We start from the raw sequence: 48,083 nt of genomic DNA, 5'->3' as shown, positions 1-48,083 counted from the left end.
CGCCGGGCTGCTGGGCAAGAAGAGCGGCCAGGGCTTCTACCCCTACTGACAAAGCCGCCGCTTTTGGATTATTGCATGAACCTTTAGTTCTTTCGTACGCTGGGATCGTGCTCAGTCCAGCGGCAACAGGCAGCCCCGCCGCCACTCCCGCTTCCAGCTTCCGGCCCGCTCTGGCCGCCACTGCGGATGAGCTGGCCGCCATCGCGGCGCAGGCCGTCCGCGTCGGGCGCTTGAAGGCGGCGGACGGCGTCGTCTCGGACAAGATCCCGGAGCTCGCGAACGTGAACCCCGAGAGCTTCGGCTTCGCGGTCACCACCGTGAGCGGCATCGAGTTCGGGATAGGCGACAGCGAGAGGAGATTCTCGCTGCAGAGCGTGACGAAGCTGTTCGCACTGGCGGCGCTGCTGCGGGCGGAGCCGACGGCATGGAGCCACGTCGGCTGGGGCCCGACCGAGCTCGGGTACAACTCGGTCAGTGAGCTGGAACGCGCCGGGGGCCGGCCGCGGAACCCATTCGTCAATGCGGGAGCGCTGATCGTTACTGATCGACTCCTGCACCACACCGGGTCCGCGGTCGAAACCGTGGCCGAGCTGATTCGTGACCAGTCAGGCGACCCGAACGTCGGGCCCGACGAGGCTGTGGCTTCCTCAGAAGCGCAGGCGGATCATCGCAACCGGGCCCTCGCCCACGTCCTCGCCGAGTATGGTCGCCTGCTGAACGACGTCGACGACGTGCTCGCGCAGTACTACGCCCAATGCGCCATCACCGGCTCTGTCCTCGGGACAGCGCGTGCCGCGCGCTTCCTGGTCGACCGGTGCCTGCAGGGTCGTTTCCTCGACTCTGCGAACGTCCGACGCATGAACGCGGTGCTCCTCACCTCCGGCATGTACGACGCCGCCGGTGACATCGCCTACCGGATCGGGATGCCAGCCAAGAGCGGCATCGGCGGCGGCGTCCTCGCCACGCTGCCGGGCGTCGGCACGGTCTGTGCCTGGAGCCCGCCGCTCGACCGCTCCGGAAACTCGGTCGGAGCCGTCGCCGCCATCGAGGACTTCGCATCGAGGGCCGGCTGGTCGCTGTTCTGACGTCAACGAGAAGCCGAGGCACACGTTCCAGCGCTTCTGGCCGCCGGTCGCCACCGTGCCGCGCCTTCAGGCTGGGCCTGAAGAATGCCGCGGAGTTGACACCCGCAGAAGCCGTAATTTAAGGTCGAAAGAACGGACCAAAAGACGTAGCCCGTTCCGGGCCAGAGGCACAGGGGTCTCGATGCCGCTTCATCCCGTGGCGCAGCAGCTTCTCGACGCGGCTGCCGCCAGCGACCAGCCCAACAGCCACCTGCTCCCCATCGGGCAGGCCCGCGCGAACTTCGAGGCGACGTTCGCGGCGCTCGATGTGGAGCCGGTCGAGGACGTGGTGGACATGGTCGCCGCCACTCTCGATGGGGACATCCCGGTTCGGCTCTACCGTCCCACGTCGGCGGCGACCCCGCTGGTGCTGTATCTCCACGGCGGTGGCTGGCAGATGGGCAGCCTCGACTCCCACGACGGCATCTGCCGGTCGATCGCCAACGCCAGTGGGTACGCCGTGCTGAGCGTCGACTACCGCCGGCCGCCCGAGCACAAGTATCCGGCGGCTCCCCGCGACTGCTATCACGCGTTCCTCTGGGCGGCCGACCATGCCGACCGGTTGACCATCGACGCTTCTCGCATCGCCGTGGTCGGCGACAGTGCGGGGGGCAACCTGGCGGCTGCCGTTGCGCTGCAGGCGCGCGACCACGACGGCCCGCGGTTGGCGTGCCAGGTCCTGATCTACCCGGCGACGACGTTCGATCTCGACGAGGGGTTCGATCTCGACTACGAGGGCTACGTGTTGTTCCGCGACGAGGTCCAGTGGCACAAGGACGCCTACTTCAGCGGCCCGGAGGACGCGGTCGAGGACTACGCATCGCCCTTGAACGCGGCGGTGGAGGGGCTTCCTCCAACGTTCGTCCTCACGGCGGAGTACGACCCCATCGGCATCGGCGGTCATGCGATGGCCGACAAGCTCGCGGCTGGAGGCGTGAAGACCCTCCACCGTCAGTACGACGGCATGATCCATGGCTTCGCCCAGTTCCCGAGCCTCTTCGAGGACGCCAAGGTCGCCATCGCCGACGTCGCCGACTACCTGCGCGCCCACCTCGCAGACGAGGTCCGATGAGCGGCTTCGCCGGTCGGACGGCGATCGTCACGGGGGCTGGGGGAGGAATGGGCCTCGCCATCGCCATCGAGCTGTCCCGTCGGGGCGCGCATGTCGTGGGGGTCGACCTGAAGGGAGCGTCGCAGGAGTTCCCGGCGGGGGCACCGTACGTCTGTGGTGATGTGTCGGATCCCCGGCTGGCTCCTGAGGCGGTGGCTGCAGCGCTCGACACGTCGAGGACGAAGACGGTCGACATGCTCGTCAACGCCGCGGGCGTCGCCTGGTTCGATGATGCGGGGCTTCCGACCCCTCCGTTCGTCGACGGCTCCATCGTCGACATGGACCTCGAGGCGTGGGTTCGCGTGCTGGCGATCAACCTCACCGGGCCGATGCTCTTCGCGCGCGCAGTGCTACCCCGCATGCAGGCGCAGGGCGCGGGATCGATCGTGCACATCGCCAGCATCGCGGGCCTGCGGCTCGCGGACGGCGCACTCGATGCCTACCAGGTCTCCAAGGCCGGTTTGATCAGCCTGTCGCGCGCGATCGCCGCTCAGTACGGTCCGGATGGCGTCCGGTCCAACACTGTGTGTCCAGGTGCCATCGTCACGCCGATGATCGCGGGCATCTACGAGCGTGATCCTGCCCGGGAGCAGTCGATGGCGCAACGCGTGCCGCTTCGACGCGTGGGTACGGCCGGAGACGTCTGCTCGGCAGTCGTCTATCTGCTCTCCGACGACTCGTCGTTCGTCACTGGGACCGACCTCGTCGTCGATGGTGGGTGGCTCACCAACATCGGGTGAGCCATCCATCTCGGCTACCGGCTCAGCCAGGACTCGATGGTGTGCCGGGTCTCGTTGATGTGAGCAGTCATCGTGGCTGCCGCCAAGTCGGCGTCCTTGCCGCGGATCGCGCCGAGGATCTCGGCGTGGTGGTCGTTGGCGTTGTCCTCGATGTGGCCGAAGATCGCGCCGACGGGCAGCCACATCCGGCTCCGTGCCTGGGCGACCGAGTCGACGAGCTGCTGATTGCCGGAGGCCTCCGCGATCCCGAGGTGGAACGCCGAGTCGAGGAGCTGGAACTCGGTGACCTGTGCCGTGGACGCGTCGGCGCCGCGGCCAGCCTTGATCGTCTCGTCCATGCGGCTCACGAGGTCGGCCAGCTTGGGAAGGTCGGCGGACTTGCGGCGCTCGGCGGCCAGGCGTGCGGCGCCGGACTCGACGATGACGCGGAAGTCGAACGCGTCGCGCACCGCTACCCGATTCCGCTTCAGCTCGTGCCTGGCCTCCACGGGGTCGTACGTCGGCTCGAGCACGAGGAAGCCGCCTCCGCGCCCCCGTCTCACGGAGATCCGTCCCTCGCGCTCCAGGACCGCCACTGCAGCGCGGACAGTGGTCCGCGACACGTCGAGCATCTCCGCGAGATCGCGCTCGGACGGCAACCTGTCGCCGGGGCGGAACTGCCCGGCGTCCATCGAGCGTCGAATCTGGTCCAGGACCAGCTCGTGCGCCGCGATCTGCCGGATCGGTCCTAGGTTCGCCACCTCGGTCACGGCCATCTCCTCATCCTCCTCGGATCGCGCCCTGCGACTCACTCGGCCCGTACGGGCAGCGTCGAATCTCAGAAAAGACCTAGAGGTCTTGTCTTTAGTCCAATTGCTGCGTACGGTGCTTCAGTATATATGGCCCGGCTTTTAGACCCTTGTCACGGAGAAGCGATGTTCTACCCCCTCACTGTCAACGACTTCCTGACCCGGGCGGTCACTGTCTTCCCTGACCGCACCGCCGTCGTCGACGAGCCCCTCATCGGCCACGCCTGGCAGCAGATCACCTATCGCGATCTCTCGGCGCGAAGCCGCTCGCTCGCCGCGACCCTGGATGCTCTGGCCGTCCCCGTCGGCGGACGGGTGGCGATCCTGTCCCAGAATTCCGCGCGCATGCTCACCGCCTTCTACGGCGTCAGTGGGTCCGGCCGGATCCTCGTCCCGATCAACTTCCGCCTCACGGCGGGGGAGGTCGACTACATCCTGGAGCACAGCGGCGCCGAGGTGCTTCTCGTCGACCCCTCGCTCCAGGGGATCGCCGACGAGGTCCGGTGCCGGCACACGTTCGTCTTCGGAGAAGATGACGAGCCGCTGTGGACCAATGCTGCGACGCCGCGGGAATGGGTGGCCGACGAAGCGGCCACGGCGACCATCAACTACACATCCGGGACGACCGCGCGCCCCAAGGGCGTCCAGTTGACCCACCGCAACCTCTGGCTCAACGCCGCCACCTTCGGCTGGCATCTCGGGATCGACGAGGACGAGACCTACCTGCACACGCTTCCCATGTTCCATGCCAACGGGTGGGGCATGCCGTATGCCATCACGGGCTTCGGAGGCACCCACATCATCCTGCGCCAGGTGGACGGCGCCGAGATCCTCCGCCGCGTCGAGCGGCACGGGGTGACGCTGATGTGCGGCGCACCGGCGGTGATGGCTGCCGTGCTGGATGCTGCCCAGACGTGGGAGGGGCCTGTTCCTGGGCGCGACCGCGTCCGGGTCGTCGTCGCCGGAGCGCCGCCTCCCACGCGTCTCATCGAGCGCATCCGGGACGAGCTGGGGTGGGAGCTCATCCAGATCTATGGTCTGACTGAGACCTCGCCCTTCATCACGATGTCGCGGATGCGTCGCGAGTGGCGCGACCTGCCAAGCCTCGAGCAAGCGCGTCTCCTGGGGAGGGCCGGGGCCCCGGCGATCGGCGTCCGCGTGGGAGTTGCGCCCGACGGTGAGGTGCTCGTGGCGAGCAACCACAACCTCGAGGGCTACTGGCAGAACCCCGAGGAGACTGCCCGGGCGCAACAGGACAACGTCTTCCATACGGGCGACGGCGGTGCCATCACGGACGGCTACCTCACCATTCAGGACCGCAAGAAGGACGTCATCGTCTCCGGCGGGGAGAACGTCTCCTCGATCGAGGTAGAGGATGTCCTGGCCAGTCACCCGGCCGTGCGCGAGGCCGCCGTCATCGGCATTCCGGACGAACAGTGGGGCGAGCTCGTCACCGCGCTCGTCGTGGCGCAGGCCGAAGTGTCGGCGAGCGAGCTGATGGCCTACTGCCGCGAGCGCCTCGCCGGCTACAAGACCCCTAAGCGAATCGAGTTCCGCACCGAGCTCGCGCGCACCACGACAGGCAAGCTGCAGAAGTTCAAGCTTCGGCAGGACTTCTGGGGCGACCGCGAGCGGCAGGTCAACTAGACACCAGCCGGCGCTGGAGGCTGCTCGGGCGGCCAGCGCTTGTCACGCACGTCGCCGTGTCGGCGCATCAAAAAAGGTCGAAAGACCGAGGCAATGAAACATAAATGACAGCAGTGGTCATGCGCTGCCACAACGAGAGGTATCACAGTGACCGGGAAAGTGATCGTCACCGGCGGCGGCGGAGTCATCGGCCGCGCCATCTGCGCCCGGCTCGCGGAGGGTGGATACGAGCCCGTCGCCGCGGACCTGGAGTCATCGATCCCTGAGGGGGCTGATGCCTTCGGCCACCGGTTCGTCGTGATGGACGTCACCTGCGGGGACTCGGTCCGCCGCGCCGTGGGCGGGGTCGTGGACGACGGCGAGCGGCTCGCGGGTGTCGTCAACTGCGCGGGCATCCTCCGCGACTCGTTCGTCGGGGAGCTCGACGAAGCCAAGCTGGAGCTGATGTTCCAGGTCAACATCGCCGGGATGGCTCGGGTGGTGGAGGCGACTGCGGGCTTGGTCGCCGATGGTGGCTCCATCGTGAACATCGGCTCGCTGACCGGGCACTTCGGCCGGTTCACCGGTGCGTCGGTGTACGGCGCGACCAAGGCGGGGATCGCGGCCTACACCCGCTACCTCGCCGCCGAGCTCGCGCCTCGGGGCATCCGGGTGAACAACGTCGCGCCCGGTGTCATCCGGGCGCCGATGAGCGAGTCGATGGCGCGCGTCTCCGGCGGCGAGGAGGCGGCGGCCGCCCACGCCATGCTCAAGCGCATCGGCGAGCCGGAGGAGGTCGCCGAGGTCGTCGAGTTCCTCATCTCCGCGCGATCCTCCTTCGTCACCGCTCAGACCATCCTCGTCGACGGCGGTGTGGTCGCATGGTGACCGCCGCGTCACCCGTCCTGCGGGCCAGCTGCGTGGAGGCCGCGAACGCAGAGGCGTTCGACCGTCTGGACGCAGCCGACCCCTGGGTGGTCGATGTGGCGCCGGCCCGGGAGGCCATCCCCGGCTACGGGGAGAACCTCGTCCTCACCTCGGGCGCGCCCATGGCCTGGGAGGCGTACGTCGGCGGCCAGCGCGAGGCTCTCATCGGCGGTGCTCTCTTCGAGGGCCTCGCGCGCACTCGTCAGGAGGCGATCGACGGCTTCGCGTCAGGCGACATCTCGATCGGCGCGTGCCATGACTACGGCGCTGTCGGCTCGCTGGCCGGCATATACACCGCCTCCATGCCGGTCTTCGTCGTCGAGAACCGTGCGCACGGCAACATCGGGTACTGCAACTTCTACGAAGGCAAGGAGCCGCGCCGCCTCAACTACGGCTGTTACGACGAAGGCGTCCACGAGCGGCTCGAGCACGTCAACACGGTGCTTGCGCCAGTCGTGGGGGAGGCGATCCGGCGGACCGGTGGTGTGGCGCTCAAACCACTGATCGCTCGGGCTCTGCGCATGGGTGACGAGGTGCACAGTCGGAACGCCGCTGCATCGGTCCTCTTCAGCCGCGCGATTCTGCCAGCCGTCCTCGACATGGTGCGAGACGACTTCCCTGGCGTCCGCGAGACCATGCTGCACCTTGCTGAGAACGACTACTTCTTCCTGCGACTCTCCATGGCGGCCGCCAAGGCCTCCGCCGACGCGATGGTCGTCCCTGGCTCGACGCTGGTCTCGGCGATGGCCTTCAACTGCCGCGGCTTCGCCATCAAGCTCGCAGGACTGGGGGACCAGTGGTTCGAGGGCCCGCCGCCCGTTCACGAGGGCAAGCTCTTCGCTGGTCATCGCGAGGATGAGATCACCTGGATGGGTGGGGAGTCGCCGATCACCGAGACCGTCGGCCTCGGAGGGTTCGCCCAGGCTTGCGCGCTCACCTTGCAGGAGTACCAAGGCGGATCCGCCGACGTCATGATCGCGCGGAACCGAGAGATGTACGAGATCACGCACGGCGAGAGCTCGACGTACCGCATCCCCTTGTTCGACTTCCGTGGCACGCCGACCGCCGTTGACGCCCGCAAGGTGCTCGCGACCGGCATCACGCCGGTCATGGATGTCGGCCTCGCGGGCCGCGACGGGGGCCAGATCGGCGCCGGGATCATCCGCGCGCCTCGCGACTGCTTCGAGATGGCCTTGGCTGCCCTCGGCGAGAGTCTTGACGCCCGCCGTAATGGTTGAAAGACTAGTCCAAATAACCAATCGACACGACGAGACGGTGGTCATCATGGACTCTGCGAACTCGACGGCGTCCCTGGAGTCCAGGGCTCATGACGTCGCGATCATCGGCACCGGCTTCAGCGGCATCGCGGCCGCGACGGCTCTGATCAGGGAGGGCGTTCACGACTTCGTGATGTTCGAGCGCTCCGAGGACATCGGCGGCACCTGGCTGGTGAACCGCTATCCCGGAGCGGAGGTCGACCTCGAGTCGCACATCTACTCCTTCTCGTTCGAGCCACACGACTGGACGCGAACGCACGCCAACTGGCATGAGCTGCTCGAGTATCTGCAGGGCGTCGCCCGCAAGTGGGGTCTCTACGAGCGAACGCTGCTCAACACCGGTGTCGCCACCCTCACGTGGGACGAGTCTTCGAAGACGTGGATGATCCAGGACGAGGCGGGTCGCTCTCACGGGCCGTTCAAGGCGGTCGTCTCAGCCGTCGGTTTCCTCAACACGCCGCTGATCCCGCCCTTCCTCCGCGGAGAGACGGTGTTCGAAGGCGACCTGTGCCACACCTCGACGTGGCGCGACGAGCTCACGCTGCAGGACAAGGCGATCGGCGTCCTCGGGACCGGCTCGTCCGCGGTGCAGGTCGTGACCGAGGCCGAGCGGCAGGGCAAGTCCGTCAAGGTCTTCCAGATCGAGCCGAACTGGCTGCTCCCGAAGAACGCGCGCGACTTCACCCCGGCTGAGCGTCGGTGGAACCGGCTCAAGCCCGTCTACTACTTCCGCCGCTACCGCCTCTACCTCGACTACGACCTGCGTCAGTACAACGCCAGCCATGCGCGGGCGGACGGTCGGGTGAACAGGAAGCGCCTGAAGGCGGCGAAGGAGTATCTCCACCAGGAGGTCGGCTCGCGGCCCGAGCTCGAGAGGCTTCTCACTCCGGACTTCTCCATCGAGGCGCGTCGCACGGTCATCAGCGACACCTACTACAAGAGCCTGCTCTCGCCGAAGGTCGAGCTCATCCCTCACGCCGTCACCGAGGTCACCCCGGCCGGGGTGGTGGACGCCGCGGGGGAGAAGCACGACCTCGACATGATCGTGCTCGCGACCGGCTTCGATGCGGCCAACTTCATCAGCACCTACCGGACCGTCGGAGAGAACGGCATCGTCCTGCGCGAGCAGTGGGAGGGAGGTGCCGACGCGTTCCTGGGTGTCATGACACCCAACTTCCCCAACTTCTTCATGATCTTCGGTCCGAACACCAGCGGCATCCCGCTGGTCACCTACTACGAGGCGCAGGCCAGGTTCGCCGCCAAGGTGATCAAGAAGCTGGCGGCGGGGAAGGCTCGCAAGGTCACGGTCAAGGGCTATATGCACAGCCTCTACAACCGACGCCTCCAGCGCCGTCTCGCCAAGACGGTGTGGACCGAGGTGCCGAGCTACTTCCACGGCACCAGCGGGAAGATCATCAGCCAGTGGCCCTACAGCCCGACCTCCTACATCATCGGGCTGCGCTTGGCGCGCTGGTTCGGCATCGACGCGCGGTAGCCGCGACATGGGTGCCGTGGATCAGAAGGTCATCGTCGTGACCGGAGCGGCCGGTGCGATCGGCCGAGCGAGCGTTGCTGCCCTCGTCGGGGAAGGCGCCACGGTCGTCGGCATCGACCTGCGCGAGGTCGACGACACCGGTGCGCATGCGTTCCTCGGCTGCGACCTGACCGTGGAGGACGACGTTCGTGACCTCTATGCGAGCGTGGTCGAGAAGTACGGGCGCATCGACGGCCTGTTCAACAACGCCGGCGTCGCGCTGGCAGAGGACACCTCCGTTCTCGTCGAGGACCTCAGCATCTTCGACCGCACGTTGCGGGTCAACGTGGACAGCGTGCTGCTGTGCTGCAAGCACGGGATCGGGCACCTGATCGCGTCAGGTGGTGGTGCCGTCGTGAACACCGCATCCCTCGTGGCGTCGATGGGCTCCGCCGTCTCGCAGATCGGATACACGGCCTCGAAGGGCGCCGTGGTCGCGATGTCGCGCGAGATGGCAGTCGAGTTCGCCCGCAAGGGAGTGCGCGTCAACACGCTGAGCCCTGGCCCCGTCCGCTCACCGATGCTGGACGCGCTCTTCACCCCCGACCAGATCGCACGGCGCATGGTGCACGTGCCGGCCGGACGGTTCGGGACAGCGGAGGAGATGGCCGCCGCCGCGGTCTTCCTCCTGAGCGATGCCTCGAGCTTCGTCAACGGCTTCGAGCTCGTCGTCGACGGAGGCATCTCCGCGGCGTACGTCACCCCCGAGGACTAGCCCACGAAATGGATCAAAGGAGACGATGAGGTCATGAACCATCCGATGAACCGACGCATGCTGTTGACGCGTCGGCCGACCTGGACGGCCACACTCGAGGACTTCACCCTGGAGGAGGCGCCCGCACCAGAGCCCGGGCCGGGCGAGGTCCTGGTCCGCGTCCTGTGGATCGCCTTCGACCCGGCGATGCGGGGGTGGATGAACGACGGGCCGTCGTACGCGCCTCCGGTTCCCCTCGGCGGGGTCATGCGCGGCCACGGTGTCGGCGAGGTCGTCGAGTCCGGCGTGGAGGGCGTCGGTGCCGGCACCCTCGTGACCGGGAACTTCGGATGGCAGACCCATGCCCTGGCTGCGTTCGAGGAGGGGACGCTCGGCCAGCTCGAGCATGTCCACGACCCCAGCGCGAGCCGGCCGGTCGCCCGCCGGGTGCCGCAGGGTGTTCCTCCCACCGCGGCCCTCGGTGTCCTCGGCACCACCGGTCTGACCGCCTACTTCGGGATGCTGGAGCTCGGCGAGCCGCGGCCCGGGGACGTCGTCCTCGTCTCGGGCGCCGCGGGAGCGACCGGCTCGGTGGCCGGTCAGCTGGCGAAGCTGGCCGGCGCCACGGTCATCGGGATCGCGGGCGGCCCGACGAAGGTCCAGTGGCTCACCGACGTCGCCGGGTTCGATCACGTGATCGACTACAAGTCCGAGGACGTGGCCGAGCGCCTCGCCAAGCTGGCCCCGCGGGGTGTCGACGTCTTCTTCGACAACGTGGCGGGCAGGATCCTCGAAGCGGGCATCTCCAACATCGCCCAGCGGGGGACTGTCGTGCTCTGCGGAGGGATCTCCAGTGGCTATTCCGACGAGGCGGTGGCCTACGGGCCGACGAACCTGTCGACGATCACCGTTCGTAGCGGCACGATGAAGGGCTTCATCGTGACGGACTTCGCAGACCGATTCGACGTCGCGACCGAGCGGCTGACCGACTGGATCGGCGAGGAGCGCCTGGTGTGGGCCGAGGACATCGTGGACGGAGACGTCACCGACGCCGTCTCGACCATGAACCGGCTCTTCGACGGCAAGAACCTCGGGAAGCAGATCCTGCAGCTGGGCGTTCCCGCCCAGTACTGACGACTCAACAGGCCGCCGTGGCACCCACGAGGGGGCCACGGCGGCCTTGACCTGTGAGGTCACCCGCCGGACGTCGCCGATGGCGGGACCGCCCCCACATCCGTGTAGGCGTGGGCCGGGATGTGGCGGAGATCCTTGTAGATCGACCAGGTGCACACACGTCGCCCAGCGCCATCCGCAGTTGGTCGCACCGGCGGCTCGATCACCCGCAGTGGGATGCCGATCAGCTCGATCGGCGCTCGCTGCTGAAGTTGGCAGCAGTGCGCGCAGTACAGACACACGCCCTTGGTGTTCCACGCCCAGTTGTGCTCGTTGCTCGTGAACTCCCTGGGATCGCGCTCGGCTGGATCCGAGTCGTCGTAGGTCCGGCCACCGGAGCCGCAGGGGGCGAACTCGAGCACCCACCGTTCCCGCTCCTCCCTGACCGTGAAGCGGCCATCGCGGGAGGGGCCGGTGAGATGTCCCCGCACCGCCTCGAAGATGTCCAGGCCCAGGCGCTCGACTGACTGCTCCCACGGATGAGCCGCGGGGTCGTACTTGCCTGGGATGCCGGCGTAGTAGTCGCGCAGCAGTGCGTCCCAGAGCGGGCCGACGCTGGCCTCGCCGAGGGAGGCGGCGGCAAGGGCGAAGAGTGCCGCGAGCCGATCGGTCGCCGGGTCGTGTACGGCGAGCCATGTCGATCGTGCAGCCTCGAGCTCCTGGGCCGCCTGCGGGTCGCCGCGGGTGCCCAGCTCCTCGAACCGGGCGATGCGCTCGAGGTAGCGCCTCCATCCGCCCTCGAGCTCCGCTCGGACCCGCGCGGCATCCGCATGCGCGGGTCCGAGCGCCGACTCAGGCACATCCGACTGGGCAAGCAAAGCCGGAAGCTCGTCGAGCCAGCGAACGTAGAGGTCGAAGGCCTCCTGTGCCTCCTGGACGGTCATCCGCGCCAGCGCGGCGGCATCGTCTCCTCGACCTTCCTCGAGAGCGTCGAGAGCGAGGGAGTACGAGGACCGGCCTTGCTCGGTCCAGGGGTCGGACCGGACGTCGTGGCCGAGCGCGTCAGAGAATCGTGTCGGCCCCACCGGCGTCAAGCGCGCTCGAAGAGGCGACGCTTCTCCCAGTCCGTCACGGTCTCGGTGAGGAAGGCCAGCTCCTCCTCCTGGCCGAGGATGAGGAGGTGGCGGTGCACCTCGGCGCCGAGGGCCTCGCGTAGCCCGCGGCTCTGGGCGAACTGTGCGATCGCCTGCGGCAACGAGGTGGCCAGGGTGGGGACGTCGGTCCGTGTGTACATGTCACCCGTCTCCAGCGTCGGCATGGCGAGGCGCGCCTCGATGCCGCTTGCGCCGCCGGCTGCCATGGCTGCGAGCGCCACGTAAGGGTTGACGTCGGCTCCCGGGACGCGGTTCTCCACACGCCTGGTAGGTCCGGATCCGACGAGTCGGAGCGCGCAGGTCCGGTTCTCGTCGCCGACCGCGATGGCGGTCGGCGCGAAGGAGTGGGGTTGGAAGCGCCGGTAGGAGTTCAAGGTGGGGGCATACATCAACGTGGCTTCCGCCATCCCGCGTGCCGCCCCCGCTACGTAGCCGTCGAACTCTGGCTGGTCACCGAGCGGCCGGGTCCCGGAGTGGTCCCACAGGCTCGTGTGGATGTGGCATGAGCTGCCCTCACCGTCGATCGTCCACTTGGCCATGAAGGTGGCGGAGACACCCTTGCGGGCAGCGATGCTCTTCACGCCGAACTTGTAGAGGAAGTGTCGATCGGCCATCTCGAGAGCGCCGGCGTGCTTGAGGTTGATCTCCTGCTGTCCGAATCCGTACTCGTGGGCGTATCCCTCGGTCTCGACGCCGGCCAGATCCATCTGGCGGATGACCTCCTCGACGAAGGGCTCGGCCTTGATCGCCGCGACCGCGTCGTAGGCCGCGTGGTACCGGCTGGCCGCGGTCAGCCCACGGTGCTCCGCATTCCAGGCGGTCTCATAAGACTCGTCAAAGAGGTAGAACTCGAGCTCGGTCGCGGCCTGGACGGTGACCCCGAGCGCGGCCAGCCGCTCCAGTTGGGTCTTCAGGATCTGTCGCGGCGCGTACGCCAGGGGAGAGCCATCGGGCAAGGTGGGATCGCAGATCACGACGGGAAGCCGTGGCAGCCAGGGAAGACGCCGCAGCGTCGCGACGTCGGGAACCAGTGGGACGTCAGGGGCGCCAGCGCCCATCCCGCCGACGTGGTCGAGACCCAGTCGGACGTTCTGCTCGACGTCAACGCCCCAGAGCATGAGCGGCACCTTGAACGCGCCGACCTGGTCATACTCCTTGAGAAACCGCTCCGTGGGGACCCGCTCCGCCAGGCATCGCCCGCTGTTGTCGGGCGTGATGAGCGTGACCCCGTCGACGAGCCCGGCAACCGCCTCGGATCGGAGCTGCTCCAACGACATTGGGCCGTACGAGAGGCGGTCCGGCCCGATCGCCGTCGTCGCGCCGTCGCGAGAGGTGGACATGGGATTCATCAGTACTCCTCAGAAGGCGAGCTTGCCGCTTTGGTCCAGCAAGTAGACCTAAACCGTAAGTCGCGCAGGTCACACTGTCAACGAGTCGGGCGTTGACAGGTGCAGTTAAAGGTCGGAAGATCGATCCAATGGGTCAATCGGTTGGCCCGGAGCAGGAACAAGGAGAACCAGCCATGTCCGCAACAAGAGATCCCCAGGTGAGCGCGAGCTCCCAGGGCGACAAGGCCGCGCTGCTCCACCGGGGGCTGGGGGTCGGCTCGATCGTCTTCATGGTGGTCGCCGCAGTCGCGCCCCTCGGCGCCGCGTGCGCCGTCATTCCGTTGGTCTTCGCTCTCGGCGGCAACGCCTCGGCGCCGCTGTACTTCGTGGCGGCGGCCATCGTGCTGTATGTCTTCGCCGTCGGCTTCACGCTCATGAGCCGCCACGTCAAGAACGCTGGAGCGTTCTACTCCTACGTCCAGGCGGGACTGGGCAAGATCCCCGGGGCCGGGACGGCCTCGCTGGCGCTGGCGTCCTACGTCATCCTGCTGATAGCCCTCTACGCGCTGCTCGGCGTCGCCGCCGCGGCGGCGCTCGACCAGTATCTCGGTCTGAGCGTCTCGTGGTGGGTGTGCTCGTTCTCGTTCCTCGTCATCATCTCCCTGCTCGGCTACCGCGACATCGAGGTGAGTGCGAAGGTGCTGGGAGTGGCGCTGGTCCTCGAGGCCCTGGTCGTGCTGATCGTCGACTTCGCGGTCTTCGTCAAGGGCGGCGACAACGGCCTCTCGGCCGCGCCGCTGAACCCGAGTCACCTCTTCGACGGCGCACCGGGGCTCGGACTCATGTTCGCGTTCTTCGCGTTCGTCGGCTTCGAGGCGACGGCCGTGTTCCGCAGCGAGGCGAAGGATCCTGAGCGCACCATTCCCCGGGCCACCTACATCGCGGTGGCGATCATCGGTGGTCTCTACGCTCTCACGTCCTTCGCCGTGGCCAACGGCCTGGGTGTGGCGCGGGCAGCGGCGGTCGCCGGCGCCGATCCCTCCACGGTGATGCAGGGCCTCGCGGGTCGATACGCCGGCTCGGTCATCGAGGACGCGGTCATCCTTCTCCTGGTCAGCAGCGTGTTCGCCTGCTGCCTCTCGTTCCACAACGTGGTCGCCCGCTACCAGTTCAACCTCGCCAATGGTCGGGTGCTGCCTGCCTACATCGGCGAGGTTCACCCGAGGCATAGGGCGCCGTCGCGCTCCTCGGTCGTCGTCACCGTCGTCTCGGCCGGAGCGCTCGGAGCGCTGACGGCTGCCGGCCTCGACCCGATCACCGAGATCTACACCTGGCTCTCCGGTGCCGCCACGTTGGGGATCCTGCTGCTGATGCTCCTGACCAGCATCGCCGTGGTCGCATTCCACCAGCGTGGGGAAGGTCAGGACCCGGTGTGGAACTCCGTCATCGCGCCGGTCCTGTCGTTCGCGGCTCTCGCCTTCGTCGTCTACCTCGTGCTGGACAACCTCGACCTCTTGGTCGGTGGTCGAGCCGCCGCTGACTGGGTGTGCGTGGGGCTGGGCGCCGCGTTCGTCGCCGGAGCGGCGATGACCGCCATCGCCCGGGCGACCTCACCTGGGAGATACGCGCAGATCCTGGAGAACTGACGCGGCCCCGTGTGAGCGGGTCGGGTGGCGTCGTCGGTCGTCCTCCGGCGGCGCTACCTGGCGGCCCGCGCCCTCCGGCGCTCCCAGGGCAGGGTGAAGACGACCGCCCAGATCGCGAGCAGGATGCCCATCGCGGCGAGCACGTACCACGGCCACGGTCCGAGGAGGTCGAGCGCGCTGGCCGTCGCCGGCTTGTCGACGAGGTATCCGTAGTTGGCGCCCACGACGACGTCGAACGTGTAGGCCACCGCCGCCCACACCAGCACGGCAGCGACGGTCCTCCGGTAGAGCCGCCACGTCGGGTGAAGCCCGAGGCCCCAGACGAGATAGACCGCGGCCCAGACGACGGACATGTGCCGAAACCAGAACCCGAACCACTGCGGGTGGGGGAACGGCTCGGTCAGCGCCGGGGTGAGGATCGCCATCAGCGTGAGGGTGAGGCCGACGTAGTAGGTGAACGCCGTCGAGCGGGGTCCGCGGGTCCACAGGGCGAAGATCGCGCTGTAGTCGGCCAGGTCCGAGAGCTGCAGCGGCCAGGAGCTCCGCACGTTCATCTGACCGGGCGTGACCCAGTAGATCTGCAAGGCCACGACGACGAGAAGGCTGACGGCGGCGAACCCGCGGCGTACGACGACCTCCACAGTGGTGTCGCGGTGGCGGCGACCCCACCAGGCGACGCCGACGGCGCCGACCGCGGTGACCAGCATGATCAGGTAGTGCTGACCCGACCACGCATGGAAGCGGTCCTCGGCGAGCATGGGACTCACCAGTCGAGGATGCAGCAGGAGGGTGAGAACGTCATCCTCCCGGCGGATGGGCGCGCATCGGCACGATGAGCCAGAGGACGACGTACCCGACGACGGCCACGACGCCCGCGGCGACCCCCGCGGCCATGCCGGCCGCGAGGTCGAAGGCGAGGAACACGACGCCGCACATGGAGAGCGCCGCGAGGACGAGGCCGGCGCGGGCGATCCTGTTCGCGACGTCCACCAGCCAGGGTCGCACGCCGCGGCGGAACAGGATGCGGTGATAGGCGACCGGTGCGAGGACCGCCGCGGTGGCGGCGACCGCGAGGCTCAGGACCACGAGGTACGCCGCCTTCTCCACCTGGTCCAGCGTGTGGAACCTGTCGGTGTAGGGGAGGGCGATGAGGAACCCGATGAGCACCTGCACACCGACCTGGATCGCGCGGAGCTCCTGGATGAGCTCGGTCCAGTTGCGGTTGATCGTCTGGTCGGACAGGTCGGCGGCCGGCGGTGTGGGCTCCGGCGTCGTCATTCCCCGACCGTAGCGGCGTCGCCGCCCGGAGTGTAGGCATCCGCCGCGCCCGGCCGTGAGTGTCTCGACCACCTGGAGGTGGTCGGGACACTCACTCCTCCGGGTGGGGGCTGCCGTGTCCGAATCCCGCCAGCCGATGTCGGTGGCGTGAGGGAGGATGAGGGCATGTCGTTGGATCCGCAGGCGTGCTACCGGGCGGTGCAGAGCCGTGACCGGCGCTTCGACGGCACGTTCTACACGGCCGTGCGCACCACGGGGATCTACTGCCGACCCTCGTGTCCGGCACGGACGCCGTCCTTCGGCAACGTCTCCTTCCATCCGAGCGCCGCCAGCGCGCAGGCGGCCGGCTACCGCGCCTGCAAGCGCTGCCTTCCCGACGCCACCCCGGGCAGCCCGGAGTGGGATGTCGCCGGCACGGTCGCCGGTCGGGCGATGCGGCTGATCGCCGACGGAGTCGTCGACCGCGAAGGGGTGGAAGGCCTGGCGCAGCGCATTGGCTACACCACACGGCACCTGAGCCGCCTGCTCAACGCCGAGCTGGGCGCCGGCCCGCTCGCTCTCGCGAGGGCACGCCGCGCGCAGACCGCACGCATCCTTGTCGAGACCACCTCGCTCGGGTTCGCCGACGTGGCCTTCGCGGCCGGCTTCGCCAGCGTGCGGCAGTTCAACGACACCGTGCGGGAGGTCTACGACGTCACGCCGAGCGACCTGCGCCGCGGGCGCGCGAGGTCGCACCGCCCGACGAGCCCGGGGGCCGTGGAGATGCGCCTCGCGGTGCGGACGCCCTTCGCCGGCCGTGCGCTGCACGCCTTCCTCGCGGCGCATGCCGTCGCGGGCGTGGAGCTGGCGGGGGAAGGCTGGTATTCGCGCACGCTGGACCTTCCCCACGGTCCTGGGTCAGTCCGGCTCGAGCTCGCGGACGCTCTGCAGGACGGTGGGACCGCGTTCGTGCCGGCGGTTCTGCGGCTGACCGACCTGCGCGACACCGCTGCGGCGGTCGAACGCGCCCGGCGCCTCCTCGACGCCGACTGTGACCCCGTCGCGGTGGCCGAGCAGCTCGGCGCCGATCCTCTGGTGGGTCATCTCGTGCGGCGTACGCCGGGCCTGCGTGTCGCCGGCCACGTCGACGGCGGCGAGCTCGCGATCCGCACCGTCGTGGGCCAGCAGGTCAGTGTGTCGGGCGCGAGCACCGTGCTGGGCCGCCTCGTCGAGTCGCACGGCACCCCGGTCCAGACCGGCGTCGACGGCCTGACCCACTTGTTTCCGCGGCCGAGTGCGCTCGCCGACATCGATCCCGCGACGCTGCCGATGCCGCAAGCGCGTGGATGCGCGATCGCCGCGCTGGCCGGTGCCCTCGCGGCCGGCGACATCGCTCTCGACCGGGGCGCCGACCGGGCGGAGGTGCGCGACCGGCTGCTGGCCCTCCCCGGCATCGGGCCGTGGACGGCGGACTACATCGCGATGCGCGCGCTCGGCGACCCCGACGTGTTCCTGCCCACCGACATCGGCGTGCGGCGCGCCCTCGTGGCTCTGGGTCATCCGCCCGGCGCGGCCGACCCGGAGGAGTGGCGCCCGTGGCGCTCCTACGCCCTCATGCACCTGTGGCACAGCCTCGACCTCGACCTGTTGGAGTCCCCCTGATGTGGACCGTCATCGACTCGCCCGTCGGCGACCTGCGCCTCGTCGAGCACGACGGCGCCATCACCGCCATCGAGTTCTGGCCCTTCCGCGACTCGACCGCCCGACCGCTCGGAGACCGCAGTGACGAGCACCCGGTGCTGCTGGAGTGCGGTCGCCAGCTGCGTGCCTACTTCGACGGCGAGCTCACGGAGTTCGACCTGCCCCTCGCGCCTGCGGGCACGCCGTTCCAGCAGCGGGTCTGGGCCGAGCTCCTCGCCGTCGGCTTCGGCAGGACGGCGACGTACGGCGAGATCGCCCACCGGCTCGGCATGACCAACGCCGCCTCACGCGCGGTCGGCCTCGCCAACGGCCGCAACCCCATCCCGATCGTCATCCCGTGCCACCGCGTCATCGGCGCGAACGGCACCCTCACCGGCTATGCCGGCGGTCTCGAGCGCAAGCAGCTCCTGCTCACCCTGGAGACGGACTCCCTCTTCTGACGAACCCCGGGTTGTCGTTCGCCGAACCCCGGGTTGTCGTTCGCCGAACCCCGGGTTGTCGTTCGCCGAACCCCGGGTTGTCGTCCTCAGCGGACGCGGCCGAGGGCGACGGCGGCGTACATGAGCGCAGCGGCGGTCTCGCCGTCGTCGATCTGGCCCGAGCCGAGCATCCCGAACAGGTCCGGCCACGAGAGCTCCTCCACGCCGGTGATGCCCTCGCCGGCCAGGCCACCACCCTCGCCGACGCGGGTCAGGCCGGTGGCGAGCACGACATGCCCGGGGGCGTTGCTCACGCCGTTGAGCGAGAACACGTCCGACAGCAGCCGCAGCTCGGCCGCGTCGTACCCCGTCTCCTCCTGCAGCTCCCGCCGCGCGGCGACCAGCACGTCCTCGCCGTCGGTCCCTCCCGCGGGCACCTCGAGCGACTCTCGGCCGATCGTGTAGCGATGCTGTCGCACCAGCACGACCCGGTCGTCGTCGGTGACCGGCACGACGAAGACAGCGGGGTGCTGCAGGTCGAGCACGCCATAGATGCCGGGCGAGCCGTCGGGACGGCGTACGTCGTCCTCGCGGACGCTGATCCACGCGTTCTCATAGACGCGTCGACTTCGCACTGTCTCCCAGGTCACCGCTCCAGCCTAGGAGGAGCCTGCGTCCACGAGAGTCGACCCGGTCGCCTCGCATGCTCGGATCTGATGGCCGTCTCGCCGTGAACGGATCGCTGTCCCGCCGCTACTCGGCGGCGCGACGCAGCGACTCAGACAGCCGCTCCGCCGCGGCGAGGACGGCAGGGGCGTGCATCCGGCCCGGCTGGCGGGAGAGCCGCTCGAGGGGGCCGGAGACGGACACGGCGGCGATGACCTTGCCGCCGGGGGAGCGGACCGGAGCGGAGACGGATGCGACGCCGGCCTCGCGCTCGCCGACCGACTGCGCCCAGCCACGCCGGCGGATGCCGGACAGTGCGGCGGCGGAGAACGCGGCATTCTGCAGACCGCGGTGCATGCGCTCGGGGTCCTCCCAGGCGAGCAGCACCTGCGCGGCCGAGCCGGCCCGCATGGTCAGCTGCGATCCGACCGGGATGGTGTCGCGCAGCCCGGAGGGACGCTCGGCGGCTGCGACGCAGACGCGGGACTCGCCCTGCCGGCGCCAGAGCTGGGCCGACTCGCCCGTGATGTCACGCAGGCGCGCGAGCACGGGACCGGCGGTCGCCAGCAGGCGATCCTCGCCGGCCGCGGCGGACAGCTCGGCCAGCCGCGGGCCCAGCACGAAGCGGCCCTGCATGTCGCGGGCGACGAGGCGGTGGTGCTCGAGGGCCACGGCGAGGCGGTGCGCGGTGGGGCGGGCCAGGCCCGTCGCGGAGACGAGGCCCGCCAGCGTCGCCGGCCCGGACTCCAGTGCGGTCAGCACCAGAGCCGCCTTGTCGAGAACGCCTACGCCGCTGCCGTTGTCCATATTGCAAGACTAATGTCTCACTTTCTGGGATGCAAGCGTATCGTGCCGAGGGCACGCCAGGAGGCGGTCGTCGACGACCGCGGAGCAGAGGAGATCGTCATGGGCAGGACCCTGTCGGAGAAGGTATGGGACGAGCATGTCGTCCGGTCGACCGAGGGGGAGCCGGACCTGCTCTACATCGATCTTCACCTCATCCACGAGGTCACCAGCCCCCAGGCCTTCGACGGCCTTCGGCTGGCAGGTCGACCTGTACGCCGCCCGGACCTGACGCTGGCGACCGAGGACCACAACGTCCCGACCCTCGACTGGGACAAGCCGATCGCGGACCCGGTCAGCCGCACGCAGGTCGAGACGCTGCGCAAGAACGCCGGCGAGTTCGGCGTCCGTCTGCACCCGCTCGGCGACGAGAACCAGGGCATCGTGCACGTCGTCGGTCCGCAGCTGGGCCTCACCCAGCCGGGCATGACGATCGTCTGCGGCGACTCGCACACCAGCACGCACGGGGCGTTCGGCGCGATCGCCTTCGGCATCGGCACCTCCGAGGTCGAGCACGTGCTGGCCACGCAGACGCTGCCGCAGGCCAAGCCGAAGACCATGGCCGTCACCGTCAACGGCTCGCTGCCCGACGGCGTCAGCGCCAAGGACCTCATCCTCACGCTGATCACGCAGACCGGCACGGGTGGCGGTCAGGGCTACATCGTGGAGTATCGCGGGCAGGCGATCCGCGAGCTCTCCATGGAGGCCCGCATGACGATCTGCAACATGTCGATCGAGTGGGGCGCCAAGGCGGGCCTGATTGCGCCGGACCAGACCACCTTCGACTACATCGAGGGCCGCCCCGAGGCGCCGACCGGTGCCGACTGGGACGCTGCTGTCGCGCACTGGAAGACCCTCGTCACCGACGAGGACGCCAGCTTCGACAAGGAGATCGTGCTCGACGCCTCCCAGATCACTCCGTTCGTCACCTGGGGCACCAACCCGGGCCAGGGCGCGCCGCTGGGTGCGACGGTGCCGAGCCCGTCGGACTTCGACAACGAGCAGGACCGCGTCGCCGCCGAGAAGGCCCTGACCTACATGGGTCTCGAGGCCGGCACGCCGCTGCGCGACATCAAGGTGGACACGGTCTTCATCGGCTCGTGCACCAACGGTCGCATTGAGGACCTTCGGGTCGCGGCCGGCATCCTGCAGGGCCGCAAGGTCGACGCCGACACCCGCCTGCTCGTGGTGCCGGGCTCGGTCAAGGTGCGCCTGCAGGCCCAGGACGAGGGCCTCGACGTCATCTTCAAGGAGGCGGGCGCCGAGTGGCGCGGCGCCGGCTGCTCGATGTGCCTGGGCATGAACCCCGACACCCTCGAGCCGGGCGAGCGCTCGGCCTCGACGTCGAACCGCAACTTCGAAGGACGCCAGGGCAAGGGCGGTCGCACCCACCTGGTCTCGCCCCAGGTCGCCGCTGCGACCGCGGTCCGCGGCACCCTCTCCTCGCCGGCCGACCTCGAGCCCGTCGGCGCCGACGCCTGATCCCGGAGGACATCACGATGGACAAGTTCACCTCGCACACCGGCGTCGGCGTGCCGCTGAAGCGCAGCAACGTCGACACCGACCAGATCATCCCGGCCGTCTACCTCAAGCGGGTCACGCGATCCGGCTTCGAGGACGGGCTGTTCGCCGCCTGGCGCAACGACCCAGACTTCGTGCTCAACAACCCGGCCTACAGCGCCGGCACCGTGCTGGTCGCCGGTCCGGACTTCGGCACGGGATCCTCTCGCGAGCACGCCGTCTGGGCGTTGCAAAACTACGGCTTCAAGGCCGTCATCTCCAGCCGCTTCGGCGACATCTTCCGCGGCAACTCCGGCAAGGCCGGTCTCGTCACGGCCCTCGTCGACGAGAAGGTCGTGCAGCGGCTGTGGGACTACCTCGAGGACAGCCCGGGCGGCGAGATCACCGTCGACCTGGAGGCCAAGACCGTGTCCACGCCGGACGGTGCCGTCGAGGACTCCTTCGACATCGACGACTACACCCGCTGGCGTCTGCTCGAGGGGCTCGACGACATCGGCATCACCTTGTCCCACGAGGACGACATCGCGTCCTACGAGGCCTCCCGGCCCTCCTGGAAGCCTGCGACCCTCTGATCCTCGGCCGCTGCCCGCGAAGTGCCGGTTTCCCCAGTGGAAGCCGGCACTTCGCGCATTCCTGCGAGGATTTCGGCATCGACACGCCTTCGGTGGTATCGAAGTCGGGCTTGCGTGATTAGCGTGCGACCTAGGAGGTCGGGCGTGGGCCCGGCTCTCGGGTCGTAGAGAAGGGTCGATCGTGAACAAGTCTCAGCTCATCGACGCGCTGGCGGCGCGGTTCGACGGCAACAAGAAGGCCGCCGCTCACGCGCTCGAGTCAGTGCTCGACACCATCACCCGCGAAGTGGCGCGGGGTGAGAAGGTCGCCATCACCGGCTTCGGGTCGTTCGAGAAGAGGCTTCGGCCGGCTCGGATGGTCCGCAACCCCCAGACCGGTGAGCAGATCAAGACGAAGAAGACGTTCGTCCCGAAGTTCAGCGCCGGCGCGGACCTGAAGAACGTCGTCTCCGGCGTGAAGAAGCTGCCGAAGCTCACCCTGCCCTCGTTGGGCAAGCAGGCGCCCGCGACGAAGGCGGCTCCGGCAAAGGTGGCCGCCGGCCCCGCTACGTCGACGAAGGAGGCCGCTGCCGCCAGCAAGACCACGACGGTCAAGTCGGCTCCGGCGAAGAAGACGACGACGAAGGCTGCTCCGGCGAAGGCTGCGGCGACCAAGAAGGCTGCTCCGGCGAAGGCCGCGGCGACCAAGAAGGCTGCTCCGGCGAAGGCCGCGGCGACGAAGAAGGCTGCCCCGGCCAAGACGACGACGAAGAGGGCCGCCAAGAAGGCCTGAGTCGTCCCGTCCCGACAGCGGGCCGTCCCTCGCGGGGCGGCCCGCTCGCCGTCTCAGGACCGGAGAAGAGCCCCAGGGCAGCGGCAGGGCTCAGGACAGACGGGCGTCGGCGACGACGGCGGCAGTCCTCGGGCCGACACCGAGGGCGATCGCCTGGCGCAGGTCGTCCAGGGCGTCGACATCGCGTCGCAACGTCGCCAGGTCGCCTTCGACGGGGATGGCACCGGCCTCCTGGTGCGCGGCCCGGGAGCCGCTTCCGAAGCGCGGGGTGAACTGCGCGGCGCCGGCCGTGTAGAGCGTGGTGCCGATGCCGTCCGCATCGGCGACGTACGCCGGGCTTCCCCCCGGCACCGACGCCAGTGCCGCGTCAAGGTCGTCCGGTCGCAAGGCCGGCAGGTCACCCGTGAGCGCGACGGGCGTGAGCTCGGGCCAGCGCCGGGCGGCCTCCGCGGCGGCCTGCACCAACGTGCCGTTGAGGTCGTCGGACACGCCGTCCGGGATCGCGACGCACCCCAGTGCCGTCAGCTCGTGGGAGAACCCCGCATCGTCGGTCACGACCAGCACGGCCCCGACGCAGGTCGCGGCGAGGCACGCCGCGGCCGTGTCGAGCGCGAACGCCTCGGCCAGCCGCCGTCGCACCGGATCCGCGACGTCGGCGAGCCGCGACTTCCCGCGGGCGGGCGGCTTCACCGGCAGGAGGATCGCGTGGGTGGCGTGCACGGGCATCAACCGTGATCTTCCCAGGTGACGGATGCCGTCGATCCGGGTGGGGGACCGGTAGCCTCCATCCTCGTGGGCAAGTTCCGGAAGCTGAAGCAGAAGCGCGGCTGGGCCTGGTGGATTGCGGTGCCGGTCATCAAGCCCGTCCTCCTCGCCACCACCAAGCAGCGGTGGGAGGGTGCCGACAACATCCCCGAGACCGGTGGCTGCATCCTCGCGCTCAACCATGTCTCCCACATCGACCCGCTGACGGCGGCCCACATCACCTGGGACTACGGACGGCAGTCGCGCTACCTGGCCAAGGCGGGCCTGTTCAAGAACAAGTGGTTCGCCGCGTTCCTGCGCGCGGCCGGGCAGATCCCGGTGGAGCGCTCGACGGCGGGTGCACGCGCGTTCGACGAGGCGGTCGCGGCGGTCAAGGCCGGAGAGCTGGTGGTCGTCTACGTGGAGGGGTCGATCACGAAGGACCCGGCCGGTTGGCCCATGGTCGGCAAGTCCGGCGCCGCTCGGATCGCCCTGGCCACCGGCGCTCCGGTCGTCCCTGTCGGGCAGTGGGGCGCCCAGGAGCTGCTGCCTGCCTACTCGACGAGGCCGCATCCGTTCCCGCGCAAGACCGTGAGGATGAAGGTCGGTGAGCCGGTCGACCTCTCCGACCTGCTGACTCAGGAGCCGACGACGAAGGTCGTGGCCGAGGCCACGCACCGCATCATGGACGCCATCGTCGACCTCGTCGCCGAGGTCCGCGGCGAGCCGCGTCCCGCCGAGCTGTTCGACCCGCGCAAGGCCGGCGTGAGCTCGACCGGCAACCCGAACAAGAAGCGCAAGAAGTGACGGCCGCTCCCACGACGGGACGCGTCGCCGTCTTCGGCGCAGGCTCGTGGGGCACCGCCTTCTCGGTCGTGCTCGCCGACGCCGGCAACGAGGTCACCATCTGGGCCCGCCGCGAGGAGGTCGCCGACGCGATCAACTCCCAGCACGAGAACCCTGAGTACCACCCGGGCGTGCAGCTTCCTCCGACGATCTCGGCCACCCACGACGTGGACAAGGCCGTGCACGGCGCCGACATCGTCGTGCTCGCCGCTCCGTCGCAGACCCTGCGGGGCAACCTCGTCGAGTGGGCGCCGTCCCTGCCCGCAGGCGCGGTGCTGGTCTCCTTGATGAAGGGTGTCGAGCTGGGCACTCTCGAGCGGATGAGCCAGGTCATCGCCGAGGTGACCGGCGCCGGCCCCGACCGGATCGCCGTCATCAGCGGTCCCAACCTCTCGCCGGAGATCGTGCGTCGTGAGCCGGCCGCCGGCGTCGTCGCGTGTGCCGAGGAAGACGTCGCGCGCATGCTGCAGACGCGCGTCCACAGCCCGGCGTTCCGGCCCTACACCTCGACCGACGTGATCGGCTGCGAGATCGGTGGCGCCTACAAGAACGTCGTCGGCATCGCGACGGGCATGGCCGCCGGACTCGGGTTCGGCGACAACACCCGGTCCTCGGTCATCACGCGCGGGCTCGCCGAGACGGCCAGGCTCGCCACGAAGCTCGGCGCCAACCCGCTGACGCTCATGGGCCTGGCCGGCCTGGGCGACCTGGTCGCCACCTGCTCCTCGCCGCTGTCGCGCAACCGCACCTTCGGCGAGAAGCTCGGACGCGGGATGTCCGTCAGCGACATCGTCGCCCAGACCCGGCAGGTCGCCGAGGGAGCGAAGTCCTGCCACTCGCTGCGCGAGCTCGCCGCACGGCACGACGTGGACGCGCCTGTGGCGCAGTACGTCGACGACGTCGTCGCCGGCCGGATGACCGCCGCGGAGATGATGGACTCGGTGCTGGGTCGGCCGACCAAGGCCGAGACGGACTGAGAGCCGACGCGGGGTCTCTTTGCAGGCTGCTGAGAGGCCCGAGTCGGCGCGAAGTCACACCGACTCGGAGCTCAGCCGAGGCGGCTGAGCGCGTCCTCGAGGTCGACCCACAGGTCCTCGACGTCCTCAATGCCGACGGAGAGACGCACCAGGCCGTCGGGCACCTCGCGCGCCTCGCCCTTCCAGCGGCGACGCCGCTCGAAGGTCGACTCCACGCCGCCGAGAGAGGTCGCGTGCACCCACAGCAGCGTGCCGTGCGTGAGGGACTCGGCCTGCTCGGCCGAGGCCAACACGATCGACACCATCGCGCCCAGGCCGGGATAGCGCACCTGCGTGACAGCGGGGTGCGCCTCGAGCCGACGCGCGAGCTCGGCGGCGTTGGAGGAGGCACGCTCGATCCGCAGTGCCAAGGTGCGCAGCCCCCGCAGCGCCAGCCACGCCTCGAAGGGGCCGGGGATGGCGCCGTACAGGTCGCGCCGCCCCTTGAGCACGTCCCACAGTGCCGGGTCAGCCACGACGACGGCGCCCATGACGACGTCGGAGTGGCCGGCGAGGAACTTCGTTGCCGAGTGCAGCACGATGTCGGCGCCCAGGTGGAGGGGGCGCTGGAGGATCGGGGTGGCGAAGGTGTTGTCGACGACGACGCGCGCCCCGACGTCGTGGGCCGCCGCGATCAGCGTCGGCAGGTCGGCGAGCTCCATGCCCGGGTTCGTCGGCGACTCCAGCCACAGCAGGGCGGTGTCCTCGTCGAGGGCCCGCACGACGGCCTCGGTGTCGCTGACGTCGACCAGGCGAGTCTTGATGCGCCCCCGCGACTCGCGGTCGGCGAGCTGGCCGACGGTGCCGAGGTAGGACTGACCCGCCACGACCACGCTGTCGTCGCCGACCAGGTCGAGGAGGACCGCGGTCGCGGCCTGGCCGCTGGCGAACGACAGCGCCTTCCCGCCCTCCAGTGCCCCGAGGGTGTCCTCGAAGGCGACCCACGCGTCGTTGGTGTAGCGGCCGTACTCCTTCTCGCCCCCGCCGACGTAGGTCGAGGCCATCGTGATCGGCACGTTGAGCGGCTGGTCCGGCTCGTGCGGCGGGCGTCCGGTGTGGATCGCCACCGTCGCGGGACGCAGGGTGGTGGGCAACGACTGATCGGCCATGACCCACAGACTAGGGTCAGAGGCCATGAGCCAGTTGCTCGGCACCGCCCGCCGCACGACCCGTGCAACGATGCGCGGAGCGACGCGTGGGGCGGCCCGGTGATCCCCCTGACGCTGGCCCAGATCGCCGAGGTCGTCGGCGGCGAGGTCGTCGGACAGACGGCGCCGGTCATCGTCGACGGACCGGTCGTCCTCGACGGTCGCCAGGCCCGCCACGGCAGCCTGTTCGTGGCGTTCGTGGGCGAGCGGACCGACGGCCACGAGCATGCCGCACAGGCTGGCGAGTCCGGCGCGGTCGCCGTGCTCGGCAGCCGTCCGACGGCGCTGCCGACGGTCGTCGTGCCGGACACGCGCCGCGCCCTGCAGCAGCTGGCGGCGTACGTCGTCGCCGAGGTCCGCCGCGCCGGCCGGCTCACCGTCATCGGGCTCACGGGGTCGCAGGGCAAGACGTCCACCAAGGACCTGCTCGGCAGCGTGCTCGCGCATGCCGCACCGACGGTGGCCACCCAGGGTTCGTTCAACAACGAGCTCGGGATGCCGCTGACCGCCTTGCGCGTCGAGCCGGACACCCGCTTCCTGGTCCTCGAGCTGGGCGCCCGAGGGAAGGGCCACATCGCCGAGCTGACGGGTCTCGTGCGCCCCGACATCTCGATCGTGCTCAATGTCGGCAGCGCCCACCTGGGCGAGTTCGGCTCGCGGGAGGCGATCGCGCAGGCCAAGGGCGAGCTCGTCCAGGCTCTGCCGCCGACCGGCACGGCGGTCCTCAATGCGGGCGACGACCGCGTGGCGGCGATGGCGGCCCTCACCAGTGGGACGGTGGTGACCTTCGGTGACGTGCCGCAGGCGGACGTGCGGGTCGAGGACCTGACGCTCGATCGTCTCGGGCGCCCGGAGTTCGTGCTCGCGACGGCGTACGGCGCCATCCCGGTGCGGCTCCAGGTCGTCGGTGCCCACCAGGCCCTCAACGCCGCCGCCGCCGCCGCCGCGGCGCTCGCGGCAGGCCTCGCGCCCCCAGAGATCAGTGAGGCCCTGTCGGGCGTCACCACGCTGTCGCAGTGGCGGATGGAGCTCCACGAGCTCCCCGGCGGCGTGATCGTCCTCAACGACGCCTACAACGCCAACCCCGAGTCCATGCGTGCGGCGCTCGACGCGCTGGCAGCCATCGGGCAGGACCCGCAGGTGCGACGGACGACAGCCGTCCTCGGCGTCATGCTCGAGCTCGGCGAGACGGCCCAGGACGCGCACCGCGCCGTCGGCTCCTACGCTCGCGACATGGGCGTCGATCGGGTGCTGGTCGTCGGTGAGGCGGCGCGCGGCATCCACGCCGGCGCGGGGGAGCGCAGCGTGCTGGTCGCCGACAACGAGGCGGCGCTCGCCTGGATCCGCGACCACGTCGGCGAAGGTGACGCAGTTCTCTTCAAGGCGTCCAACGGGGCGCGCCTTTTCGAGGTCGCCTCGGCCCTTCAGTAAGGTCGAATCCCATGACCGACACCCCGCCCCGCAAGGTCCGGGTCGCCCTCGTCTTCGGTGGTCGCTCCGGCGAGCACGCGATCTCGGCGGCGACGGCCGCAGGCGTGATGAGGGCGATCGACAGGGACAAGTACGACGTCCTCCCGGTCGGCATCACCCGTGAGGGCCGATGGGTGCTCGCCTCCGGGGACGCGGCCCGCTGGGAGCTCGCCTCCGGAAGGCTTCCCGAGGTCACCACGGAGTCCGGCCGCGAGGTGGCCAGCCTGGGCGAGGTCGGCGAGGTCGACGTCGTCTTCCCGCTGCTGCACGGCCCCTACGGTGAGGACGGCACCATCCAGGGGCTGCTCGAGCTCGCCGGGGTGAGGTACGTCGGTGCTGGCGTGCTGGCCTCTGCGGTCGGCATGGACAAGCACTACATGAAGCTCGTCTTCGCCGGCCACGGCCTTCCCGTCGGCCCCTACGTCGTCGTCAAGCCCCGCGACTGGGAGCAGCGGGGCGCCGAGGTGGTCGAGCGGATCCAGAGCGAGCTGAAGTTCCCCCTCTTCGTGAAGCCGGCGCGCGCCGGCTCCTCCCTCGGCGTCACCCGGGTCGACGACGTGACCGGTCTCGCGGACGCCATCGACGAGGCGCGCTTCCACGACCCGAAGGTCATCGTCGAGGAGGGCATCGAGGGACGGGAGATCGAGTGCGCGGTGCTCGGGGGCCGCGCCGGTGGTCCGCCGCGCGCCTCGGTGCCGGGCGAGATCGTCGTCGACCACGGCGCTGCGGAGTTCTACGACTTCGAGGCGAAGTACCTCTCCGACTCCCAGGCACGCACCGACGCGCCGGCTGACCTGCCCGAGGAGGTCTCGCAGCGCGTGCGGGAGCTGGCAGTGGAGGCGTTCGAGGCTGTCGGCGCCGAGGGGATCTCGCGCGTCGACGTGTTCGTGACGCCAGACGGCGAGGTGATCCTCAACGAGATCAACACGATGCCCGGGTTCACCCCCATCTCGATGTATCCCAAGATGTGGGAGGCGACCGGGCTGTCCTACACCGAGCTGATCGACGAGCTCATCCAGCTCGCGCTGGAGCGCCCCCTGGGTTTGAGGTGAGGGATGTCAGCCTCGCGCGAGGGCGCGTGCGATGAGGTCCTTCGCGAGCTGGCCTAGGCTCGTCCCGGACGCGGCACAGGCGAAGGGGACGACGGAAGTCTCCGTCGTGCCGGGCGTGATGGCGGTCTCGAGGATGACGAACGAGCCGTCGGCGTCGACGATGAAGTCGGAGCGCGAGAGATCCCGCAGCCCGAGGACCTCGTGCGCGCGGACAGCGGCCTGCCTGAGGGCCTCGATGACCTCCGGGCCCAGCTCGAGCGGCTGCAGGCCGACGAACTCAGCCGTGTAGCGCGCCGAGAAGTCGAACTCGTGGCCCTTCACGAAGTCGATCTCGATCGGCGTGAGGGCGATGAGGCCGTCGTCGGTCTCGCGCACGACGACGGACACGTTCGCGCCGGGGTAGAACCGCTCGATGAGCGCCTCGTCGTAGTAGGCGTAGGTGCCGACCAGCGCCGAGGGCAGCTCGGCCAGCCCGTCGACGCCGGTGACGCCGAGCGCGGAGCCGCCACGGGTCGGCTTCACGACGACCCGCGCTCCGAGCCGTTCCATCACGTGCTCCATCAGCGCGTTCGCCCCGATGTCGCGGAAGGTCTGGGCCGAGAGCCCCACGCTGTCGGGCACGGGGATGTCCGCACGGCGGAGCAGCTCGCGGGCGGTGCCCTTGTCGTAGGCCACCCGGCATGCGCGCGACGGGGAGCCGACGTACGGCAGGCCGATGAGCTCGAGCAGCGTCTGGATCTCGCCGTCCTCGCCGAACTGGCCGTGCAGCGCCGGCACGGCGGCGACGACCTTGTCCTGCTCGAGGTGGTGCAGGAGGTTGCGGTCGAAGTCGTAGGCCGTCACCTCGACGCCGATGGCCCGCAGCTCGCGGACCAGGTTGCGTCCGCTCGCCAACGAGACGTCGCGCTCGTGGCTCAGCCCGCCAGCGATGACGGCGATCGGCCCGTCGAAGTCGTTCATGCGCCTAGGCTTCCACACCGGTGGCGTCACTGGCAGCGCGCGCCCACTGTCAGTGTCTTCTTGAGCGGGTCCGCCAGGTCGACGAGCGCGGCTTCGACGACGTCGCCGCGATACCTCGCCGGCACGAACAACGCGACGCGTGGCTTGAGCGTCACGGTCGTCAGGGTGATGTCGGAGCCGTTGTCGTTCGTCTCCTTGTCGGGGGCGAACCAGTCGACCCCGTTCACGACGATGCAGCTGGAGGTGGGACCGAACCCGCCGGGAACGCCGGCTCCGCAGGTGAGCGTGATGGGCGGGTCGCCCCACGCGCCTCCGTCGGAGTCCTTCGGGGTGAAGGCGACGGGCTCGAGGTCGGCGAGGCGGTGGGGCAGCCGGAGGGCGAGCGCGTCGCAGGCCGCCCGGTCCGTGTCCCGTGGCGGAGTGATCCGGGCCGGGCCGCTGCCACAGGCCGCCAACGACGCGAGAAGCGCGGACGCGGCTGCGCCCCGTGCCATGAGCGGCACGGGGCGCAGCCGACGACGCACGCTCAGATGTGGACGACCGGGCAGGTCAGGGTGCGAGTGATGCCGTCGAGCGTCTGGACCTTGGCCACGACCAGCTTGCCCAGCTCGTCGACGTTGCGGGCCTCGGCGCGCACGATCACGTCGTAGGGACCGGTGACGTCCTCGGCCAAGGTGACGCCCTTGATCTTGGCGATCTGGGCGGCGACGTCGGCGGCCTTGCCGACGTCGGTCTGGATCAGGATGTAGGCCTGGACGACCATGCTGCTCTCCCTGCTACTGGGCTACCTGGACTACGGGGACTACCTGGACTTCCTAGGGCTTTGAAGTCCGTCGGCCAACCTATCGTGAGGGCGTCCGGTGTCCATAGCCGTGTCCATCGTGAGCTCGACGATCCCGGCATGCTGGGATGGGGGCCGTGGTGGACCAGACGCTGGCGGACATCGGTGAGTTCGGGCTGATCGCGGAGCTGACGAAGCGCTTCCCGCAGGGCGAGCAGGTGCTCGTCGGGCCCGGAGACGACGCGGCGCTGCTCCGCATCCGCAACGGCCATGTCGTCGTCTCGACCGACCTGATCGTCGAGGGACGGCACTTCCGTCGCGACTGGGCGTCCGCGGCAGACGTCGGACACCGCGCCGCCGCGCAGAACCTGTCTGACGTCAACGCCATGGGCGGTCGGGCGCACTCGCTCACCGTCGGGCTCGCGGCACCGGCGGACCTGCCGGTCCGGTGGGTCCTCGAGTTCGCGGAGGGGTTCGCCGAGGAGTGCTCGCTCCTCGGCGCCAGCGTGGTCGGCGGCGATGTGACCCGTGCCGACGAGATCGTCGTCTCGGTGACCGTCCTGGGCTCGGTGGCGCAGGCGCCCGTGCTGCGGTCCGGGGCCCGCGCGGGCGATGTGCTCGCCCTGGCGGGCCGTCAGGGTTGGGCCGCCGCGGGACTCGCGGTCCTCGGCCGCGGGTTCCGGTCTCCCCGGGCGGTGGTCGCCGCCTACCAGCGGCCGGAGCCGCCGTACGACGCCGGCCCCGCCGCTGCCGCTGCCGGCGCGACCGCCATGGTCGACGTCTCCGACGGCCTGCTGGCCGAGGCCACCCACCTGGCCGCGGCCTCAGGTGTGGCGATCGACGTCACCTCGGCCGCCCTCGAGATCCCCGAGCCGTTCGAGGCCGTCGCCGCCGCGCTCAACGCCGACCCGGTCTCCTTCGCGCTCACGGGGGGCGACGACCACGCCCTGCTCGCGACCTTCCCGGCCCGCGTCTCCCTGCCCGACGGCTGGCGGGTCATCGGCACGGTCTCCGACGGGGCCGGGGTCACGGTCGATGGAGAGCCGTACGCCGGCCCCGCCGGGTGGACCCACTTCTGAGGCGGGCCGGGCTGCATGTTCGTCGAGGTATGCAGACGAATGGTCACTGCCCACGTGGAGTTCCGCCGGGGAAGTGACCGTTCGCCTGCATACCTCGACGAACATGCAGCGGCCGGGGGACGCCCAGGTCGGACGGCGTCGCCTAGCTGGCGCGCCCGAGTATCCGCTCGAGTCGTGCGCGGGTGGCTGCCGGCGAGTCGTAGTCCGTCCAGATGAGCCTGAGCATTCTCGCCCCGGTGATCTCTCGGAGCTCGTCCTCCCGGCGCTTCTCTTCGAAGACGACGTCACCGGGGTCTTGACCGGGCTTGAGGAGCCGGCCGTACTTGACCCTGCCGTCGAACTCGCCCATGACCTGCTGCTCCGCCCACCACCAGTCCGTGGTGCCTGCGATGGAGCCGTCGGCGCGTCGGATCTCGTGCTGCGACATCGGCATCGGGAGACCCGCACGGTGAAAGAACCAGTTCCCGCGAGATTCGCCGACCGATCCTGACCGGGGATCCGCCAACTCGAGCGGCGTCGCGAGGTGGCGCGCGAAGGGCCAGTGACGCATGACGGCGTACGCCTTGTCGAGCCCCTCCCGGTCGAAGCGACCAGCGCGCATTCCGGCCTCCATCAGGCACAGCGCCTTCTCGCCGCTGGTCCGGGAGCCGGCTTCGAGCACGCACCTCTCGGGTCGAAGCACGCGCTGGCCGTCGACTTCCACGACATCGTCGTCGAGCCAGAAGCCTTCGTGATGGATGACGTCGCCCTCGATGCGGCCCGCGCCTGCGTCCAGTCTCGTCACGTGCACACGCGACAGGTCGATGCCCCAGACATCGACGTCGTGCCGGATCGCACCCGACACGTGGCTCAAGGCAACCGCTCCACCGAGGGCGCGAAGGACGGCGTTTGACCGGACGCGATGGCGCTTGACGTCAGAGAGGGTCGCCCAGACGTCGGCGAACACATAGGCTCCGCGCCGGACCCGATGCCAGCGAGTGGCGCGCACCATCCGCGTGATCTCGCGGTCCGCGTAGCCTGCCGCCTTCGCGTCCTGTCGAGTGAAGAAGCCCTCACGCTCGGCGATGGTGCGCAGCGGATCGATGTCCATGAGCGCAGCATCCACGTCGCTGTCCCGCAGACCTCGAGCGGCGCGAACGAGGTGTGCACAAGGTCGTCAGCCGCGGTGGGTGTGCACCGCAGGTGGCCCACTGCACATTCGTCGAGGTATGCAGACGAAGGAGCACTTCCCGTCCGGAATTCCACCCGGCAGGTGATGACTCGTCTGCATACCTCGATGAACATGCAGCTGCAGCGCCGGCGGACCGGGAGCAAGCAGAAGGCCCCGTCCGCACCCGGGGGGCGCGGACGGGGCCTGCGTGCGATGACTAGCGGGTGACCTTGCCGGCCTTGAGGCAGCCGGTGCAGACGTTGAGGCGCTTCGGCGTGCCGTTGATGACGGCGCGGACCCGCTGGATGTTGGGGTCGAAGCGACGCTTCGTGATCTTGCGGGACCACGGCCGGTTGTTGCCGAAGCCCGGCTTCTTGGCGCAGATGTCGCAGACGGCAGCCACCGTGAACTCCTGAAAGTGATTCGTTGCTAGGTCAGTCGTCACCGGCGAGTCGCGCCAGGCAACCGAAGGAGAATATCCCAGAGCCACCGATCCGAAGAAATCCACAGCCTGCGCGGTGTCAGGCGCGAGGCTGTCGAGCGATGTCGGGGCGGCGCACTAGCCTGTGACGACACCCAGGCTACCCGGACGGCGAGGAGGAGGCATGGCGACGTCGCGACCGCTCGACCTTGCCGTCGTCTCCCGTTTCGCCGACCTGGCGACCGACGCCCTCGGCCTTGCGCGCGAGGAGATCGACGCACTCAACGTCTACCCGGTGCCGGACGGTGACACGGGGACCAACATGTTCCTCACGCTGTCGGCTGCCCGCGATGCGCTTCAGGAGGCCCGGGCCGAGGCTCGCAACGAGGCCGGGCAGCAGGCCCCGCAGCAGGCCCCGCAGCAGGCCGGCCAGCAGCCGGCACCGCCCCCCACGCCACGTGACGCGGCCCTGGAGGCGTTCGCCCGCGGCGCCCTGCTGGGCGCGCGCGGCAACTCGGGCGTCATCCTGGCCGAGATGCTGGGCGCGGTCGCCCGCCGGCTCGCGCGGCCGTCCGGGGAGCCGACCGCAGTGGTCGTGGCGGAAGCGCTCGTCGAGGCGACGGAGGCGTCGTATGCCGCTGTCGGCGACCCCGTCGAAGGCACCATCCTCACCGTCTCCCGGGCTGCGAGCGACGCGGCGATCGCCGTGGCGCGGAGGGGCGGCGCTCGGACCGGGGAGGTGCTGTGTGCGGCGGCTGCGGCGGCTCGCGAGGCGCTCGCACGCACGCCGGAGCAGCTGCCCGTCCTGCGCGACGCGGGCGTCGTCGACGCCGGCGGTCGTGGGCTGACCGCGATCCTGGATGCGGCCGAGACCGCCCTCACCGGCCGCCGCCCCAGTCCCGTCGCGCCGACGACCGGTCCGCACCACACGATCCCGACCCAGCAGACCGGGGGGACCGCGTGCCCGGCGGGGCCGGCGTTCGAGGTGATGTATCTCCTGGAGGCCACGCCCGAGGCCGTCGCCACCCTCCGGGAGCGTCTCGCCGCGCTGGGGGAGTCCCTCGTGGTCACCGGGTCGGACACCCTGTGGAACGTGCACGTCCACGTCGACGACGCGGGCGCCGCCCTCGAGGCCGGCATCGAGGCCGGGCGGCCCTACCGCGTGCGCGTCACGCACTTCGGGCCGGAGCACCCGACCGTCGGGCCGGAGCACCCGACGCCGGTGCGCACCGGCCGGCGCGTCGTGGCGGTCGCCGCGGGCCCCGGTCTGCGGGAGCTGTTCGAGGAAGCGGGTGCGGTCGTCGTGGACGGCGCCCCCGGCCGCCGGCCGTCCACGGGGGAGCTGCTGGAGGCCATCCGGCGCAGCAACGCCGCCGAGGTCGTGATCCTGCCCAACGACCACGACACGGTCCGTGCCGCTGCCGTCGCCGCCCGCACGGCCGAGACCGACGACGGCATCCGCGTGGCGGTGATCCCGAGCCACGCCCAGGTGCAGGGGCTGGCGGCGATGGCGGTGCACGAGCCCGGCCGCACCTTCGACGGCGACGTCCTCGAGATGACCGCCACCGCCCGGCACGCCCGCCACGGGGCCGTCACGATCGCCGTCAAGCGGGCGATGACGATGGCCGGCCCATGTGAGATCGGCGACGTGCTGGGCGTCGTGGACGGTGACTTCGTGGTCGTCGGCGACGACCCCGCGGCCGTGGGGGCCGACGTGCTCGGCCGCCTGCTGGGAGCCGGTGGCGAGATGGTGACGATCGTCGCGGGAGCCGACGGCGATGCTCGAGATCTGGCCCGCCGGTGCGCCGCCTGGGTCGAGGAGCGTCATCCGACTGTCGACGTGATGGTGTACGACGGAGGTCAGGACCGCTACCCGCTCCTCGTCTCCGTCGAGTGACAGCCTCAACAGAAAGAGCCAGAGCCGTCGTGATCACCCTCGACTCCCCGGTCGCCGCCGTGCTGGGCGCCAACAAGAAGGCCGAGAAGTTCACCAAGGGCCTCGGGTTGCGCACCGTCGGCGACCTGCTCACCCACTTCCCGCGCCGCTATCTCAACACCGCCGACCTCACGAAGGTCGAGACGCTGGAGGAGGGCGACTACGTCACGGTGATCGGCGAGATCGTCCACAGCGAGGTGAAGGAGTACACCGACCGGCGCACCCGCCGGCGTGCGGCCCGGCTGGAGGCGACGCTGCGCACCGACGGCCCGCGGCTGCAGATGACGTTCTTCGCGAAGAACCCCCGCGTCACCAGCTGGCAGCAGCGGCGCCTGAGCCGAGGCACGCGCGGGGTGTTCATGGGCAAGGTCGGCCGCTTCCGTGACACCTGGCAGCTCACGAACCCCCAGCTGGTCCTCTTCGGCGACGCCGAGACCGGCGACGACACCGAGGCCTCCGAGGCGATGATGACCGTCGAGGAGCTCACCGACCTCTTCCCGATCTACCCCCTGACGGCCGGTCTCGTGTCGTGGGAGGTGATGCGAGCCGTGCGGTTCGCGCGCGCAGTGGTCGACGAGATCCCGGAGGTCATCCCGGAGAGCATCCGCTCGGCGTACGACGTGCCGGGCGTCCGCCAGGCCTTCGACTGGATCCACGCTCCGGAGGACTGGGCGCAGGTCAAGGCCGCGCAGAGGCGCTTCCGCTTCGAGGAGGCGCTCGTGCTGCAGACGGTGCTCGCGCGGCGTCGACAGTTCGCCCGGACGATCGGTGCGGTGCCGCGCAGTGGCGGCGACGGCGACCTCCTGGCGCGGTTCGACGAGCGCCTTCCGTTCACCCTGACGGCCGGCCAGCGGGCGGTGGGGGATCAGATCGAGCGCGACCTCGCCCAGCCGCACCCGATGAACCGGCTGCTCCAGGGCGAGGTCGGGTCCGGGAAGACCCTCGTCGCGCTCCGGGCGATGCTGCGCGTCGTCGACTCCGGAGGGCAGGCCGCCCTCCTCGCCCCGACCGAGGTCTTGGCCCAACAGCACTTCCGCTCGATCACCGCCATGCTGGGCGACCTGGCCGGCGGCGGGCTCTTCGGCGACGGGACCGGGGTGGAGCTGCTGACGGGCTCGATGACGAAGACGCAGCGCACCGAGCCGCTCAGCCGGCTCGCGACGGGCGAGTCGGGCATCGTGATCGGCACCCACGCCCTGCTGGAGGATCAGGTGCAGTTCTTCGACCTGGGCCTCGTCGTCGTCGACGAGCAGCACCGCTTCGGCGTCGAGCAACGAGCCGCGCTCACCGACAAGGCGGGCACTCCGCCGCACGTGCTCGTCATGACGGCGACGCCCATCCCGCGCACCGTCGCGATGACGGTCTTCGGCGACCTCGAGGTCTCGACCCTGACCGAGCTGCCGGCGGGGCGCGCGCCGATCCAGACCTCGCTGGTCTCGCTCTCCGAGCACCCGAGCTGGCAGACCCGCGTGTGGGAGCGGGTGCGTGAGGAGGTCGAGAAGGGCCACCAGGCGTTCGTGGTCGCTCCGCGGATCAGCGGCAACGAGTCCGAGCAGGGCGAGCGGGACGCCGTCGACCTGGACGAGGACGGCTACCTGCTGGTCTCACGGGGTGGCGCCGAGGCGTTGGCCTCCGTCGTGGACATCGCCGCCGACCTCACCGCCGGTCCTCTCGCCGGCCTCCGCGTCGCCGTCCTGCACGGCAAGCTCCCGCCGGAGGAGAAGGAGCGCACCATGCTCGCCTTCGCCGCCGGCGACATCGACGTCATGGTCTCCACCACGGTGATCGAGGTCGGCGTCGACGTCGCGAACGCCACCGTCATGGTGATCCTCGACGCCGACCGATTCGGCGTCTCCCAGCTCCACCAGCTCCGCGGACGGATCGGGCGCGGTGGCCACCCGGGGCTGTGCCTGCTGCTGACCCGTGCCGGCTTCCTCTCGCCGGCCCTGAAGCGGCTCGAGGCCGTGGCCGGCTCCAACGACGGCTTCGCGCTGAGCCACGTCGACCTGGAGCTGCGCCGCGAGGGCGACATCCTCGGCGCCTCGCAGTCGGGTCGCTTCTCGAGCCTGCAGAACCTCCGCGTCCTGCGTGATGAGCAGACCATCGTCGAGGCCCGCTCGGCCGCCGTCACCCTGCTCGACGCCGACCCCGACCTCGCCACGGCGCCCCGGCTGAAGGCGTTGGTTGCCGAGGTCGAGCAGACCGAGAGCGCACAGTTCCTGGAGCGCTCGTGACCGCGCGGGCGTCCCGGCCCCGCAGCCTGGCCGCCGAGCGACGCGCATGACGCGGATCATCGGCGGCGCCGCCGGCGGCCGGCGCATCGCGACGCCGAAGGGCGACCAGACGCGCCCGACGAGCGACCGGGTCCGCGAGGCGCTCTTCTCAGCGCTCGAGTCCTGGGCCCTCCGAGACGGTCGCTCGTCCCTCGCGACCTCCTCAGGCACCACCGGCTCGCTGCACGGCCTGCGGGTCCTGGACCTGTACGCCGGGTCGGGGGCGATCGGGCTCGAGGCCTGGTCGCGCGGCGCCGCCTCCGTCACGCTCGTCGAGTCCGACCGCCGCACGGCCGCGCTGGTCGCGTCGAACGCACGCACGCTCGGGTTCGGTGGCGCCGACGTCGTGGCCGCGTCGGTTCACTCCGTGCTCGTCGGGCACCCGCGGACGGCGTACGACGTGGTCTTCAGCGACCCGCCGTACCCGATGGACGAGGAGGCTCTCGCCCGCGACCTGCTCCTGCTCGCCTCCAACGGCTGGCTGGCGCCCGGCGCCCTCCTCGTGGTCGAGCGGGCGTCGCGCAGCCCCGAGCCGACCTGGCCGGCCGGGGTGAGCCGGCTGCGGGAGAAGAAGTACGGCGAGACCCGCCTGTGGTTCGCCGAGGCGGACTGACCACACGTGGTCATCTAGTCTGTCCGCCATGCGTCGTGCCGTGTGTCCCGGTTCCTTCGACCCGGTGACCAACGGTCACCTCGACATCATCGGCCGCGCGGCCGGCCTCTTCGACGAGGTGGTCGTCGCGACAGGGGTCAACGTGTCGAAGAGCCGCATGTTCGGCCCGGAGGAGCGTCTGGCCATGCTCGAGGAGGCGGTCGAGCCGTGGGACAACGTGCGGGTCGCCGGGTTCTCCGGGCTGATCGTGGACTTCTGCCGCGAGATCGGCGCGATCGCGATCGTCAAGGGCCTGCGCGGCGCGACCGACTATGAGTACGAGCTGCCCATGGCTCAGATGAACGTCCACCTCACCGGGATCGAGACGGTCTTCCTGCCGGGCGCCACCGGCAACGCGTTCGTCTCCTCCAGCCTCATCAAGGAGGTGGCCGGCTTCGGCGGCGACATCTCCGCTTTCGTGCCGGCCTTCGTCGCCGACCGGATGAAGGAGAAGCTCGCCCGCTGACCGAGGCGTCGGCTCAGGCCCGCAGGACTGGGCGCAGGCACGCACCCGAGGAGCGTCAGACCGAGCTCGGGTGGCTGCGCGGCAGGTCGAAGTCGGGCTGGGAGGTCTGGTCGAGCAGCAGCTCGGTGCCGGACTTGCCGAAGCGCATCTTCTTGGTGTGCTCGAGGTTGTCCTCGATGAGGATCCGGTTGGTGCGGATCAGGTCGGAGATGACCCCGAGCATGAGGCTCATGAACGCCATGATGAGCAGCAGCGCGCCGAGCAGCAGCGACTGCAGGTGCCCGCCCTCGGAGTCGTCGAGCCAGAGGATGCCGTAGCGCACGAACGGGATCGCCCCCAGCACGCCGAAGATCGCGGTCAGCCAGGCGAAGATGACATACGGCTTGTACATCATGAACGAGCGCACGATCGCCGCACCGGACTTCGCGATGTGCTCCGGCATCGACTTGAACAGCCGCGACTCGCGCGTCTTCGGGTTCGTGACCACCGGGATGCTGACGATCCGCATGTTCTTGTTGCCCGCCTGGATGATCGTCTCCATGCAGTAGCTGAACCGCGTGATCGTGTTGAGCAGCATGAGGCTCTCGCGCGAGTAGGCTCGGAAGCCGCTCGCCGCGTCGGGGAGCTTGGTGCCGGCGGCGCGGTTGACCACGCCGCTGCCCGCCTTCTGCAGGGCCTTCTTCAGCGGCGAGAAGTGCTCGACCAGGTGAACCTGCCGGTCGGCGATGACGATGTCGGCCTGGCGTCGGATGATCGGCTGGACCAGGTCGGTGATGCGCTCCTGGGGATACTGGTTGTCGCCGTCGGTGTTCACGACGATGTCCGCGCCGAGCTCGAGGGCGCGGACCACCCCGTCGTGGAACGAGCGGCCGAGACCCTGGTTGCGGACGTGGTGCACGAACTCGGTGACGCCGTGGGCGCGCGCGACCTCGACGGTGCGGTCGCTGCAGCCGTCGTCGACGATGAGGATGACGATCTCGTCGATGCCCGGGATCGCCTTCGGGATGCTCTCGAGCACCGCCGGAAGGGTCTCCTCCTCGTTCAGGCACGGGATCTGGACGACTAGCTTCACGGGGACCTCATCTGGCTCGCACAGGCGGCGGGGGACCTGCCGATTCTAGGCGGGCCGGGACCTGGGACGAAGCCAACGAGCCGCGCGCCGCGCGCTCGGGCACCGCTCGGGCGCAGACGCGCGGCAGCAGGGACTGCGCTCAGGCAGGCTTGCGGGCGACGGCCGTGTAGCCCATCGCGAACAGGCCCTTGCCGTCGAGGCGGCTGTCGAGGCCGTACGCGAGGCGGGTCACCAGCCACTTGTTGATCTCCCAGCCCAGCCGGCGCACGACGGGGATCGGCCACGTCAGCGTGAGGATCGCCGTCGAGAGCTGGTGGCCGACGAAGGTCAGCAGGCCGCCGCGCTTGGTGATCTCGACGTCGGTGAAGCCGGCGTCCTCGAGGATGCGGCGGACGCCGTACTTGGTGTAGCGGAAGAAGTCGTAGGGCTCCTCGTGGAGACGGCTCATGTGAGGCACGGACATGATGAAGGTGCCGTTGGGCCGCAGGACGCGGAAGACCTCCGAGGCGGCCGCGCGCGGGTCGGGCACGTGCTCGAAGACCTCCAGGGAGACGGCCGTGTCGTAGTAGCCGCTCGGCACCTGCGGCATCGACTGGATGTCGCCGACATAGGTGACGCCGGCGGTGCGCTCCTCGATGTCGAAGGTGTGGTATTCGTCGGTCTGCGACTCGACGAAGGGGCGGTAGGGCATCTCACCGCAGCCCAGGTCGATGAAGCGGCCGTGGGCCTTGGCCCGGATGAGCGGCAGCGTCACCTGATACTGGCTGTAGACCACCGGGGAGAAGAACTGGCGATCCGCGGAGCTCCCGAGATCCTTGTCGATCTGCGCTCGCACCTGCTTGAGACCCATGTCCTGCTCTCTTCCATTCTCGAAGTGTCGCGGCAACCGCGATCGAGTCCGCGCTGGAATATACCCAGCGCCGACGACCGGCTCAGGCGTCGTCTGCGCCGGGATGGGGGCGCAGGAGGGTGCCGACGAGGGCGGCCAGCGCGTCGACGGCGGTCAGGACCACCCGGCTGACCACGGCGAACGCCAGCCCCTCGGCGGTGGTCAGGGACCCGCTGAAGGCGACGACCAGCACGCCTTCGCGGGCGCCCACGCCTGCCGGAGAGATCACGACGAGGAAGCCGACGAGCCACGCCAGCGCGAACGCTCCGAGCGCCTGCCCGAACGGGACGTCGCCGCTGGCCGCGATGTCCTTCGCGATGATCCAGGCATGCACGCCGAAGAGCAGCCACGACACCATCGACCAGGCCGCCGCCAGCAGCAGGTGCTTCGACTCGGGCGGGTCGAGCCGCACGTCCTTGCGCAGCAGCTTGGCCAGGAGCATGACGGTGCGCGACAGGATGGTCGGCTTGAGCATGAACAGGCCGAGCGGAAGCACGAGCAGGACGAACCAGTAGGTCTGCAGGGCGTCGCGGTTCACGAGCACGAGGGCACCCACACCGATGAGCCCGCTGGTGACGATGCCGACGAGCATCGCGACGAGCATGCCCGCCGCGTTGGCCGTCTTGGAGAGCCCGTGCCTGCGGGTGAGCTCCATCTGCATCAGCATCGGCCAGACGCTGCCCGGGATGTACTTGCCGATCTGGGAGACGAAGTAGACCCGCGCCGACTCGCGCAGCGGCAGCACGTGGCCCGGAGCGACGGCGATCATGCTCGCGCGCCACGTCATCCCGGCGGCGCCGAGGGCTGCGGCACCCGCGACGCCGGCGAGCACGAGGTCGCGCCAGCCGAGGTTGCGCAGGCTCTGCGCGAAGCTCTCCCGCTGCGTCCAGATCGTCACCGCCAGCAGGCCGACGGCGACCAGGGCGACGCCGTACTTGACGAGCCGGCGAGCCAGGGAGTCGCGGCGCATGGGGCGGACGGCCTCGGTCACCGTCATCGCTCCGCGCTCGCAACGCCGGAGAGGACCCACTCCCACATCGCCTGGACCCCGTCCGCGAGCTCGACGGCCGGGCGCCAACCGAGGACCTCCTGTGCCAGCGTCGTGTCCAGCCAGACCCGCTCGAGATCGAAGCTGCGGGCCGGAGAGTGCTGGACGTCAGCCGCATGCTCGCGGCTGACCGACTCGATGACCTCGAGGATCTCCGCGAGCGTCGTCGGGTGTCCCGAGCCCAGGTTGACGACCGGCGGCAGCGCCTCGACGGACGGCAGGCGCACCAGCGCATCGACGAGGTCGTCGATGAAGAGGTAGTCCCGAGCGGCGGCGACGTCGCCGTACACCGCGATCGGCTCGTGGCGTGCGAGCGCCCGCAGCCAGTGCCCGATCACGCCCTGCCCGGGAGCGGGGTGCTGGCCGGGGCCGTAGGCGTTCGCGATGCGTACGGCGACCCCGGGGGCCCGCCGCTCGAGCAGCATCTGCTCGAGGGCCAGCTTGGCCTCGCCGTACGCCGTTGTGGGGTGCGGCTCGGTCGCCTCGGAGAACGGCGGCTGCGCGGCGCCGTAGACCGTGCCGCCGGAGCTGAAGAAGACCACCCGCGCGGTGCTCCCGCGCTCGTCGAGGGCGTCGAGGAAGTCGCCGAACGACTGCCGGTCCGCGGCGACGAGCTCCGGCGACTCGGCGGCGATCTTCGGGTTGATGGAGGAGGCCGCCCAGTAGACGGTGTCCGCGGCGGCGATCCGGTCCAGCGCCGCCGATCCCTTCGCCATCTCGCGCCTGCCGGCACGCAGGACAGGCGTGCCCAGATCGTCGAGCCGCGCCGCGAGCGCACCGCCGATGAAGCCGGTGGCTCCGACGACCACGGCCTCGGGCGTCTGAGATGATGCGGGCATGTTCCTCCAGTTCTGCGACGGACGATGAACCGTAACCCACGCCTCCTCGTCCTCGCGTCGACGTACCCGGGCGTGCCGGGCGACGGCACCCCGGCCTTCGTGCGCGACCTGGCGCTGCGTGAGGCCGAGGCGTTCGAGACGCTGGTGGTGGTGCCGCGGGTGGCCGGGGCGGCGCGGACCGAGACGACAGGATCCCTCACGGTCCGGCGCTTTGCCTACTTCCCGCGCCGCTGGGAGGATCTCGCCCAAGGCGCGATCATCGAGAACCTCCGTGCCCGTCGCAGCCGGTGGCTGCAGGTGCTGCCGTTCTTCCTCGCCGAGATGAGAGCGGTCAGGCGAGCGGTCCGTGAGTTCCAGCCCGACGTCGTGCACGCGCACTGGATCATCCCGCAAGGTCTCGTGCTCAGCCTGGTCGCACCCCGGGTGCCCCGCGTCGTCACGACGCTCGGCGGTGACCTCTACGCGCTTCGCGCCGGCCTCCTGCAGAGGCTCAAGAGTCGCGTGGTGCGCGGCTCCCGGGCGGTCACGGTGATGAACGAGGAGATGGCCGACCTCGTGCGTGGGCTCGGCGGCCGCGACGTCCGGGTCTCGCCGATGGGCGCCGACCTGGCGGCCTTCCGCGCGAGCGCCGCGCGACCTCGCGGTGCCGAGGCGACGCTGCGCCTGCTCTTCGTCGGCCGGATGGTCGAGAAGAAGGGGCTCGACGTCCTGCTCGCGGCTCTGCACGCTCTCGACGTCAAAGCCTCGCTGACCGTCGTCGGCGACGGACCGCTCCGCGCCGAGATGGAGCGTCGGGCGACAGGTGTCGACGTGACCTTCGTGGGACAGCTCGGTCGCGCCGACCTCGCTCGCGCGTATGCCGAGGCCGACGTCGTCATCGTGCCCTCCGTGGCGGCCGCCTCGGGAGACAAGGACGGTCTGCCCGTGGCGATGCTGGAGGCGATGGGCTCCGGCTGCGCCATCGTGGCCTCCGACCTGCCCGGCCTGAACGAGGCCGTCGTCGACGGGGTGAGCGGTCTGCTGGTGCCCAGCCGCGACGTGGAGGCCCTGGCCTCCTGCCTGCGCGAGCTCGACTCCGACCGCGACCGGGTGCGGCGCCTGGGTGCGGCCGCCGCCGAGCGTGCCGAGTCGTTCTCGGTGGAGCGTGTGGGAGAGCGCTATGTCGAGCTGCTGCAGGGCGTGCTGACGTCCCGCGGGGCTCTCACGCGCTGACGACGCGCTTCGGCGCGACCTTGGTGGCGGGGCCCGCGGGGGCCCTCGACGAGCGGGTGCCGACCCAGATGTAGGTCGGCTGGATGGGTGCGAGGGCCTTCCAGAAGGCCAGGGGGGCGTTCGCCAGGCGGGCCGGCACCATGTCGTTGGACTGGAACGTCTCGGAGTCGGTGAGGACCGGGTAGGTGTAGTCCCAGATGTTGAGGCCGGCTGCCATCCGCTTGAGTCCCGGCCGGGTGCGGAACCGCTCGTAGTAGTGGTCGGCCTTGCCGGCCTTGGAGATGTAGCGGTCCGCGAGGCCCTGCGGGAGCCACGACAGGAACGGCAGCTTGTAGTGCGGCTCGACGACGCCGAGCTTGTTCGCGAAGCCGAAGTAGGCCACCCCGTCGTCCTTGAGCACCCGCCGGATCTCGTCCATCACCGCGTCGGCGTCCACGACGTGCTCGTAGATGTGGTTGAAGACGATCACGTCGACGGATCGGTCGGGCAGCGGCAGTCTCTCGCCGTCGGCGCACGTGAAGCCGATCGCCGAGCCGAACCGCGAGTGGGCGGCGGCCAGGCCCGGCACGTCGATGTCCACGCCGATGACCTGGGCGCCGGCGTTGCGCAGCTCGTCGCTGATGAACCCCGTCGAGCAGCCGAGGTCGAGGGCGACGAGGCCGTCCAGATCCTGGCGGCCGAGGAAGTGTCGCAGGACCGCGAGGATCTTCGCAGCCTTCTTCCGGCGGACGCCCTCTTCGAGCATCTTGTCCTGCAGCTCGGAGTACGCCAGCTGCTTCTCCCGCGTCGTGCTCATGCCTCTCCTCGTCACCCGTAGCCGTGTGGAGCGATGCCAGGCTACTGGCTGGCCTGACAGGGGTGGAGGACGGTGGCGGGTGGTTCTGGCGGACCGGCGACGGCTCGATCGTCAGCGCGCGCAGTGCACGTTGGGCCCGGGCTCGATGCGGAAGATGCTGGCGTAGCTGTTGCTGTCCTTCACCATCCGCGTGAACCGGAAGCCGCGCATGCGGGGCTCGGGCTTGACGATGTTGATGGCGTAGTAGTCCCACACGAGGTAGGCGTTCTTGTTGCGCAGCGAGCAGGGAGGAACGCCGGCGCTGAGGTCCTTGATCGGCACGTCGCCGTAGAGGCTCACGGCAGGGGACGACCACCAGCCGATGCCGTAGAGCGTCGCTCCGCTGCGGGCCAGGTGGCTCGCCTCGTGTCCGGCGTCCTCCGCGGCAGCCAACGTGGTCGGGCCCTGGCTGCCTCGCGCATCGTCGACGAACGCGCGCGCCGTCGGCTCGATCGCGAAGAGGCCCAGCACCACGGTGGCCAGGGTCGCGACGGCGGCCACCCAGGCAGCGCCTCGCGAGACCCGCCCCTCGCCCGCGCGGGCGCGCAGGCGGTCGATGACGATGCCGACGAGCAGGAGGCAGGCCACCGCGAGGGCGACCAGGCCGACGGCGAGCCGGCGCAGCCAGGCCTTCTCCGTCGGTGTCAGCGCCAGCCACCACACGACGTACCCGCCGGCGTAGACCGACATCAGGACGAGGAGGACGACGCCGCGGTCGCGCAGGCGCCCCAGCAGCGACGTACGCCGCACCACGAGGAAGACCGCGAGCGCGAGGAACGGGAGGACCAGCAGCGGGCCCAACGCCTCGGCGGGCACCCGGACGTTCTGGGCGAGGATGTGCAGGTGCTCGGCCATCTTCGCGATGCCGTGCTTGTCCGGCACGCTGGAGGACTTGTCGACGCCCGCCTGGTAGCCGATCGCGCTGAACTGGTCGTGCCACCAGGTCAGGTAGTCGCCCTTCAGCGAGGCGAGCCGGTAGAGCTCGAAGAGCACCAACGGTGGCAGGACCGCAAGCAGGGCCAGGACGAGGCGCCACCACCGCGTCTCGTGCCGTCGCAGCAGGGCGACGAGGACGGCGCCCAGCAGCAGCACCGGCAGCGCCATGGCGGCGACCACCTTGACGGTGAGAGCGAGACCGATGAGGAAGGCGGCGCCGGCCGTCAGCAGCGCCGGACGGCGACCGGTCGTGGCCGCCAGGTCGAGGAGCACGAAGCTGGCGAGTGCGAGCGCCGCGATCGCCATCTCGCCGTAGCCGCCGAGGCCCGAGCCGAGGGCGCCCGGCACGCCGATCAGGACGATCGAGGGGCCGACGGCCCGCAGCACCGTCCAGTGCCGCAGCCCCACGCTCACGGCGACGGAGAGCACCGCCAGGAAGAGGAGGTTGGCGGCCTGCAGGGCGAGGTTGCTCGTCCCGAGCACCTTGATGAAGGCGGCCGCCACGAAGATGTAGAGGCCACTCGTCTGGATCGCGGCCGGGAAGAGCTCCCGCGTGCCGTAGTCCCATCGGTAGCCGGCCCCGTCCGCCACGTTGCGCGCGACCTGCAGGTTCATCGCGCCGTCGAAGACGACGGCCGAGCGGGCGGCGTACCAGGTGATGACGACCAGCGGCACGAGGACCCCGAGGACGGCCAGCACGCGCGGCACCGGGCGGTCGCCGACCAGTCGCCGCAGGCGCGCATCGCGCTCCGGGGCGGCGGCCTCGGTGGTCAGGGTCTGGGTCATGTCGTCTCTCCGGGAGCACCCACGCGCTCGGCGTCGACCTCCAGGCTCGGGATCAGCGCTGCGAGGTCGGCGGCGAAGCGCTGCTCTCCCAGCGTACGGTCGATGTGCTCCTGCCCCTCCTTCGACAGTGCCGACCACAGCTCGTCGTCGCCGAGCAGGGCGAGGACGTGGCGCGCGAACTCGTCCGCGTCGTTCCCGACGAGCGAGTTGACGCCACTCTCCAGGCCCATGCCCTCGGCTCCGACGGGGGTCGTCACGACCGGCAGGCCGTGCGAGATCGCCTCTCCGATCTTGCCCTTCACACCCGCGCCGTAGCGCAGCGGCGCGATCGAGACGCGGGCCTGGGCGTAGACCGGCTCGAGGTCCTCGACCCAACCGAGGTACTCGACCCCGGCCGGAGCCGCCTCGACCAGCTCCGGGTCAGGGTCGCGGCCGACGACGCGCACTGGAAGGCCGGGGTGGGTGCGGTGGAGGATCGGCAACACGTCGGTGACGAACCACTTCACGGCGTCGGTGTTCGGCGTGTGCGTGAAGCTGCCGACGAAGAGGAGCCCGGCGCGCCCGGTCGGGACGGCCGCGATGTGGTGGAGCCGCGGGTGCACGTTCGAGATGACGCGTACGTCGGCCCCGGGCACGATCTCACCCAGCAGGGTCTGCTCGACGGGGGAGACGACGAGCGTCGTGTCGCACGTGCGGATCATCGTCAGCTCCAGCTCTCGCACGGTCTTCACGAACGCAGGCGGCGGCCCGTCGACGAGCAGCTCCGACTCGCGCTCGCCCCGCAGGAAGTGCAGGTCGACGGTGTCGAAGATGACCGGCGTGTCAGGCAGGGCCCAGCGGATGTCCTCGATGTGGGCCAAGGCGGTCCGGTAGCGGGACAGGATGACGGCCGCCACCTGCCCACGCAGCGGTGCCAGGAACGTGCTGAGCTTCCGGTGGTCGTGGAGCACCTCGACGCCCATCGCCTGCAGCGCCTCGCCGTATTCGGCGCTCTTGCCACGATTGTGCGGCACGAAGATGACGGCGTGGCCCTGGGCGCGCAGCTCGCGCAGCATCGCCATCATCCGCACCGACCCGGAGTCGTCGTCGGGCCGCGGCACGAAGTGGTCGACGACGACCACGATGTCCTTGCCCTGGAGGCGGCGAGCGGCCTTGGCCACGACGGACGGGTCGTTGGGGTAGTGGCGCACGAGCGCGTCGCGCCACTTCTCGACGAACTTCTCACGGTTCACGACCTGGTAGGCCTTGATGCCCTGTGACTCGTCGGTGCCGTGCGAGATGCCCTCGTCGTGTACGACGACCGACCGAGGCTCATAGACGACCCGGAGTCCCTGCGCCCGGACAGCGAAGGCCAGGTCGGTGTCGTCGTAGTACGCCGGCGCGAGCTCCTCGCTCAGCCCCCCGATCCGCCGCAGGTCGGTGGCGCGCAGCATGATCGAGGCACCCGAGCAGTAGTCGACGTCGCGGGTGTAGTTGTACTGGGGGTCGAGCGCCCCTTCGAACTTGCCGTAGTTCCGCCCGGAGCCGTCGGAGTAGATGATGCCGCCGGCCTCCTGCAGCAGCCCGCTCGGGTAGATGAGCTTGGAGCCGACGAGCCCGATCGTCGGATCCGCCATGCGGTCGACGAGCGGGTCGAGCCAGTCAGCGGCGACCCGCGTG

At 70.1% G+C, this 48,083-nt stretch carries 46 protein-coding genes (1 of these 46 only partly in view); 25 read left to right on the top strand and 21 right to left on the bottom strand.

Annotated elements, in window-relative coordinates:
- The first annotated feature begins 107 nt into the window (after positions 1–107).
- The 3 genes from glsA (at position 108) to ACYQ1K_RS10065 (ending at position 2,975) form a co-directional block, all read left to right on the top strand.
- Positions 108–1,085 (top strand): glutaminase A, encoded by a 978-nt coding sequence (gene glsA / locus ACYQ1K_RS10075; protein ID WP_459982755.1) that lies wholly within the window; start codon positions 108–110, stop codon positions 1,083–1,085.
- Positions 1,086–1,266: 181 nt separating this feature from the next.
- The gene (locus ACYQ1K_RS10070; protein WP_459982754.1) at positions 1,267–2,196 is read left to right on the top strand and encodes an alpha/beta hydrolase; all 930 of its coding nucleotides are present in this window, start codon (positions 1,267–1,269) and stop codon (positions 2,194–2,196) included.
- Positions 2,193–2,975 (top strand): SDR family NAD(P)-dependent oxidoreductase, encoded by a 783-nt coding sequence (locus ACYQ1K_RS10065; protein WP_459982752.1) that lies wholly within the window; start codon positions 2,193–2,195, stop codon positions 2,973–2,975. The genes ACYQ1K_RS10070 and ACYQ1K_RS10065 overlap by 4 nt, the downstream gene beginning before the upstream one ends.
- A 14-nt stretch (positions 2,976–2,989) precedes the next feature.
- On the opposite strand, the gene ACYQ1K_RS10060 is transcribed toward ACYQ1K_RS10065, so the two are convergent.
- Positions 2,990–3,730 (bottom strand): FadR/GntR family transcriptional regulator, encoded by a 741-nt coding sequence (locus ACYQ1K_RS10060; RefSeq protein WP_459982751.1) that lies wholly within the window; start codon positions 3,728–3,730, stop codon positions 2,990–2,992.
- 159 nt (positions 3,731–3,889) lie between these two features.
- Between ACYQ1K_RS10060 and ACYQ1K_RS10055 the strand changes: the two genes are divergently transcribed.
- From ACYQ1K_RS10055 to ACYQ1K_RS10030, 6 genes are all read left to right on the top strand, one after another.
- Entirely contained in the window at positions 3,890–5,410 is a 1,521-nt protein-coding gene (locus ACYQ1K_RS10055) for an AMP-binding protein (protein WP_459982749.1), read from the top strand.
- A gap of 147 nt (positions 5,411–5,557) precedes the next feature.
- Entirely contained in the window at positions 5,558–6,277 is a 720-nt protein-coding gene (locus tag ACYQ1K_RS10050) for an SDR family NAD(P)-dependent oxidoreductase (protein ID WP_459982748.1), read from the top strand.
- On the top strand, positions 6,271–7,554 hold the full coding sequence (locus ACYQ1K_RS10045; RefSeq protein WP_459982747.1) for a YlbE family protein: 1,284 nt from the start codon (positions 6,271–6,273) through the stop codon (positions 7,552–7,554). Before ACYQ1K_RS10050 ends, ACYQ1K_RS10045 begins: the two co-directional genes overlap by 7 nt.
- Before the next feature lie 46 nt (positions 7,555–7,600).
- On the top strand, positions 7,601–9,088 hold the full coding sequence (locus tag ACYQ1K_RS10040; RefSeq protein ID WP_459982745.1) for a flavin-containing monooxygenase: 1,488 nt from the start codon (positions 7,601–7,603) through the stop codon (positions 9,086–9,088).
- Between the two features lie 7 nt (positions 9,089–9,095).
- On the top strand, positions 9,096–9,842 hold the full coding sequence (locus tag ACYQ1K_RS10035; RefSeq protein ID WP_459982743.1) for an SDR family oxidoreductase: 747 nt from the start codon (positions 9,096–9,098) through the stop codon (positions 9,840–9,842).
- A gap of 33 nt (positions 9,843–9,875) precedes the next feature.
- Positions 9,876–10,955 carry an NADP-dependent oxidoreductase gene (locus tag ACYQ1K_RS10030; RefSeq protein WP_459982742.1) on the top strand — a complete coding sequence of 360 codons (1,080 nt, stop codon included), beginning with the start codon at positions 9,876–9,878 and terminating at the stop codon, positions 10,953–10,955.
- 59 nt (positions 10,956–11,014) lie between these two features.
- On the opposite strand, the gene ACYQ1K_RS10025 is transcribed toward ACYQ1K_RS10030, so the two are convergent.
- Positions 11,015–12,019, bottom strand: coding sequence for a hypothetical protein (locus ACYQ1K_RS10025; protein ID WP_459982740.1), 1,005 nt, complete (start codon positions 12,017–12,019; stop codon positions 11,015–11,017).
- 5 nt (positions 12,020–12,024) lie between these two features.
- On the bottom strand, positions 12,025–13,437 hold the full coding sequence (locus ACYQ1K_RS10020; RefSeq protein WP_459982738.1) for a glutamine synthetase family protein: 1,413 nt from the start codon (positions 13,435–13,437) through the stop codon (positions 12,025–12,027).
- 173 nt (positions 13,438–13,610) lie between these two features.
- On the opposite strand from ACYQ1K_RS10020, the gene ACYQ1K_RS10015 reads away from it, so the two are divergent.
- Complete coding sequence (locus ACYQ1K_RS10015) at positions 13,611–15,062, top strand: APC family permease (protein ID WP_459982736.1); 1,452 nt, start codon at positions 13,611–13,613, stop codon at positions 15,060–15,062.
- 53 nt (positions 15,063–15,115) lie between these two features.
- Here the strand turns inward: ACYQ1K_RS10015 and ACYQ1K_RS10010 are convergent, their stop codons facing one another.
- Both ACYQ1K_RS10010 and ACYQ1K_RS10005 read right to left on the bottom strand, forming a co-directional pair.
- Complete coding sequence (locus tag ACYQ1K_RS10010) at positions 15,116–15,820, bottom strand: YwaF family protein (RefSeq protein ID WP_459982774.1); 705 nt, start codon at positions 15,818–15,820, stop codon at positions 15,116–15,118.
- A 40-nt stretch (positions 15,821–15,860) separates the two neighbouring features.
- Positions 15,861–16,340 (bottom strand): DUF6328 family protein, encoded by a 480-nt coding sequence (locus tag ACYQ1K_RS10005; protein WP_459982733.1) that lies wholly within the window; start codon positions 16,338–16,340, stop codon positions 15,861–15,863.
- 165 nt (positions 16,341–16,505) lie between these two features.
- On the opposite strand from ACYQ1K_RS10005, the gene ACYQ1K_RS10000 reads away from it, so the two are divergent.
- Together ACYQ1K_RS10000 and ACYQ1K_RS09995 are read left to right on the top strand one after the other, a co-directional pair.
- Entirely contained in the window at positions 16,506–17,981 is a 1,476-nt protein-coding gene (locus tag ACYQ1K_RS10000; RefSeq protein ID WP_459982732.1) for an Ada metal-binding domain-containing protein, read from the top strand.
- Positions 17,981–18,460: a methylated-DNA--[protein]-cysteine S-methyltransferase gene (locus tag ACYQ1K_RS09995; protein ID WP_459982730.1), complete on the top strand. Its 480-nt coding sequence runs from the start codon at positions 17,981–17,983 to the stop codon at positions 18,458–18,460. Before ACYQ1K_RS10000 ends, ACYQ1K_RS09995 begins: the two co-directional genes overlap by 1 nt.
- 86 nt (positions 18,461–18,546) lie before the next feature.
- Here the strand turns inward: ACYQ1K_RS09995 and ACYQ1K_RS09990 are convergent, their stop codons facing one another.
- Complete coding sequence (locus ACYQ1K_RS09990) at positions 18,547–19,089, bottom strand: NUDIX domain-containing protein (protein ID WP_459982729.1); 543 nt, start codon at positions 19,087–19,089, stop codon at positions 18,547–18,549.
- A 103-nt stretch (positions 19,090–19,192) separates the two neighbouring features.
- On the bottom strand, positions 19,193–19,912 hold the full coding sequence (locus tag ACYQ1K_RS09985) for an IclR family transcriptional regulator (RefSeq protein ID WP_091123107.1): 720 nt from the start codon (positions 19,910–19,912) through the stop codon (positions 19,193–19,195).
- Positions 19,913–20,011: 99 nt separating this feature from the next.
- Between ACYQ1K_RS09985 and leuC the strand changes: the two genes are divergently transcribed.
- The 3 genes from leuC (at position 20,012) to ACYQ1K_RS09970 (ending at position 22,813) form a co-directional block, all read left to right on the top strand.
- Positions 20,012–21,430: a 3-isopropylmalate dehydratase large subunit gene (gene leuC / locus ACYQ1K_RS09980; protein WP_459982727.1), complete on the top strand. Its 1,419-nt coding sequence runs from the start codon at positions 20,012–20,014 to the stop codon at positions 21,428–21,430.
- 17 nt (positions 21,431–21,447) lie between these two features.
- The gene (gene leuD, locus ACYQ1K_RS09975) at positions 21,448–22,041 is read left to right on the top strand and encodes a 3-isopropylmalate dehydratase small subunit (RefSeq protein ID WP_459982726.1); all 594 of its coding nucleotides are present in this window, start codon (positions 21,448–21,450) and stop codon (positions 22,039–22,041) included.
- A 181-nt stretch (positions 22,042–22,222) separates the two neighbouring features.
- Positions 22,223–22,813, top strand: a complete 591-nt coding sequence (locus ACYQ1K_RS09970) for an HU family DNA-binding protein (protein ID WP_459982724.1) — start codon at positions 22,223–22,225, stop codon at positions 22,811–22,813.
- 90 nt (positions 22,814–22,903) lie between these two features.
- Here ACYQ1K_RS09970 and cofC read toward each other — a convergent pair whose 3' ends face one another.
- Positions 22,904–23,539 carry a 2-phospho-L-lactate guanylyltransferase gene (cofC, locus tag ACYQ1K_RS09965; protein WP_459982722.1) on the bottom strand — a complete coding sequence of 212 codons (636 nt, stop codon included), beginning with the start codon at positions 23,537–23,539 and terminating at the stop codon, positions 22,904–22,906.
- Between the two features lie 66 nt (positions 23,540–23,605).
- On the opposite strand from cofC, the gene ACYQ1K_RS09960 reads away from it, so the two are divergent.
- Entirely contained in the window at positions 23,606–24,364 is a 759-nt protein-coding gene (locus tag ACYQ1K_RS09960; RefSeq protein ID WP_459982721.1) for a lysophospholipid acyltransferase family protein, read from the top strand.
- The gene (locus ACYQ1K_RS09955; RefSeq protein WP_459982719.1) at positions 24,361–25,380 is read left to right on the top strand and encodes an NAD(P)H-dependent glycerol-3-phosphate dehydrogenase; all 1,020 of its coding nucleotides are present in this window, start codon (positions 24,361–24,363) and stop codon (positions 25,378–25,380) included. Before ACYQ1K_RS09960 ends, ACYQ1K_RS09955 begins: the two co-directional genes overlap by 4 nt.
- A 71-nt stretch (positions 25,381–25,451) precedes the next feature.
- Here ACYQ1K_RS09955 and ACYQ1K_RS09950 read toward each other — a convergent pair whose 3' ends face one another.
- A complete protein-coding gene (locus tag ACYQ1K_RS09950) occupies positions 25,452–26,528 on the bottom strand; it encodes a trans-sulfuration enzyme family protein (RefSeq protein WP_459982717.1) in 1,077 nt (358 codons plus the stop codon).
- A gap of 99 nt (positions 26,529–26,627) precedes the next feature.
- On the opposite strand from ACYQ1K_RS09950, the gene ACYQ1K_RS09945 reads away from it, so the two are divergent.
- Both ACYQ1K_RS09945 and ACYQ1K_RS09940 read left to right on the top strand, forming a co-directional pair.
- Complete coding sequence (locus tag ACYQ1K_RS09945) at positions 26,628–27,998, top strand: UDP-N-acetylmuramoyl-tripeptide--D-alanyl-D-alanine ligase (protein ID WP_459982716.1); 1,371 nt, start codon at positions 26,628–26,630, stop codon at positions 27,996–27,998.
- Positions 27,999–28,009: 11 nt separating this feature from the next.
- Positions 28,010–29,089: a D-alanine--D-alanine ligase family protein gene (locus tag ACYQ1K_RS09940; protein WP_459982714.1), complete on the top strand. Its 1,080-nt coding sequence runs from the start codon at positions 28,010–28,012 to the stop codon at positions 29,087–29,089.
- Positions 29,090–29,095: 6 nt separating this feature from the next.
- On the opposite strand, the gene ACYQ1K_RS09935 is transcribed toward ACYQ1K_RS09940, so the two are convergent.
- From ACYQ1K_RS09935 to ACYQ1K_RS09925, 3 genes are read right to left on the bottom strand one after another with little or no spacing between them, the layout of a single operon-like run.
- Positions 29,096–30,049: a D-alanine--D-alanine ligase family protein gene (locus ACYQ1K_RS09935; RefSeq protein ID WP_459982711.1), complete on the bottom strand. Its 954-nt coding sequence runs from the start codon at positions 30,047–30,049 to the stop codon at positions 29,096–29,098.
- A 26-nt stretch (positions 30,050–30,075) separates the two neighbouring features.
- Complete coding sequence (locus tag ACYQ1K_RS09930) at positions 30,076–30,543, bottom strand: DUF3515 domain-containing protein (protein ID WP_459982772.1); 468 nt, start codon at positions 30,541–30,543, stop codon at positions 30,076–30,078.
- A gap of 32 nt (positions 30,544–30,575) precedes the next feature.
- A complete protein-coding gene (locus ACYQ1K_RS09925) occupies positions 30,576–30,812 on the bottom strand; it encodes an Lrp/AsnC family transcriptional regulator (RefSeq protein WP_459982709.1) in 237 nt (78 codons plus the stop codon).
- Between the two features lie 146 nt (positions 30,813–30,958).
- Between ACYQ1K_RS09925 and ACYQ1K_RS09920 the strand changes: the two genes are divergently transcribed.
- Entirely contained in the window at positions 30,959–31,909 is a 951-nt protein-coding gene (locus ACYQ1K_RS09920) for a thiamine-phosphate kinase (protein WP_459982708.1), read from the top strand.
- A 142-nt stretch (positions 31,910–32,051) separates the two neighbouring features.
- On the opposite strand, the gene ACYQ1K_RS09915 is transcribed toward ACYQ1K_RS09920, so the two are convergent.
- Both ACYQ1K_RS09915 and rpmB read right to left on the bottom strand, forming a co-directional pair.
- A complete protein-coding gene (locus tag ACYQ1K_RS09915) occupies positions 32,052–32,999 on the bottom strand; it encodes a type IV toxin-antitoxin system AbiEi family antitoxin domain-containing protein (protein WP_459982706.1) in 948 nt (315 codons plus the stop codon).
- 277 nt (positions 33,000–33,276) lie between these two features.
- Complete coding sequence (gene rpmB, locus ACYQ1K_RS09910; protein ID WP_091123134.1) at positions 33,277–33,462, bottom strand: 50S ribosomal protein L28; 186 nt, start codon at positions 33,460–33,462, stop codon at positions 33,277–33,279.
- 202 nt (positions 33,463–33,664) lie between these two features.
- On the opposite strand from rpmB, the gene ACYQ1K_RS09905 reads away from it, so the two are divergent.
- From ACYQ1K_RS09905 to coaD, 4 genes are read left to right on the top strand one after another with little or no spacing between them, the layout of a single operon-like run.
- On the top strand, positions 33,665–35,377 hold the full coding sequence (locus tag ACYQ1K_RS09905) for a DAK2 domain-containing protein (protein ID WP_459982703.1): 1,713 nt from the start codon (positions 33,665–33,667) through the stop codon (positions 35,375–35,377).
- Positions 35,378–35,406: 29 nt separating this feature from the next.
- Positions 35,407–37,650 carry an ATP-dependent DNA helicase RecG gene (locus ACYQ1K_RS09900; protein WP_459982701.1) on the top strand — a complete coding sequence of 748 codons (2,244 nt, stop codon included), beginning with the start codon at positions 35,407–35,409 and terminating at the stop codon, positions 37,648–37,650.
- Positions 37,651–37,696: 46 nt separating this feature from the next.
- Positions 37,697–38,302, top strand: coding sequence for a 16S rRNA (guanine(966)-N(2))-methyltransferase RsmD (rsmD, locus tag ACYQ1K_RS09895; RefSeq protein WP_459982698.1), 606 nt, complete (start codon positions 37,697–37,699; stop codon positions 38,300–38,302).
- A gap of 28 nt (positions 38,303–38,330) precedes the next feature.
- Positions 38,331–38,807, top strand: a complete 477-nt coding sequence (gene coaD / locus ACYQ1K_RS09890; RefSeq protein ID WP_459982696.1) for a pantetheine-phosphate adenylyltransferase — start codon at positions 38,331–38,333, stop codon at positions 38,805–38,807.
- A 55-nt stretch (positions 38,808–38,862) separates the two neighbouring features.
- On the opposite strand, the gene ACYQ1K_RS09885 is transcribed toward coaD, so the two are convergent.
- From ACYQ1K_RS09885 to ACYQ1K_RS09870, 4 genes are all read right to left on the bottom strand, one after another.
- Positions 38,863–39,879 carry a glycosyltransferase family 2 protein gene (locus ACYQ1K_RS09885; protein ID WP_459982694.1) on the bottom strand — a complete coding sequence of 339 codons (1,017 nt, stop codon included), beginning with the start codon at positions 39,877–39,879 and terminating at the stop codon, positions 38,863–38,865.
- 139 nt (positions 39,880–40,018) lie between these two features.
- The gene (locus ACYQ1K_RS09880; RefSeq protein ID WP_459982692.1) at positions 40,019–40,729 is read right to left on the bottom strand and encodes a class I SAM-dependent methyltransferase; all 711 of its coding nucleotides are present in this window, start codon (positions 40,727–40,729) and stop codon (positions 40,019–40,021) included.
- 82 nt (positions 40,730–40,811) lie between these two features.
- Positions 40,812–41,765, bottom strand: coding sequence for a lysylphosphatidylglycerol synthase transmembrane domain-containing protein (locus tag ACYQ1K_RS09875; protein WP_459982691.1), 954 nt, complete (start codon positions 41,763–41,765; stop codon positions 40,812–40,814).
- Entirely contained in the window at positions 41,762–42,655 is an 894-nt protein-coding gene (locus tag ACYQ1K_RS09870) for an NAD-dependent epimerase/dehydratase family protein (RefSeq protein ID WP_459982689.1), read from the bottom strand. The genes ACYQ1K_RS09875 and ACYQ1K_RS09870 overlap by 4 nt, the downstream gene beginning before the upstream one ends.
- A gap of 24 nt (positions 42,656–42,679) precedes the next feature.
- Between ACYQ1K_RS09870 and ACYQ1K_RS09865 the strand changes: the two genes are divergently transcribed.
- The gene (locus ACYQ1K_RS09865; RefSeq protein ID WP_459982688.1) at positions 42,680–43,867 is read left to right on the top strand and encodes a glycosyltransferase family 4 protein; all 1,188 of its coding nucleotides are present in this window, start codon (positions 42,680–42,682) and stop codon (positions 43,865–43,867) included.
- Here the strand turns inward: ACYQ1K_RS09865 and ACYQ1K_RS09860 are convergent.
- From ACYQ1K_RS09860 to ACYQ1K_RS09850, 3 genes are all read right to left on the bottom strand, one after another.
- Positions 43,857–44,663 (bottom strand): class I SAM-dependent methyltransferase, encoded by an 807-nt coding sequence (locus tag ACYQ1K_RS09860; RefSeq protein ID WP_459982687.1) that lies wholly within the window; start codon positions 44,661–44,663, stop codon positions 43,857–43,859. The two genes, ACYQ1K_RS09865 and ACYQ1K_RS09860, sit on opposite strands and share 11 nt — an antisense overlap.
- Positions 44,664–44,774: 111 nt before the next feature.
- The gene (locus ACYQ1K_RS09855; RefSeq protein WP_459982686.1) at positions 44,775–46,424 is read right to left on the bottom strand and encodes a hypothetical protein; all 1,650 of its coding nucleotides are present in this window, start codon (positions 46,422–46,424) and stop codon (positions 44,775–44,777) included.
- Positions 46,421–48,083, bottom strand: the 3' portion of a protein-coding gene (locus ACYQ1K_RS09850; RefSeq protein WP_459982685.1) for a glycosyltransferase. The gene runs 899 nt beyond the window's last position; only the last 1,663 of its 2,562 coding nucleotides appear in the window; the start codon falls outside the window, past its right edge; the stop codon is at positions 46,421–46,423. The genes ACYQ1K_RS09855 and ACYQ1K_RS09850 overlap by 4 nt, the downstream gene beginning before the upstream one ends.

The organism is Nocardioides sp. AN3 (assembly GCF_054653495.1).
Note: the sequence above shows the minus strand (reverse complement) of the source record. Positions and strands in the feature narration are given on the sequence as shown.

Excerpts from the sequence above, each read along its gene's own strand:
- ACYQ1K_RS10070 (WP_459982754.1), top strand. The coding sequence starts at position 1,267 with ATGCCGCTTCATCCCGTGGCGCAGCAGCTTCTCGACGCGGCTGCCGCC.
- ACYQ1K_RS10065 (WP_459982752.1), top strand. The coding sequence starts at position 2,193 with ATGAGCGGCTTCGCCGGTCGGACGGCGATCGTCACGGGGGCTGGGGGA.
- ACYQ1K_RS10060 (WP_459982751.1), bottom strand. The coding sequence starts at position 3,730 with ATGGCCGTGACCGAGGTGGCGAACCTAGGACCGATCCGGCAGATCGCG.
- ACYQ1K_RS10055 (WP_459982749.1), top strand. The coding sequence starts at position 3,890 with ATGTTCTACCCCCTCACTGTCAACGACTTCCTGACCCGGGCGGTCACT.
- ACYQ1K_RS10045 (WP_459982747.1), top strand. The coding sequence starts at position 6,271 with ATGGTGACCGCCGCGTCACCCGTCCTGCGGGCCAGCTGCGTGGAGGCC.
- ACYQ1K_RS10040 (WP_459982745.1), top strand. The coding sequence starts at position 7,601 with ATGGACTCTGCGAACTCGACGGCGTCCCTGGAGTCCAGGGCTCATGAC.
- ACYQ1K_RS10035 (WP_459982743.1), top strand. The coding sequence starts at position 9,096 with ATGGGTGCCGTGGATCAGAAGGTCATCGTCGTGACCGGAGCGGCCGGT.
- ACYQ1K_RS10030 (WP_459982742.1), top strand. The coding sequence starts at position 9,876 with ATGAACCATCCGATGAACCGACGCATGCTGTTGACGCGTCGGCCGACC.
- ACYQ1K_RS10020 (WP_459982738.1), bottom strand. The coding sequence starts at position 13,437 with ATGAATCCCATGTCCACCTCTCGCGACGGCGCGACGACGGCGATCGGG.
- ACYQ1K_RS10015 (WP_459982736.1), top strand. The coding sequence starts at position 13,611 with ATGTCCGCAACAAGAGATCCCCAGGTGAGCGCGAGCTCCCAGGGCGAC.
- ACYQ1K_RS10010 (WP_459982774.1), bottom strand. The coding sequence starts at position 15,820 with ATGCTCGCCGAGGACCGCTTCCATGCGTGGTCGGGTCAGCACTACCTG.
- ACYQ1K_RS10005 (WP_459982733.1), bottom strand. The coding sequence starts at position 16,340 with ATGACGACGCCGGAGCCCACACCGCCGGCCGCCGACCTGTCCGACCAG.
- ACYQ1K_RS10000 (WP_459982732.1), top strand. The coding sequence starts at position 16,506 with ATGTCGTTGGATCCGCAGGCGTGCTACCGGGCGGTGCAGAGCCGTGAC.
- ACYQ1K_RS09995 (WP_459982730.1), top strand. The coding sequence starts at position 17,981 with ATGTGGACCGTCATCGACTCGCCCGTCGGCGACCTGCGCCTCGTCGAG.
- ACYQ1K_RS09985 (WP_091123107.1), bottom strand. The coding sequence starts at position 19,912 with ATGGACAACGGCAGCGGCGTAGGCGTTCTCGACAAGGCGGCTCTGGTG.
- leuC (WP_459982727.1), top strand. The coding sequence starts at position 20,012 with ATGGGCAGGACCCTGTCGGAGAAGGTATGGGACGAGCATGTCGTCCGG.
- leuD (WP_459982726.1), top strand. The coding sequence starts at position 21,448 with ATGGACAAGTTCACCTCGCACACCGGCGTCGGCGTGCCGCTGAAGCGC.
- cofC (WP_459982722.1), bottom strand. The coding sequence starts at position 23,539 with ATGCCCGTGCACGCCACCCACGCGATCCTCCTGCCGGTGAAGCCGCCC.
- ACYQ1K_RS09950 (WP_459982717.1), bottom strand. The coding sequence starts at position 26,528 with ATGGCCGATCAGTCGTTGCCCACCACCCTGCGTCCCGCGACGGTGGCG.
- ACYQ1K_RS09940 (WP_459982714.1), top strand. The coding sequence starts at position 28,010 with ATGACCGACACCCCGCCCCGCAAGGTCCGGGTCGCCCTCGTCTTCGGT.
- ACYQ1K_RS09935 (WP_459982711.1), bottom strand. The coding sequence starts at position 30,049 with ATGAACGACTTCGACGGGCCGATCGCCGTCATCGCTGGCGGGCTGAGC.
- ACYQ1K_RS09930 (WP_459982772.1), bottom strand. The coding sequence starts at position 30,543 with ATGGCACGGGGCGCAGCCGCGTCCGCGCTTCTCGCGTCGTTGGCGGCC.
- ACYQ1K_RS09925 (WP_459982709.1), bottom strand. The coding sequence starts at position 30,812 with ATGGTCGTCCAGGCCTACATCCTGATCCAGACCGACGTCGGCAAGGCC.
- ACYQ1K_RS09920 (WP_459982708.1), top strand. The coding sequence starts at position 30,959 with ATGGGGGCCGTGGTGGACCAGACGCTGGCGGACATCGGTGAGTTCGGG.
- ACYQ1K_RS09915 (WP_459982706.1), bottom strand. The coding sequence starts at position 32,999 with ATGGACATCGATCCGCTGCGCACCATCGCCGAGCGTGAGGGCTTCTTC.
- ACYQ1K_RS09905 (WP_459982703.1), top strand. The coding sequence starts at position 33,665 with ATGGCGACGTCGCGACCGCTCGACCTTGCCGTCGTCTCCCGTTTCGCC.
- rsmD (WP_459982698.1), top strand. The coding sequence starts at position 37,697 with ATGACGCGGATCATCGGCGGCGCCGCCGGCGGCCGGCGCATCGCGACG.
- coaD (WP_459982696.1), top strand. The coding sequence starts at position 38,331 with ATGCGTCGTGCCGTGTGTCCCGGTTCCTTCGACCCGGTGACCAACGGT.
- ACYQ1K_RS09880 (WP_459982692.1), bottom strand. The coding sequence starts at position 40,729 with ATGGGTCTCAAGCAGGTGCGAGCGCAGATCGACAAGGATCTCGGGAGC.
- ACYQ1K_RS09875 (WP_459982691.1), bottom strand. The coding sequence starts at position 41,765 with ATGACGGTGACCGAGGCCGTCCGCCCCATGCGCCGCGACTCCCTGGCT.
- ACYQ1K_RS09870 (WP_459982689.1), bottom strand. The coding sequence starts at position 42,655 with ATGCCCGCATCATCTCAGACGCCCGAGGCCGTGGTCGTCGGAGCCACC.
- ACYQ1K_RS09865 (WP_459982688.1), top strand. The coding sequence starts at position 42,680 with ATGAACCGTAACCCACGCCTCCTCGTCCTCGCGTCGACGTACCCGGGC.
- ACYQ1K_RS09860 (WP_459982687.1), bottom strand. The coding sequence starts at position 44,663 with ATGAGCACGACGCGGGAGAAGCAGCTGGCGTACTCCGAGCTGCAGGAC.
- ACYQ1K_RS09855 (WP_459982686.1), bottom strand. The coding sequence starts at position 46,424 with ATGACCCAGACCCTGACCACCGAGGCCGCCGCCCCGGAGCGCGATGCG.